Here is a 57671-nt window from a genome sequence, read left to right as displayed (position 1 = left end):
AAATATGTCTTTAAAGCAGAGGGTATTTCTGTATCTGCTACTTATAATTATGGGAACAATGATGGAGATATAGTTAAAACAGGTGCAGGATTGGTGATTGAAATGTTACTTGCCTCTGGAATCTCTCTTATCCTTGCCTCAACCTTAGGCTTAACTTCAGCTCCTGCTTTAATTGTTATTGGTGGAATTTCTGCACTTATCGCAGGTATTTTAATGAACACTCAAACAGGCAAAGACTTTATAAATTTCCTTGCTGATGATGTTCTTAAACCCCTCATAGACTCCCTTGAATCCAAACTCCAATCTTTCTTTTCTATGTTTGATTCTAATCCTTTAGAATATGAATTAGTGCCAAATCCTACTTTAGAATCTAAAGACTACCAATCCCTTATAGAACTTCTCTTAAACAAAAACTCTAATGCCCTTGATATAGATACACTTCTCCATACTTTTCCAAACTATCTTGCTTATCCTACCCACTCTTATTCCACTAAAGATTCCACAAACTCTTCTCTTGCTCTCTCTACTCCAAAAGATGCTCTCCCTATACACATCAAAGCCCAATGCTTTAATCATAAAAAAGAAGCTTTAAGTAATAGAGAGATTTATGTGTATTCTCCAAACTTTTATTCTTTTGTAGATAGGGCTAAAAGTGATGAAAATGGCTTTATAGAATTTCATAATGCTTATGTCAGCTCTAAGATGACTAATTCAGATTTGTATTTTGTATTAAATAGGTATGGTTTAGATGAAGAACAAAAAGACTTTCATATCAAAATCTCTCCTTCTAAAACTATCCAACCAAAGGATAAACAAGTAGGAGAACTTTTAGAGCAAAGATTAAGCTTTGAGAAAAACATTCCTAAAGCTATCACTCTCAATGACAATATAAAGCCCAATATTAAAGTTAATGCCATAGAGTATATACCACAAGAATACAATCACAATTCTTTTAATTCACCTTTAGAACATCATCTTATAGAATCTATCACACTTCAAGCCCATTATGTTCTTAAAGATTCTCAAAAGAAAAATATACAAGGTGATGAACAAAGTCTTCTTAAAGAATCTATACAAAGATATAAACATAAAACTAAATGGGGATACATTGTATTTGATAGAGATGAAGAGATAGAGCAAACATTAAAGCAAGTCAATAAGACACAACCTCTGATTTATTCTAAGAGATTTAAAGAATTAGAAAATATTAAAGGGGAAATAGTCAATATTCCTTTCAAAGAAGAATGGGAGAATAAGCAAATAAGATTCTTTGCTTATTTATGGAGAGCAAATAGAGATGTGGGGTGGGATTATGAATATACAATAGAAAAATTAAGAATGGAATTACATTTGATTGAAGCAGAGGCGGCAAATTTTGCAAGGCAATTTATAAAAGATGCTAATATTAGACAATCGTATAAGCAGGGCATAAAGGAAATGTCAAATAAATTCTTACAAGAAGTAGAAAAGGAAAACGATAAATCAAGACGCAATATTTTGGCTGAGAGATTAGCAAGAGAAGCCAATATATTCCGCAATCAGACTATGAATGATATGCGTAAAAAAAGCACACATCTTGGTAAAAGTATAGCAGAAGTTATGAAAAAAGATGGTAGGACTTTTGATGAAATGGTAGAGAAAAAAATCAAGGATTTAAAATACAATAAGCCTTTTGAACAACTTACGAGTAAAGAACAAATGGAGGTTTATAAGGAGATTATTAAATCTTCAGGCAAAGATAATAAAAAAGTAAGCTCCATAACCACAGGATTTAAATATTTTGGAAGATTTTTGGTTATAGTTTCTTTTGGAGCATTTGCTTACGATATTTATCTAGCTGAAAATAAAGCTAAGGCTACTATATCAGGTGGAGCAGTATTTGGGGGAAGTGCAGGAGGTGCAGTTGGCTATGCTGTTTGTCCTTTTACAGGCTGGTTTTTTGTTGGTTGTATAATGGGAATGTCTGGAGTTGGAGCTTATTTTGGGGCTGAAGTCGGAGATTTTATTGTTAATGATTATTTTAGCAAAGAAGTAGATAGTTTTTTAAAGGAACACAATCTTGATTAGTCTGACGCAACAAGAATTAGAAATTTGCTATATTTTAAGTGAAATATTCAATGTTAATATCTCCTATGAGGATATATTGTGGGATATACAACAAGACACAGAAAGGTATCAAAAAGATAAAGAGCTGTATCATAAATATGCTTATTTGAGTGGTAAGGAGGAATGTTTTGCTATTTTTAGGGTAAAAAGAAAATATAAAGAGGTAAAAAAGCAAATTTTATCCATAAAAAGCGACTTTACTCAAAAAGATTTAGAAAGATTATTTTATATCACAGGTTCATATTGTTTAAAAAATAGAATGGTGATTGATGATGATGATTGGGTAATTGAAGAAGGCTGGAATAAGATAGAGTTTATGGAAAATATCACAAAAATAAAGGAAGTATCATTTTTCCGAAAAAAATATATCAATTTTAGAGTAAAAAATCATTATAAAATTTTATGTTTTGTGTTTGGTTTTACGCATTATTGCTTTGAAGAGCAAAAGAGTATATTTAAAAAGCACAGCTCTATACATTTGCACAGCTCTACAATTATTCTTATTGTATATATTTTTGCTATTGTTGGTAACATTATCTTCATATCTATAGCTAAACATTTTATTGGTGATGATGTATTCCTTATATTTCTTATATTTATTGCTTTTATTGTTGTTATGGCTTTGATGAGATATTTTAGAGGTATATAGCTATGAATAAACAAACTAATACGATATACTAAAATCAAAAAAGAAGATGGAACATTTATAATCAAAATCTTAGAATGGTTTGAAAAATGATAAAATCCTATATGCAAAACTTTAGCATTAAGCATTATAAAATGATAGATTCTAAAACTCATCGTCTCTTTGGGGATTGGCGTAATCACAAGGCTTTAAGAAATACAAACACAAGCCTTATGGATATATATCGCATCGCTTATCCCAATGCAAATAGGGCAGATGTTTTGGAGTTGATAGAATTTAGTCTTTATAATCAGCTACTTTATGAATGGCACGAGATTGATGAAGTATTGATGAGTGAATGGCTAAATGACTATGAAAAGGAATATTTGCATATTATACAAGAGGCATTTTTAAAGCAACACATAGAGTTTGGCTCAAGTCTTGATGAGGCGATAGATTCTCTCTATAATCTCTCTAATTATAAGCAATCTTGCAAGGAAGCTTGGGAGTATTTTAAGGAAAACTTTATCAATAATGAACGATATTTTGCGTGGGAAGTGAAATGTGATGTAAAACTTACCAAAGAGAGTTTTTGGGATAATCCTAAGTGTTGGAGCAGATATAATGTGTGGGTGGATATTACGCCCAAAGGCACAAAATACTTTAATGAAATCCTAGCCCCTAGATTCTATAACAAATACAAAGACTTAAGTGTTGAAATAGATTCAAAAGGAAATATTATAAGGTGGATAGGAAAGATTAATAGATGAGTGCTTCAAACATATCTCACTCTTATGTCAATACTCTAACCCTTTTACCTCTCCCCTTTAGCTATACTCCCTCTTTAAAGAGTAAGCCTAAAGCTCCAAATAGCACTCTAGGAATTGTGATTGGGCAGAGTGAGGATATAGAAGGACAAAGAAATACTATTCATACAGATAACTTTGGCAGGGTGAAAGTAAGAATGAATTGCTTTGCTAATCAAGAAGTTATAGATAATGCAAGAGCGAAAGAACAAAGAAATGCTCAAGGAAATAATGCAGAGAATAACCATCATAATACTCAAGCAAATCACCCTCTCACACAAGAAAATCATACAACAAACAATGATGTGGATAGTAACAATTCACAAACGAAAGCCTATTCTTATCATTACTCTCCTTATCTTAGAGTAAGCTCTCCTATTGCAAGTGCAAGTTCAGGTTTTTATCATACTCCAAGAGTGGGAGATGAAGTATTAATAAGTTACTTAAATAATGACATAGATATGCCCATCATTATAGGCAGTCTCTACAATCCAAGTAATCCTGCCTTACCTCCCCTCCCTTTAAATGCTCATCAAACAAGTTTAAGTGCAAGAACTCTTAATAATAGCAGTGCATTGCAAGCAGAGAATACAAACTCTCATCACAATCTCATAGAATCTGGATTCAATGAAATCACGCTCTCCAATCTCAAAGAACAAGAACACATCTATCTTCAAGCACAAAGAGATTATGAAGAACTCATTAAGCATAACTTTCTCCAAACCATACATAACAATAAAGAATCTCAAGTAGAGGGAACTTATAATGAAAGGATTAAAAAGATTCATACTCAAACCATAGATTTAGCAAAGATTGTAAGTATTGGAGGAGAATATAATACCAATGTAGCTTTATCTAAAGATACCATTGTAGGATTAAGTCATACTTTAAATGTAGGAGTAGATAACAAAGTAAGGATTGCAAAGAAGAGTAGTGAATATGTAGGAGAGGATAAGGAGGTGGAGATAGGGGGGAATCTCAATACAAGTATCAAACAAGATGAGAGTAGGAATGTAGGGGGGAATAAGAGAGAGGTGGTGGAGGGGGACAGCGATATAAGCATTGAGAAAAAGTTTAATATTCAAACACAAGGTGAAATTGCTATTCATTCTAATGAGAATATTCATTTGTCATCTCCTCAATCTTTGAGTTTAGAATCTGATAGAGCTGCTGTAATGGTTGCAGACAATATAACAATGATTGCAGATTCTAATTATCTCCTTAATGCTAATAATGAAGCAACAATTCAAGTGAGCGATACTTCTATTGTAGCCAAAAGTGATTCTATCGTTATTAAAGCTGGTGGAGTAGAAGTAGTCATAGATTCTAAAGGATTAGTCGTTAAAGGTGGGGAGGTAAAGGCAGAGTGAGGGGTAAAATGGAGCAAAAAATAATCATATTGTTACTATGCAGCCTTATGGGTTATGCTTGGAGTATGCCAATAAAAGAAAATACAAAATCTACAACGCAAACTATTGTATCACTAGATTCTGTATTGGAAAATCTTATCAATAAAGCCACATTAGATTCTGTAAACAACTTGACACAAGAGGAATGCGAAAAGTTGCAATATACCTATAATGCAAATTCGCAAGATTCGCAAAATGATAAGGATTATAGTGAGGAGCAAAGCTGCTACTATGTCGCAATACAGAATCTTAAAACCACTACTGCGGAACTTATAGCTAAAAAACACATAGCCACTGATACAAATTCGCTAAATTCTATTCTGCATTACAAAATCATTGCTTTTTTAAGCACCACAAATTTACAAACCTTGCGTGATACACTAGGCTTTGAAGTAACTTATCATTTACAAAATGTGATAAATATTTGCCATCGTCTTGATGGTTTAGAGTTTGAAGCAAGCTGTAATTTGTATATGCAGATTTTTGATGATTTAGCACGATATGTAGCACAAAAACAAAATCTACCACAAAAAGCAATGCAAGACTATCAAAACAATTTTGAGCAAATCACACAAGACGCACTTGATAGCATAGAGCAAGAATTGCCTGATATGCCGTAGCATAAGGAATATAATGCTCCTAGCAGATAATTTTAGAAATGTTATTACAATGATGTTATTTGGTAATAAAAATAAGAATCAAGAAATATCCATACCAAAAGATTCGCAAGGTAAAGTATTAGGGAATGGCTATCTCTATACAGATATATTAGAATCTAAGAGAGATAATCCAACAATCAAACCATTTCAAAAAGACACTCAATATAGAATTACAAGCACTTTTGGCAGGAGAACTGATTTAAAAAATAGAGAGCCACATTCTGGCATAGATATATGCTTTTCACAAAGCTTTTCAATGGGAGAATTTACTTACAAAAAACCCCCATTATTTTCACCAATAGATGGGCAAATTATTTTTAATGAAAAATCTTCTTTAAACTCTGTGTATATCATTGATAAAGATAAAAATAAGCACGGATTGTTGCATATGGATGTTGTATTCGTGCAAAATGGACAAACAATCAAGCAAGGAGATTTGGTCGGTATTATTGGCGGAATTGGTAAATCTTTATTAAGCATAGATAATCAACAAGTTAATACTATTTATGATAATGTATTAAAACTTCAAGAAGTGAATTATTTTCAAGCATTTATTGATTTTTTAAAAAATGATTTTACGATATTAGAAAATATCACGGATAATATGCAAATGCAAAAAGCCCAAGAGTTTATTAATAAAAAGTGGCACGAAAGCATTGCAAAACAACATAAAGCATATATAGATATATTGGATAAAAATGGTATTCAAGCTATACATCTTAATACATTATTAAAGCTTATGGAACGCAAAGATTTAGAAAAAGAAAAAGAGCGAATAATAAAAAATGAAATTATTAGGCATCTAAGAAATAAATTTGCCATACATTTGCATTATCAAATACAGGATTCTAAAGATAAGTTACTCAATCCAGCAGTATTTTGGAATACTACTTATAAGATAAAAGAAACGCATTATGACGAGCAAGATACTATTATTCAAGTAAATGATTTGCATAAAATCTATGAATATAGTTATGATAAAAACTCTAATTTATTAGAGATAAAAACACCAAAAGGCAGACGCTTTTTTCCATATTACACCTCTGAAAAATATTATACACTCCACAATCCAAGCACAATAAAGGAAAATTTAGGCTTGTATTATAATATTAGAGCCGTTGATTCTAAGAAGTTTAGAATCTGTGAATATTTTTTGCAAGAAAAAGAAAGACTTAAACAACAAATTTTGCTATATAGGAGATATAAAAATGGGAAAATAGATTCTAAGAATAAAGACCAACAAGATTCATACAATAATTGGTTTCAAGTTATTTCAGGAACTGCGAATTTTAGAAAGATAGACATAGAATTAGAGCCATTGTATTATCAATGGTATAAAAGAGATGGTATATTAGGCACAGCACCAGAACAAAAAACAGAGAATCCAAATGGCACAGTAACCATTAATCTCACTCTTAGTAATCAACAAGGATTTTTGCAAAACACTCCTATTTATATTTATTCATATTTTCATCATAGGCTCTATGAGAGCAAAACTGATGAATATGGAATATTGCGTTTTTGCCTATCATTTGAAGAGAGTAATAAAAGTTTTACTCTTGCCTTATACTGCCACAAAGAACTCTTCAATATGGATACTTCTAGTATGGTAGGCAATATAACCAAAATAACTCTTGCTCCTAGCCATATACAAAATAAAGAATATATTGGAAATAAAACAATGCAATATATCTCCAAACAAGAATTGCAATCAAATATCAAAGTTGAAATGATACAAAATATGCCTTATGAATATTATTTTAAGAGGAGGAAGTAATTAGAGGTAGCTTTTCTAACAAAACAGAAACTGCAGATTCTAAATATAGTGAGATTCAAACCAATTTCTCCACTTAATAGTTTTAGCACTGAAGCATTGACTGAGATTTTTAAACATATTAAAAGTCCCATAAATGTGGATATTGCTCAATCTTGTGAGGAATTAAGCGATGAAATGCTCTTACAACACTATTATTATCTCAACCCATTCACAAAAGAATCTAAGGAGGAACAAATAAAATCCACTTTAGCATTTTTGCGTGAGGAGCGATGTTCTATTTATCCCTTTGAAAAAAGTGTAAATGGAACAAAGCAGAGATATTGGCTAGTAATGCAGCCGTGGGTGCAGTAAAATTTTGTTGGATTTGAAAAAAAGGATTTAAATATGGTAGAATGTCACAAACGCTCCAAAAAAGGAGAAAGAATGCAGATTGATTATATCATTGCAGAGCATTGGCAAAAAGAGCTTCAAAAGCATTTTAGCCCTGAAGCTTCTCAAGCAATAGTTAATCTTGAATGTAAGGCAATAGATGAGGAGCATTTTAAAAAGATATTCGAGGAAAAACAAGAATATCTCATTGCTACAATCATTAGCAAAATGCACTCTATCTTTGCCACAAAAGAGGATTTAGATAACGCTATCCAAATCTTGAGACTAGAGCTAAAGCAAGAAATAGCTGATGTTAGGCAAGACATAACAAAATTAGAAGGCAAGTTTGAAATACTCCGTAGAGAAGTTCGATACTATGCAATAGGTATCATCGTTTTGATGTTCTTGTTGCAACCAAAAGTGTTTGACTTTATTACAAATATTTTCAAATAGCTTCTACTCCTTGAGGATTAAGTCTTTTTGACTTTTTCCTCTGCTTCTTTCCCATATTTTTATTCCTTAACTTTTTTGAATATTCCAACAGGGATTCTATTTGCTTATCCCTTTTGGGATACTGCTATAAATCTCTTTTGGAGTATTTTACTCTTTAAATTACTTTCAAAGGATTTTGTATGAAAATCATCAAGCGAGACACTGCTATACAAGCAAATTTTAGAAGGGAAATTTCTTTACAAACAAGAATTGTCCGTGATAAAACAAAATATAGCAGAAAACAAAAGCACAAAGTTCGCTATGTGTAATAGTCTTAAGGCTTGCTATTAATTTTTAATAGCTCATTGTTTCCATAAGGGAATTTTTTATTTTCCCTTGTGGAAGTGAAATTTTCCTTGTGTGATTTATTTACATTAGGAGATTTCAAATGACCTACACACACATCAATACGCAAGATTTAATTTCTTGTGTAGCTACCAAAATTGCTAGAACCTTAGCAAAAAAAGAATCCAAGAAAACAAAAAAATCAGAAACATCACTTTTTGCTCTATTCTTTGGGCAAGTTCAAAGAGGAATCTCAACTTCATCTCACTTTATTCAAAGAGTTCAACAACGCTTTGAAGCAAATCAAAGTGAGGAGCTTTCAGGAGCAATCGCTCGTGCTATTAGAAACACTCAAGTAATTGAGCGTGGAGGTATGCACATTACACAATCACAAAAGTTTTTTGATACTGCTACAAACATTGTAGTAGTTTTAGAAAAACGCGGTGTGAGTGGAGCGGCTCTTGTTACTGCTTATAGAAGTGGAGAGGAAAATTTGATAAGTGATGATGAATACCAAGAGCTTGTTTCAAGAGGTATTCTATGATTTGTTTTATTGGCTATTGTGCTTTGATTTATCTGTGTTTGGCTCTCATACTAAGTGCTTTTAGCATAAAGTATGTCCTACACAATTTTAAAGGCAAGATAGGCTTTATTAGATTCTTAAGCTTTGTGATAAATCAACCATTAATTTGGCTTGAGGAAATCATAAGTGGCTTTAGCAAACCACCCAAAAAATAACTATCCTAGATAGTGTTTTTATTTGTTCCACAGAGGACTTTTTTATTTTTGTCCTCTAGGACAAATTCACAAAAAGTGCTTGATGGAGTAAATACTTTTTACTTCAGTGTCAGTTTTTTGTTCTGCGAGGAATATCATCTTTGTTCCTTGTGGGACAAATATCCAAGCAGCGTTGTTCCATAGCTTTTGCTATGAGTTCCCATAAAAATTAGGGAGAAAGGTTTTATTATGATTCAGTTATCACTTTTTGAGGAAGCTTATGCAGAGGAAATGATAAGAGCAACAGAGTATGGCTCACTCGTTAAAATCCACCAAGACAAAGTTTCAGGTTTATACCTTGTGACAGAAATCGAGGAAGGACAAGAGGACTATACGCTATCTTTTGAAACTTACGATGAAGCACTCGTTTATTTTAGACACTTTATTGTTGATATTAACAGCAATATAGAGCTAAAAGAGGACGGAAGTATTGGATATTATCCTGAAGCTACCCAAGCTGAGGATTATTCTAATCAGCCAACATTGTTTGATTTTACCTACTAAACAGAATCTACAAAAATTCCTAGAGGGAACATTCTTTTATTCCCTCTAGGGATAAATGTTCCTTCAATGGAGTTTTTTAACTTCATATTTAGCTTAAATTTTAAAATCCCAAGAGCTAAGTAGTATGGGTAAAAGGAGCATATTATGCTACAAAGAGTAAATGTAACAAACGAAAAAGCTTTAGAGGCACTACAACAAGTTGATGGAATTATGACGCAAGTTGAGGACGGCAGATGGTTTCTAGTCGAACACGATGTATGTGGGAGTGACCCATTAGAGGGACTTGGTGTAGGATTCTTAAGCACTTCGCGAAGGCATTTTACCGATGACATCTACAAAAGCATTGACAACAAAGAGGGTGAAACTTTTTGGGTGCCTGATGATTTTGCAGATTGCGATGAGATAGAGGATTTTCTTGCAAGAAATGACTATATCTATATCAAGGTATATTGTTATGACCACGGCGGACTTAGTCTATCACGAGGTTCTGTTTGTTCTTGGGACAGTTACCCCTTTGGGTATCTGTATCTTGACAAGAGACAAGTGCGTGAGATTTTTCAAGTAAAAAGACTAAGTAAAAAGACTCTTGAGAGAGCTGAGAAACTTTTAGATAGCGTATTGAAAGAATTTGACGACTATATCAATGGAGCGCAATACAATGTCCGAATATTCAGCTCACCTGATATGAAAGACTTTATCGATAGCCATTTTGTAAGTGGATATTCTGATTTGTGCGATTTTCTTGAAAAAGAATTGAGCCAAAATAGAGAAATCGCATAAAGGAGACCTTATGCAAGATTCAGTAACAAAAGCGGTGATTGAGGATTTGAATCGATATTATGGAAAAGATTTCATAACCTTTGATAAAAAGGGTATGACTCTCCATTATCGAGGAAGCCTTAAAGAGTTTTTTCAACAAGAACACCCAACAGACATCACAAAAAAACAACTCATTGAAAATGAAATCGATTTTGAGATGAGATTTGGAGATTTTAGAGATGATGTCTTAGGTGGTTCGGGAAGTATGGAGTATTGTGGAGATAATGATAAGTTATATCCCAATCATTTTGGTTTAACAAATGCCCCCTTATTTTCATTTGGTGGCTTTTTATATGAACAAGATGAACTTCCCATTAAGTATGTGTTTATGTATTTGGACCAATATCAATTAAAAGATTGGGTAGTTGAATTAAGGAAAGAAGGAAAAGTTACCTTTGAAACCTTTATTGACAATAGCAAAATACACGAATCACGGCTTAAAGAATACAATCAATAGTTTTTGTTCTCAATATTTCTTTGGAATCCTTTTTGAAGGAATATTGAGTTCTTTTTTCTTAAAAAATAATTCTTTTTATAAAAGGCTTTTATGAAGTTTTTTATAGAGAGAATACAGAATCTACTAGATTTGGGGAAAATAAGCATATTTGAGAGGATTTTAAAAAGCTAGAATCTAGTGGTTTTGTATGCTCAAACATACATTAAAGAACTCTTTGTATCTCTTAGTCATTGTTTCATTGTTTTTTGTTTTATCTGTAATATTGCGCCCTAAAAACAAAAATTCATCAATCCTTATTTTGCGATAATTTTGCCATAAATTCTCTGTCATTGTTTCCCTTATTGCAGGTATCATAAAGCGTAGTAACATTTTGTAGTTATCCAAAATTGCGCGGTAGATATGATTTTTGGCTTTTTTGATATTGCCACTTTTATCCTTAACTTCATCATTTGAATAAAATGTATTGCTTATATGGGCTAAGGCGTTATTAAACTCTAAAATAGATTGAACAAGAATATTGCCCTCTTTATTTATATGAAATTGCTTTAAGACCTCATTTGATAATCCTAAACGAGGGAGATATTGCAAAAAATCCTTATAAGCAACTTGATACTCTTTAATCAAGTCTATAAATTCCTTATCACCTAGAAGTATGCTAAAGTCTTTTGAATTAAGCGGTTTTAGAGTTTTTATTTGATTGTCGTAAGCTTCATTAATATACGCATTAGCAACATCTTGCGAGTTTTCTAATAATTCTTGTATCTCATTATCCTTTAGATTCTTGGTTAGCAAAAGGCAAAAGGTATCTTGAAAAACAACAAGCGCATCAATATTTCTCCCCACAATAGAATCTTCAAACATAGAGGAATATAATTCAACTTCAAGATATGAAAGATAAATATTTAAAAAATGCGTAAGGTATTCATTGATATTTCTCATAAAGATTATCCAATGCTTTATTTGCTTTTTTAAGTGCAACTTGCAAGGATTTTGAATTATTTTTGCCATAAACACTTTTAGACACGCTTCCTGTGTTTAAAGAGGGAACATTAATATATCCTATCTTTCCAAAACTAGCCCTTGTGAGTATCTTTTGTTTTGTTTTCATCACGCACTCCTTACAAGATTATTTACATCTTTTGCCATTTCCTTAACCACTTGCTCCATTATTTTGGAGTCATTGAGTGAATCTATGAAATCCGCATTTTTGCTTTTGATGCCATTATGAGAGGTAGATTCTTTTGTTTGCGTGAGACATACTTGCTGTTTTTGTTTGTTTTTCATTAAAACTTCATCTAGCAATTTTTTAGCTCTTTTTGTATCCATCATCTCCATCTCCTTCTTGTAAAAATATACATTACCCTTATACAAAAATTATATAAATAATTTTATTAAATTTCCTTTTAATTCCTTTCAATATTCTTTTAAGGGAAATTATTGCTTTGCAAAATGTATGCTTGGCAAAACATTAAGTATTTCCTATCAAAAGAGAAAATTTCACTTCCGCGCTGCCACTTAATGCCACATCGCAGCAAAATTGCGAGATATTGCAATCTCCACATTTGCGTGGCTAGGTATAAGCTACCAAAAGAGAAACTCCACCAAGGCTACCAAGGCAAAATCTCCCCGCACCACACTTTAGCATTTAGATTCTACACGCCAATTAATCACACCACGCTTTGATACTAGCACACGAGCTGTAAGCACACACTAGCGCACCAATCACACCATAATGCACCAATCACATTTAGATTCTACACCACACACCCCTCCATTCCTTTGATAGCAGAGTTAAACTCTAAAACATTGAAAGCTTTAAATATTCTTTTAGTTTTTGGAGTATAATCATAAGCGAAATTCGAAGGGCATACGAGTTGCCCACCTCTTCTTGAAACTTCGCTAAATACTATTTGTATCTTTAAATCTCGCAATATTTTGTTAATTTTGTATTGAAACTTTCTAATATATCTTTGAGAAATATCTCTGTTTGCGTTGGGGATATGCCTATGAGTGTGTCTTTTATTTTTGTAGTGAGCCTTGGAAAACGAGCATTATTTTCATAATGCCATTTTTTAATATTTTCCCAATGATAGCAACGATTTCTAAGGTTATGCAAAAGACTTAAAACAATATCAACCTTATCAATATTGCTAAAGCGCACTTTCTTACCCGCATTATAAAAGTATTCCCTATTGCTTGTATCATACTTTTTAAATTTTAACTTTTTGAGGTTCATTATACGATTTTGTAATTTTTCTTTTCTAAATGGTATGGATAATAATGCCAAAAGAAAGCCTAGATAAGAGAAAGTTTTTTAGCGCAATCACTCACATAAACATAATTATGCAAAATACCTAATCATCTTTATTTGTTTATCATCATTACTTGCAGGAAGCCTAACGAACTTATGGCGTTCATAAAACTCTATTACCTTTAGCACATTCACAGCATCTAAAAGAACAAATCTTGTGCCTAAGTAATTATGAATCTCTAGCAATATTGATAAAGCAATCTCCATTATTTCATCTCCCTTAATAACCGAATCATCACTTTTGCCAAGTTGCCCTATGATAAAGCAGGGGATATATTGCGTGTTAGCATTATGGTTGCTACTTAGTTTTTTAATAAGCGTTTTACTCAAGGTGCTTGTCTCTAGGAGATTGACTGCTAAAGCAAAGAATGCTTGGATAGTATTCCCTTTCAAAATAAGATATGTGCGTGTGTGGTGTTGTTTTTCAAGTTGGATAGCTTTTTCTCTAATAAAAGTTTCTAACTCTTTATTTTTTGAGCAAGAAAAAGCACAAAGAGCTTGAGAGAGTTGTGCTTCATTGTCATATTTAAGTATGTCTGTAAGCTGAATGATACTTAGTTCTGTTGAGCCCATAATGCAATAGAATCCTCTTTTGTGAGCCTTGTTACCTTATAGTTCTTTTTAAGTAATTCTTTGTCTTGAATGCTAATAGCAGATAATTGCTCTTTTGAAGTAGCTTTTTGAATGGCAGATTCTAAAGACTTGAGATGTTCCTTGCTTCCATCAGTAATCTTTATTGGATTAAGCATTGATTCTGTCATATCATACTCCTTATACTTTTAAAGATTATATCGCATTTTGTTTAGCGCAACTTTAATCTATTTGAAAAGTATATGCAATTTTATATATAATACTCCCATTGAAATTCACTTAAAAGGAGTAACCTATGGCAAATGCAGCAGAAGCAATGATGTGGGCAGCAGTATTTGCACCAAGTGCAGATGAGATTGCAGAATCTATTGTAAGAAAAGAGGAATTAAGACGAAGTGAGGAGGAATTAAGAAGGAGTGAGGAGAAGTTGGCGGAGGGAAATAGGGACTACAAGAGAAAAACTATTGGTTGGTTGAGAGATGGGACTACTGACGGGCTTTTAAGACGATTAAGAGCCATTGACCCTGAAAGACCACCTATTTACCCCCATATTTCAGCAGAAAAAGAAGCCGATATGTTAGAAAGCGGGGAGCTTAAACTAGGGCTTTTGTATGCACCGATGAAAAATGGTAAGTTTATAGATAACACAAAAGATTCCCAAAAATTATTATCTGAACTTATTTGGGCTGATGAAACAAGAGAGGAAGCACAACACCCTTGGTATATTGAACGCAGAAAGGATACAGAGGAATTGATTGCGGAAGGTTGGAGTTTTTATATCGTCTAAAGACGAACTGTCTCTTGTTGAATGCTAAATGAGTCCTGCTCTTGAAGCAGGAGCATAATGTTTAGCATTTAAAGTTACTTTCTCCTATTATGTCGTAGTATCGTTAGTGTGTTCCATTCCCCATAATTTCATTTCTTACATTATCCTTTACCCCATTCCCCATACTCGTAGCTTGATTCTCTCCAATACTTTTCTTTTCTCTCATTGCTTCTTTAAACTTACCAACACCCTGAGCATACATACTATTTGGATTAATAAGTCCTGTATTTGCACCAAGTTTAGCTATACCACCAGCAGGAGCAAACATACCTACATTGCTCACAGTATTACTTATAAAGCTCATACCTGTATTTGCCATACCTATTGCTCTCATACCTGATACACCACCTATTCCATATCCTGTTGCTGCACTTACACTACCCATATCTACATTATATCCACCTCGAACATTTAAGCTACTATCAAAGCTTCCGTGATAGCCCCCATCAATACCCGCAGCAAGATTGAAGCTTCTCCCATTAATTGTTCCACTAAGTGTAGAACTTCGTGTAAGGGCTGCAAATCTATTTGCTCTTTCAGCAGGACTAGAAGCACTTGCAATAGAGGCGATACCCACTTCACTCATACCTGCTTCTCTTAATGATTGAGTAAGCTGTGTGAGATTGCTATTACCAAATCTATCACCTAGAGCCAATGTATTATGATGTCTCATTGTAGAATCTGCAATCATTGATTGCATACCTGTATGTGTTACTATGCCATTACTCATCATTCCTGAAGCCTGTGCTCCTTGAACATTAGCAGACATAGAGGAGTAATTCATTACACCTGCTGAAGCCATTGTTGAAACTTGTTCTGCCATAATAGATTGTTTTAATCCATCATTGCCGAGTGCATTCATAGCATTATTTACATACGATTCTTGAGCTGCTGCTCTCTCATTAGCAAGATGTGTGTGAGATTTTTTTGCTGCTTCTCCAAGTGATATTACTTCATTACCTATATCACCTGTTGCCCCCATAGAGCTAGAATGTCCATCATAAACTTGTTTCAGTGCTTGGGAGTGGCTTTTATTTATGTCTTCTGCTTTTTTATCAAATGTTTGTCCTTCTGTTGCATTGAAAGTATTTCCAAATGAGTCTTTAATGCCTTGTCCTATTTGTTTTTCGGTTTGACTTTGCGTCATTCCTTGAGCATATGTTTGAATCTCTGCTGCTCTTTGAAATACTTTGCCATCACTTCCATTTGCCACATCAAACCCAACACCTCCATCATAACCTTTTGCAGTTCCTATGGTGCTATCGTGTCTCAAATCTGCATTAGATTTTGTTATACTTGAGAAACTATCCTCACCTTTGCCACCACTAATACCATTAAAATGCTCCCTTGCACTTGCAGCAGTTTCTCTTGCAGTAATATTTTGTATATCAGCACTTGTTTCAGCCATAGCATCAAAACTCCTTTGGAATCCTGCTCCGTGTCCATAAGTCCTTTGCAAACTTCTACCCTGTGCTATTTGATTAAGGACTTGAGCTTCAGCACCATATTGAACAGCATTCATTTGTTCTCTAGTAGTTTCTCCAAGCTTTCCTACACCTGCGGCTTGATTAGCAGCTATACGAGCATTAGTTTCTAAGCCTTGTGCGTAGAAACTACCTTCTCTACCGCCCGAGAGGTCTCCCTCTCGTGTATAGAAATCACCACTCATAAGTCCTCTAGCAGAAGCGATTGTTTTTACAGCAGAGTCATTACCTAGTCCTCTAGCAAGGGCATTACCCGAGATACCTGTTCTGTCTCTAAAGTCGTGTGTATCAGTATAGGCTTCACCAAGTCCCTTTGCCGTAGCTGCTGATTGAACGCCTTGGAATTTACCGCCATCTGAAACTTTTGCGAATCCATCTGCGCCTCTAAACATCGTTTCTTTGCCATATCCTGCCGTAGAGCCAATTTGATTCATTTGTTGTGCTACTTGTCCTGCGTTGAACTCATTATAATTATCCATTTTGTGAAGTGCAGCGATAGCAGCATTGTTTTCCTCAATGCCCTTCATAACAGAAGCAGACACTATGCCTCGTGATACCGTTTCTAAATCTCTATTGTTTGCGTCATTGGCTTTTGCCATTGCTGCCCCTGATGATTCAATACCACCCATTTGAGGAGCGGCAGAGGCTTGTTGTGCGAGTGCAGCAAGGAGTTTGGCTTGTCCTGTGGCAACAACAATGGGGATAATAAATATTGCCCCTGCTGCTATTGTAGAAGCAATTTCTGATTGTGTAGCCATATATTCATAATATGCAGTGCCGTGAATCACATCATTCATATTAATTGCTCCCGCAGTCATTCCGTGCAATGTCTCAGCCGCATTCCTTGAAGTATATTCAGTAATAAGTCCGTGTGTAAGAGCACAAGACATTTTAACAAGTTCAAATGAGAATAAGCTACCCACGAAATAGTAGAGCACTTTTAATCCACTAGGATAGCCTTGAATGGCAATCCACGCAAGCATAAATGGAAATGCTGCATATAATAGTGCTAAAAGAAAGTGCAAGGCTTGCGGAACGCTTTTGAGAGAGAATATAAACTTAGATTGACTGCTTATATCTGTAAGCTTAGCTCTAGCGTCTTTGACTGATTGATTAACATACTGCCCATAAGCACCTTGAATCCCTAAGCTATCTGCATACACTGCCTCGCCTACAATCTTATCAAGCGAAGCTCTTAGTTTAAACTGCACAAAAGGATTCATATTATCGCCCTGTGCAGATACATTATTAGGAGCAGCTACCATAGCATTTGCCATAGCATTGAGCGCAGGGGCTGCAGTAGCAGGATTAAGCCCCATAGCTTTGATAGTTCTATTTTCCCATTGTTTTTCAATCTTATTAAATTCAGCCATCATTTTATCGTAATATTCCTCACAGGAATATCCATTAACATAGAGTGTTGCCTCTAATTGAGGTTGCCAAATCCTTGGATTAAGATTCTGCAAAGAAGTTTTCCCTACCTCAACGGCTTCAATGGCAGCACCTGATATACCTTGATAACGCAAGGCACATTTTTGAACAAAAGTGCGGAAATATTCTACAAAATCTTTTTCTGTCTTTGCAAATTTTGGTGCTGCCCTGTCCTCACGCAACTGAGCAAAGTTTTCAAGGAATCCTATATCTGAGAATCTTGCTCCTTGTATGCTACCAAATGCAGAATCTACCGTTTGAACAAGCCCTTTCCCAAAAGTTGATGTAAGTGAAGCACCAAAGGCGAGAATTACGGGGACATTATCTACACGAACTTTACTCGCAGTGCCGCCTGTTTGTGCTGCATAATAAAATCGCTCGTCCTCTATAGTAACTGTTGCTTTAAATGCAGGATTAAGAAAAACAAACATTATAATGCAAAGAAATATGAATTGCTTAAGGAACATCTCCCAAGAGGGTGTTGCTGCTTCTCCGCCCTTAAAGGTTACATTGTCTGTGGAATGATGTGTGCTTGTTTGATTTATTGACTTACATCTTAATATAATTCCGCAAAACATACAGAAAGGATAAGTTATGAATGGACAATTAAATCATTCCCTTAATGTTAAATCAATTTGTGGGGATTTTGATTTCCTTGGTAGTAGAGGTAGCGGAGAGAATCTTCACGCTAGAATTGTCGATGAAATTTTGGAGAAGAAGCAATCCGCTATTGCAGTAGATTTTAATGGCATTGAGGGCGTTGCTCATGCATTTGCTGATGAAGTTTTTGGATTGATGGTTACTCGTTTTGGTATCAGCTTTCTTAAAGAGCATATTGTGCTTATTAACGCAAATGACACTATCAAAAGTATGTTTAACTATGCCATAAGGGAACGAGCAAAAAAACTTGAGGGTAGAGTTTGAATCTCCTAGAACGCATTGAGCAAACACTACTTTGTATTCAGAACAAAGACTTTTTGCAATTTAATTCGTGGATGGAAACTGCTGATATTTTGCTTATTGAAAACCTAATGGGAAGAGGGATTCTTAATGGATAATGGTGAGAAAGATAGTGTTATAACAATAGATAAAATTGATAATATAAACGATGTTCTAAGATACTATCATCAAATTATATCAGCAACAAGCAATGAAGTAATTATTGATTTATCTGATACAGATTTTATTCGAAGTAGCTTTGTTTGTATTTTAGGACTTGCAAAAGTAACTCAAGAATCTCGCGGAAAAAAAGTGCAAATAATCGAACCAAGAAATCAAAGAGTCAAAAAAGTTCTTGTAGGTATAGGTTTTTTAAAGGAAGGTAAACATAGTCAGGGAATGATTGTGTATAGGAATATTAAATTAAACGAAGAAGAAGGATTTTATTCACAGTTTGATGACTATTTTTCAAAAAAGTTAAAACCATACCTCACGCATATCCCAAATGAGATTTTTGTAAAGCTTATGCAGAAAGTTTTAGAGATATTTTCAAACGCCTTTAGACATAGTCGTAGTGAGAGTGGCATATTTTGTTCAGGACAATTTTTTCCAAAAGGAAATAAGTTTTCCTTTGTTATAGCCGATGGTGGCGTTGGAATAAAAAGCAATGTGGATACATATTTTAATAAAGTAAACCCAAGACTTTTTTTGTTTTTTCCTACAAAATACAACATTCCAGCAAATGAGGCTATTAAGTGGGCTATCAACAAGGGAAATTCTACTACGGGAATTGGTGGATTAGGTTTAGGTTTGTCAGGGAATTTATCGAAAACAGTGGGGGAAGATTAGAAATTATCTCCGACAATGGCATGTGTTGTATTGATACATGGTAAAATAGAATACTCTATTTTAGAAAAGGGATTTGGTGGAACAATGATTGCAGTAACATTAAGGGTTAAAGATAATACCTCTTATAAGCTAAGGAGCGAAGAATGTTAAATGTTGCAGAGATAATTGGCAAAAATATAGGTGTTACAACCGAAGATGGGGAAAAGTTGCATAACAAAATTAAGGAAACTTACAAAGAAGGACAAAAGATTGAAGTATCTTTTGATAAAGTAATGGTTATTTCACATTTTTTGAATGTCGCAATAGGAAAGCTTTATTTTGAGTTTCCCGAAACTAGTTGGGATAGCCTTGATAAAGACATTGTTTATCGTGGCTTAAGTGAGGATGATGATAGTTTATTAAAAAAAGAAGTAATAGAAACAGCTAAGTTTCAATCTAAAAATCCAAACAAAGCAGAAGAGATACAACGAAAGGTATTGCGAAGGAAATAGAATAGGAATGTGCAATGATTAAAAAAGGTGATAAGATATTTATAGACACAAATATCTTAATTTTTCTATTTTCTCCATCGTCAATGCCAAATGATAAACAAAAACAAAAGATTAGCAAGTATAGTGATATTTTGAATAATGTGTGTAATAACGAAAATGAAGTCTTTGTAAGTTCTCTTGTGATTTCTGAATTTATAAATAGATATTTGCGATTAGATTTCAATAAAAAGAAAGAGCAATCAAAAATGAGGCACTATAAAAAAGATTATCGAAATAACGCTGAGGGACAAAAAGCATTTGATATAGCAATGAGACAATTAGAAAAATTCTATACTCTTACATCAGCAAAACATATTAGCGATGGCTTTGAATCAGTAGAATTTTCCGCTTTTTCTAAAAAATCTAATTTGGATTTTAATGATGTGGTTATTGCAGAGATAGTTAAAACTAATGGCTTAAGAATCCTTACTGATGATAATGACTTTAAAGCAATGGGTGTAGATATAGTAAAAGTTCCATAAAGATTAGTTGGTGAGAGCTGTCAAACGGAATCTTACAACCCACATTAGAATCCAAAGCACCCACTCATAATGAGCAAACTATCGCCGATAGTAAAGTCTTTGGATTAAGAGAATTATAACACAATAAACACATCGCTGCATCTCTAAGTAGACTGCCCAATTCTCACAATTCTCATCAGCTACTTGTATGCTTCTTGTCGTGAAGTTATTTTGATGATTTCAATAATTAATTCGTTATGCTTGATATATCCAATCACTCGATAATCTCCAATTCTCCATCGATAGCAATTTTGTGTTTGTGTCCTTTAAGTTTTTTTTGCATTTGGAAGCAAATGTGGTTCGTCATTTTCTTTAAGAATTTCAATAAGAGTTAGAATCCTATCGGCATCATGAGGGGATGATTTTTGGATTTTTTCTAAACTTTTGAGTGCCTTATTGATGATTGATACCGAATATTTCATCTTTTACTTCTTGTGTTAATTGAGCGTATTGCTTGGGATTTGTTGCTTTTCTTGCCTGAAAATCGTTGTAAATATCGGTTTCCTCAATCAAACAAGATTCTTTTTCTTTGCTTTTGTCTGTTTGGATACAAACCGCAGCATTAGCGATTTTTGCTAAATTTTTTATAGCTTCTGCAAATTCGTTACTAGCGTTTTCAATGATAAGTGTCATCACAATATCCTTTCCTTGTTGTTTTATTATAGCATACCTATTTGAACTGCACGAATCTTCATATTTCTCATTTGACATACATTTTAGTGGTATGTGGCTGTCAAAGGAGAAAATACTTGCAACTTAGCTAAAGAAGCATCTATTCTCTAGCTGATTTTATGATAGCAAAAAGTTCTTTAATAATTTTTGGGATGATTCTATGGCTACCCTTTTGTCTTGCAACAACAAAGCCTTCCTGAAGCAAAAGTTTTTCAGCCTCTTTTGCTGTAAGTTTTGGTAATTCAGGTATTGGCTAGTTCTATGGGGACAATCGCTGTATCTTTAGCTTGTATATGCCTAATCTCATCTAGTTGCAAACTTTCCATATACAATGCTGCTGCTTCTTTACTTTTTTGATAGCAGTGTAAGAGACACTAAGGATACAAGCAAAGTCTTTTATTCAGTAGAAAAAAACGGCTCAAAGATAAGCGGAGAATTTGAAGTAGAGATTCTAAATCAAGATAGTGGAGATAAATATCTGTGTCAAGGCAATGATACAGTAATGGGAGATTTAGGACAAAATGCCTTTAGCAATAACCAAGAATGTAATGCTAAATGTCTTGTCAAAAATGTATGCGTAACTATTTCTCCAACTAATAGCACAACTGACCCAAATTGTCAGATTCTAAGCTCCGAGTTTTTGAGTCCCATTACTGATAGTCAAGGCAAAACTCTTTATTTGGGCAAAAAGGTTACAAAAAAATGTGGTATTGTAGTGGATAAAACAATAGGTTGTAGGCAATATGAAACACAAACAACAAACACAGCTGATTTAGATAGCCTATTTGGTGCGATTCCAACCATTCAGACTAATAAGAAAAATCACGACTTCTCTAAGGCTATAAATGTCTTTGGCACAATGGCTTTAGCAGAGAATGCTACCCATATATTTGGTGCAGAAGCAGGATATTGCGATGTGGGACAATTCTTTCCAAGTGCTATGGATATGGTAATGCTTGCGATTAAATATGCAATGATGGTTGGGAGCGGTGTATTGAATGGTGCAACAGAGGGAGTAGGTGCAGCAATGTCTGAAGCAGGGGACGCTGCAGCTTCAACTGCAACTAATGTCGTAACCAAAGCTACAAGTTATGCTACTGCTGCCGCAAAAGCAGGGTGGCAACAATTTACAAGCAATCTTGCTAAAAAAGCAACAGAAAGAGCAGTAGAGGAAGTAGTGAAAGAAGTTGCAAAAAATGCAGCAATGAGAGCGGTAGTTTATGCAGCAGGCAAAGTATTGCAAGAGCAATGCGATAAGAGCGGCATAGGAAGCTTATGCTCTAAGAAAGAGGCAAAGAGAACATCTGCGTGGGTATCAGGCTCAACCGATTCGCTTTTAAGCAATGAGGAATTAGATGGCGCAACTGATGAGAATGATAAAATAGCTATGGATTATGCAAATTGTATGACAGGGCGTTTTGGATTAACATACGAATCTGTTTTAGCGTGGCAAATGGGAACCAGAGAGGTTAATGAGCTTCACTACTCATTCAAAGTGCCAATGATTATAGATGGAAATGAGTTAACTATCTTAAGGCTAGTTATGGAAAATGAAAATCCTTCCTCAGCTGATGACATTGATAAATACTTCTATGCGCGTTACAATTTAGAATCTGCAGGAGAGATGAACGGAAAAAAAGCCTACGCACTCTATGCACTTAAAGGAGATGATGTTCTTATTGCCGCTGAAACAATTTGCGGGGGAGTTGATAGTGTTAATATAATAAGAAAGAAATACGGACAGAGATTCTTAAATCCCGATTTTGCTAATCCAACATTGGAGAGTGAATATCCTCCACAAAATGATTTAGAGGAAACCCTCGTAGGATTAACTGAGGATAGTAATGCCCCAACCTCTGATGGCACAACAAGTGCAGATACTGCATTTATGGTAGCTGATTTTGTAGCAGGTGCATTGCCATTCCCATTTAATATAGCTGCAAGTGTAGTTGTAGATGTTCTAAAGCAAACACAAGAAAATGGAAATACTTGCACCGATATGAGATTTGCTGAACACAGGGCGCAAAAAGACCCAACAGATGGCTCGGAATATATTCGCACTAATAAAAGAATCTCCCTTGACCTTTGTAATCAAGTTTCAGATGAATCAAGAGTAAAAATAGCAGGAAAAACAATCCTCAATAGAAAGCATTATTGCTGCTATGACCAAATAACTACACGCATTTTTGCTGAGGGTATGATGTCGCAATTAGGTAAAAAGATTACTCGAGATAATTGTGCTCCACTAAGCATAGATGATTTAAACAAGGTATCTTTTAAGGCGTGTGAAGCTAATCAAAAGCCCGATAAGGATAATTGCTTCCCTAGTGATAAATTTCAAGAGCTCACTAAGGCATATATGTCAGGAACTAGCATAGGCGTTGAGGAAGCAGTAGGTGGCATAGTAGAGAGCGTATTTCAACTTAAAGAACACTAATAGAAATGTAGAATGGAGAGATAAATGACAGATAGAGCCATTAAAAATGCTAGTCCAAGAGAAAAGGAATACTTCTTAACAGATTCTGATGGATTAAGATTAAGAGTATCTCCCACAGGTGTAAAGACTTTTCAAATGAGATATACTTTTTATGGTAAGCGCAAGATTGTTACCATAGGAGACTATCCGTTCATATCTCTAGCTAGTGCAAGAAATAAAGTGATTGAATATAAGACAAAACTAGCTAATGGGATAGACCCTCAAGCAGCTCTAATGCAAGAGAAATTGGAAGCAAGTAAAACAGATGAGGGGCAAATACATCTTGTTATAGAGGAATGGCTCTTAATTAGAACACATAAAGTATCAAGAAAAACGCTCATAAGAGACAGAGGACTTATTGAACACCATTTTTTGCCTCATTTTGCCCGTTATGATACAAAAAAAAGAGATTGTGTCATCTCTACACATTAGAGATATTCATCACAGCCAAATCTCAAAAATCATTATGCAATTACAGCTTAGAATCCCCGAAGGAGCAAAGAGACTTTTAGCACATTGTTATAATATTTGGCAATTTGCACTTTCACGAGGACTTGCAGAGTTTAATATCATTGCCAATATTGATAAAAAAACAATACTACTACCAAAAAGTGACAGGCATTATGCCAAAATCACTGATAGGGTAGTCCTTGGCGAACTTATGCGTGCCATAGATTCTTACCCAAACTCTATCATTATTAAATGTGCTTTGCAATTTGTGGCAATCATTCCTCTAAGAGCAAGCAATCTTGCCTTGCTCAAATGGGAGTATATAGACTTTGAATCTAAAACGCTTACAATTCCTAGAGGCAATATGAAAGTTAAGAGCAACCATTTAACAGATTTTACCCTCCCACTTCCTAGACAGGCGATTGAGATTCTGCAAGAAATCAAACAATTTACAGGTTGGGGGAAATTAGTATTTCACGCAAGCACTAAGATACATAGCCCACTCGTAATGGAGAGCTTGAATAAAGCCTTGCGCTCTATGGGCTTTGCTGATGAAAAACGAGGCAGAAAACAAACTATTCATTCTTTTAGAGGAACATTTAGGAGTTTGTGTAACACCTACCAAAGCGAACATAATGCAAGTTTTGAAATCAAAGAGGCAGTATTGGACCATAAAGTAGGCAATAGAGTTACTGAAGCCTATTTGTATAAGGTAGAGTATGTAGAACAAATCCGCCCTTTATTGCAATGGTGGGCTGACTTTTTAGATAGGGTAAGAGAGGAATAAAATCGATAAGATTACACCCCTTACAAGATTCTAAAAAGACAACAAAAGTTGCCTAAAAGATTGGTTACAAGTTTGAATCCTCTCTAAAAGTTAAATTATTTTAACTAAGCAACAAAAATCTTAGCGAGTAGCAATATTGCTCAAACTCCATACTACACAATACTACAAAGAAAAAGTGGTAACATATTTGCAGATTTGACTTTAATTATTTCTCCGTGTTACCACTCCTGTTACCATTTTTGTGTCGATAGGAGAAAAACTTGCCGTGTGGAAATTTCTTTAAGGAATAGTTAAGAATGTGCCAAAAATCTCGTATTTTAGGTATTTTAAATGCCTTTTAATTCTTTCTAATTCCCTTAGAATATTCTTAAAGATATTGAGTAATGGTCGGAGTAGCGGGAGTCGAAAAAAGTTAGATATGTAAAATACACAAGCATTTTATAAATAAGTATTTATTTTCGTGTTACCACTCTTGTTACCACTTTAGAATGATAGGGATAAATGTAATATCAGTTTTTTATAGAATGGAGCAAGAAAGTGTTTCTAAGTATATCTATTTTTAAAACCCAAATGGGAAACCTGATAGACAATAGAGATTCTATCAAGTTTTAAAAAGAAATCTTAGGCAGAAACTTCATAGACATCTTGAAGTTCGTGCCAAGAAATTGAATTAGTAGCAATATTGAAAACAACCTTGTAAAATGTATCTACAAAATTTCTTTCATATTGCCCACCTACATATTCAGTTTTCCAACGAGATATACTAAAAGTCCAATCTTTTGGATAGAATCTAAAGCCACTATTGCCACAACCATAGACACCATTACGCTTCCACATCATTTTGGGATTATAGCCATATCTTAGTAAGATAGCTGCAAATACCCGATTTGGTTGTAGTGGTATCTCATTTTTGACAGCAGATAAAGCACTCATAGCAAATCCTAACGAATCGAACATTTGCCGATAGAGTTTTGAAAGCCTACTACAAAATGTTGTTTTGCACTTACACTATTGCTAGAGTAATTACAAGTTTCTTTAGGGACAAAGTTTGCTGTTGCGCCAAATCCTACCAATATAAAATTTAAAGCCAAAATAATTTTCATTGTGTCTCCTTCAATTAAAAGCACCAAAGGACAGACTATTTGCCAATAGGGCAAAAATATCTACCCTATCGGTAACAAAATAGTGCCAAGCACAACTTAAAAATTAGCTCAATGTTTCCTCGTGAAAGTCAAATCTTTTCACTAGAGCCCCATTTGAACCTATAACGCGTGCAGCTCGCAAATTGTCATTAAGCCAATAAGCAATCTGTGTTTTTTTATCATTATAGGCTTCATCGCTCCAATCATCATCGTTAAGATTTAATGCCAAATGTTTGTTTAAAACTTTTTGCATTTGAGACAAAAGATAGTTTTCTGCCGATAGAGAACTTTCAAAATTTTCAGTGTAAATTTTGATGTGGTTTTCGTCATCTTCATCAAAAATTGATAATTCAGCGCAGAAACTATTTTGTTGGACCAACGGACAATAAGAGCAATCTTTTGTGACACACAAGCTACAAGGAATTATTATTTTAGAGCAAGCAGGACAAGACTGAAACCTCAAAAAAGGTTGCAGTTCGACCTCATTCTCGCAAAAAGGACAAAGTTCGGTTATGGTTGTAACCAAAATATTCTCCACCCTTTTATAAACAATAATGCCATCATCGCAATGCTCGTTTAAGAAAGCCTCTGCACTACTAGCAGTATTAATCACACCTTGCCAATTACTGCATTTTTTGCTTTCATCTTGAGCAATTCTAATAAAATCAACATCGCGTAACTCCTCACTACTATAAGCGTAAAACTCACGATTATCATTGCCAACAATAGCATAAATCCTTGTTATTTCTTTGCGCTGAGTATTCATTCAATCTCCTTTTTAAACTACTATGGGTATAACCATAAACACTAAAACAACTCGTGCCATTTTTTAAGAAAACGACATTTGATTGTTTCGTGAAAATCCTTCACTTCCAAGATAGATTCTTGATGAATAACCTCAAGTATATCTTTTGAATAAGGCTTTGCGATTTGCTCCCAATCGTAATTTTGTGTATCCATAAGCACAAGTGCTTCACTAACGAGTAATCGCCTGTCTGCAATTACCACCTCATCGGGCATAGTAGGAGTAAGTCCAAACAGCCTAGCTGCTTGTTTTAACGCCCTTTGCTCTGCCAACCTATATTCTTGCATATAAGGAGAGTTTTTAATCGGAGCAGGAACATCCATACCCGTTAAACCCTCAAATGCTTCGTGCAACAAAGCCCATTTTTGTAGCTCTTGGTTTCTATTTCTGACATCTTACAATCCCCTCAATCTAAACAATATTATCTCTACAACCAAGATTATCAAGACTATCAAATTTACTCCCTATGGATTAGACTTTAGACTATATAGCAAGGATATAATTAAAGCTTTAGATTTTAAAGACTTTCCTTTTAAAACTTTATGTAGCACAATAGGATAGAGTAATAATTGAAAGCATTTTATTTAGTTTATTAGGCATTGTTCTAATTGTCTCTCCCGTAATACCAGCTTTTTTTATTGGCTTCTACACATCATTGACATTTAATGTATTGTTTCTTTATTTTCTTAATCGTTTTTTGTTCCCAAAAATGATTTACTCAAATTATTTTTTAAAAGAGTATTTTTTAGGTATATTGCTTGTAGTGATTGTGTTTGAAATTATTAGTTTTTTTGATAGTGCCTCTTGATGCAAACATATTGCTATCATTATATTTAAATATTATAAGGTATTTTATTGTAAAATAGCAATACTTAGGAGGATACTGTGATGAGAGGGATTGATTCATTTGCAGACAGATTAATAATGCTAACCGCACAAGATATAGATAACCTCAATAAGGATTCTCATATCGCATACCTCAAAGCTCTTTATGATTGTCAAAATTTTGTTCTTGTAGATTTGTCCCATACCCCAACCCTCAACAAAAAACATTCATTCAAAACTTTGGCTACAAAGATGACTTTTACCTCTCCTTCCTCTCCAACAAATCCTCTATAAGCAATGAATACTTAGAAGCTAGAAAATCCTTATATAAAACCTATCAACAAATCAAACAAGAACAGGCACAAGAGCTAGAATATCAAATCAGCGAAATAGATTCTCACAGCATAAATACTCACAAAGGAAATAGGATAAGTTCCAATAATCTCATTTTAGAATCCAAAGATAAAAACAACATTATCATATTCTTAGATACTTCCAATTCCCTTTCTCACCTCCTCCATATCCATAACAATAAAATAGATATTTTCACTCAAGATAAAACTTGCATAGATATACAATCTTTATTAGAAGACTATCAAGACTATGGTATTACACAAGATATTCTTAACTCTCCCTCTACTCAAATCTTTTTCTACTCTCATCTCCTATTAGGCTCATCTGAAATAGAAACGAATCCCTTTCTCTTTGGTGAATTAGATAAAGACAATACCATTAAACAAGATACACCAAGTTATCACTTCTCCCCCAAAGATGAAGAAAATAATCTAGGCACACTTCTTATCTTTTTAAATGCTTCTACTCTTACTCTTTTAAATTATTCTCTCATTGATTCTAGTTTAAATATTAAACTAGAACTCACAAACAAAGAATCTAAAGAAAAACAAGATAAAGCTATCATACAAAGAGAACAAAAACAACACAAAGAACAATTAAAACCTTTAAGCATTGCAATGCTTCACCCTATACTAGAAGATAATGAGATGAAATGCTCTCACGGAGGAGTAGTGCAATTAAAATCTAATCTAGGTAAAGAAGCTTTAAAGAATTTTAAGTATAATCAATCTATTACTCATTATCATTGGAGCATAGAGAATGCAGCATAAAAGGCATAAAATGATATATATTGTTTCGGGCATATTTGGAATCTTAATAGTATTTTTTATGATAAAAGGTTGTTCTTATCCTACAAGTTATCGTGCCTTTATCCCTAAGGCTTTAGATTCTGAATATAAGGAATATCAAAGACTTTGTAAAGAAGAGATAGGCAAGGTATTGTATGCAAGACCTGCAGGAGAGGGGGCTAGATTGGAGGATATACGTCTTTCTTTTCCTAATTCTCTTGTGAGTGATTCTATTAGATTAAACATAGTGAGCGTTTCAGATGGAAAAAAAATTATATATATATACACACAAGCTTTTGAATATTATACAAGCTGGACAAAAAAAAGCTTTTCAATGCACAGCGACCATAAACAACGTATCCGATGCAGACCTTTTAAAGATTTGAAAGAAGAATATGATATAATAGAGAAAATAGCTCTTGAAAATAAAGAATATATAGGAGATGAAATGATTATCAAAGAAAGGCATAGAATATATCATATGGATTATGCTTCTTCTCAAAAATATATCTCACAAGTCTTTAAAGAAGCTATTAATGCAAAAAGCTCCCACTACATTGATTTGAAGGAATTCCAATGACCCACTCCTATAAATACTCTCTTGGTATTTATGTTAATAGGAATTTTGCTTCTAGTGGTGGCAGTGGTAATCCTCACGTATTCTTAGGATTAAAAAAAGAAAAAGTAAAATGCAATGAATTGCAAATACAAATGAAAAAAGAACAATTAGAAAAATTGAAATCAAGTTATAGTAACAATGGATTATCTTTTGGTAATATACAAGAAAGCATTAAACAATATGAGCAAGATATAAAACAAATGCAATGTTTTATAAATGAAGAGACTTTAGAAGATTTAAAAAAAGAATTAAGTCAAGAAAAGTATCAATACAATTTTACAAGCCATAAAAATTTTAAAGCGTGGAGCGATACTGACTTGAATGACAACAAAGATTTCGATAAAAACTTGCGAGAGACTTTTAATAATGACTTTACATTCCTTAGACAATGCTATGCTGATATTACAGAGCCATTCTTTGAATGGTTAGAGCATATTAAAAAACAAAGCATTGCAGACAATATTGATTTTACTCAATTTGAAAAACTCTTTAATGAATTTGTAGAATCCCCTTATAGCAATATTTTCTCTATTGAGGGCTTTTTTGGTTTTGGACCTTATCAAACAGGATTGTTTAAAAACTACAAAGATGGTAATTTTCAAACAGGAGGGAAAGTATTTCAAAATAATCATTGGAATGATGATTTTGAAGAAAAGACAGAAGTTCAATACGATAAACTTAAAGAGGAACTCAAAGATAAGCCACTACCTAGAATTCCTCTAAATTCGGACGACAAACAATACTTCATTTACAGCAAAGACTTTATTCTTACTGATTTACGCCCCTTAAAAACCTTTCAAGAATACCAAAGTGAAGTGATGAGCATTAGTGAAAGTCAATATAAAAAAATCTGTAAAAGCATTCTTTTTCAAACTCTCTTAACAAGTGATAAATTAAGAGAAAACCCTAAAATCTTTGGCGATAAAAGAAATGTATTTAAAAATTACAAAGTGGTTGGCAATTCCTGTGTAGATTTCGTAATGGATAAACTCCGATTAATAGGGGCTAGTAAATTTCACAAAGCAACCGCTATTATCCCCTATGATATTATTAATCATATTCAAAATATGATACCCAATAATTATAACAACCAAAAAGGCACTTACAAAAAACCTCTCTCCAAAGGTGATAAAATTTCTTTTTTACTTTATGATTTCGAGCTATTCTACCAAAACTATTCTACCCTATGCAATATAGATTCTACTTGGGCTTGTGAAGAAGGATTAAAGTCTTTCAATCAATATTGTGAATTTCTTTTACATAGTAATCTTTTACATCATACAAGGCTTAATCGCCTTACAGATAACATTACCAATAATCAACTCAAATCTTTAGCAAGAAATACAGAAATAGAACAAATAGAAGATGATGTTAATATGCGATTAAACACACATTTTTGTCTAGCTTCTTATTTTCAAGATAGATTAAAATATGAACCTCACTTGCAGACAGAAGTTGCTTTGATTATTTATGATGATGAAAAAGAGCATTATCTCAAAGCAGATTCTCAAAGTAAATTTGCTTTTAGCGAATTTAGCTATGATAGAAATATGCCTAGCCATAATATAGCATTATGGTATGAACAACCTATCCTTTTTGCAGAAAATCCTTATCCTTTAGCAATACACATTCAAGAAAATATTTTTAATAATTATCCAAAGTATTTTGCTCAATGCATTGTAGGTAATAAAAAAGACTATGGAGATTATAGAAACTTTTTAAAACAAGAGGAAGTGAGTAATGCCTAATATATTTATTGAAAGAAAAGATAAAGTATTTTTAGATGTCTTAGACTTACAAAATCAAGGTTATACAGATATACACTTTAAAGGTTTTCACCTCACAGGAGGCACAGAATCTTCTAATCCTCTCTCTACATACTTCTTTGGTGAATTAGATTCTAACTCCAACACAGGATTAGATGAATCTCTTCCTATCTATCACTTCTCCCCTAAAGATGAAGAAAATAATCTAGGCACACTTACTATCTTTTTAAATGCTTCTACTCTTACTCTTTTAAATTATTCTCTCTTAGATTCTAGTTTAAATATTAAACTAGAACTCACAAACAAAGAATCTAAAGAAAAACAAGATAAAGCTATCATACAAAGAGAACAAAAACAACACAAAGAACAATTACAACCTTTAAGCATTGCAATGCTTCACCCTATACTAGAAGATAATGAGATGAAATGCTCTCACGGAGGAGTAGTGCAATTAAAATCTAATCTAGGTAAAAGTATTCAAGATAAGAATATTCCTTTTATATTAGAAACCGATTTACTCTATAGCTCTATTGTAGGTTGTCCTAATCCTCCTATAAGTGGAGGACCTTGCACACAAGTAGCACTCATACTTCCTAGTTCTCGTGGATTAAAAAAGCATAATGAAGATTATCCTATAATGCAGGATTTAGTTTCGTGAGGAGAATGAATTGCAAGAAAAATTCAAATGGGGTAAATTTATTTTAGATTGTTTGATATGTTGGGCATTAACAATAGCTTCTTATTTTATATTTTTTATCCCAGCAAGCTTAATCGCACAATTTGTTAGGAAGTTTTTAATTTATGTTTTTAATTCAACATCTTATTATTTGGGAAATCTAAATATTTTAAATGATTTTTTCTTTATTGCTCTTTGGCTTATGTTATGTCCTTTGTTTTTCTTTGGAATTTGGTTTTTCTTAGAAAAAAAAAGTATAATTAAATACAAAATTTACAATTCAAGCTTTTGGTTTGTATTTATATTATCAACAAGTTTTTGGTGGTGGTTGGCTTATGGATTTGCGACCACTGGCAAATAAGGAATTTCAATGCCATACTTTATAACAATCTATATCCACCCAATGAAAGGCAATATCCCTCACGCCTTTCTAGGACTTACACGCAAACATCCTAATGAATTAGATACTATAAAATATGAAAAAGAAATAACATATTGGGATTACAATGAAGGAAAAATGAAACTTTGGAGAAAAGAAGAAATCAAATGGTATGAGAACTTTGAAAATGTAGAATTTAACGATGGCTTTTATGGCTTTGCACCTGTGGAATCTAGTGTGAGCCATTGGGGTAAAGTGTTTGAAAATAATCATTTTGTCCCTCAATGGAATGAGAACATTAAAAATTATGATTATGCCTTAAGGGATAAAAGCACCTTTGATAAATCTAATCGTTGTGTATTTGAAGTTTCACAAGAACAATATGAATTTTTACTTGATGAGATTAAAAAAGAAGTAGCACAAACAAGCAATAGAAATCCTAATTTACAACAAGATAATAGCAAAATGATAAGCCTTGAAACATTGAAAGAGAATTTGTATTATAATTCTATGCCATTTGACACTTCTTTATCTTTGCCTCCTATCAAAGCTCTTCCCCTCCACAACTGCACCACTTGGGTTTTACACAAACTAGATAGCATAGGTATAGAAGTTTTTAATATCAAAGAATGGATACCCGATATTCCTGTATTTAAAGATTTAAAAGAATTGTTCCCCTATCTTAAATTTTGCAATTCTACTTTCCTCAAATTCCAAGCCATAGATTCTAACTTAGAATCCATTAAAGGAGCAAAAGCTTTTAGAGAGTGGGCTAGGACTTTTATCCAACACCCTTGTTTCCATCAGCTTTATATAGAAAATAATCCATCGTTAAAGAATATGGATTTAGACCAAGAACAAAAGGATTTAATCCTAAAGGTTTTATTTAATGTGAAAGAAATTTACAATATTCTTGATATAATCTTACAAACAAGACTTGATAAAATTGTCCATACAGATACAAAAGGAGATTTTGAATTAATTTATTACGACCGACAAGAAAATAAAATCAAATCTCTAAAGGCAGAAAATGATTATAATCCTATTGCGGTAGAGAATTTTGACTTAAATATTCCTGCTAATAATTGTTCCATTAGCAAATTTTATCCTTTTATCTTTATTCCTAGAGATAAAATCCTATCAAGAATGCTGTATCATAAATATGACTATGGTAAAGTTTCAGAGAGTTATCAGGAAGCTGCAAATGAATTTTACTTGAATGTTCTAGCAGGAATACAAAGCGATAAATATTGGAGCAAAAGTTATCATAAGCTTTCAAAGATAAATAAGCAATTTCAAGTTCAAACAAAAGAGATAGAAAATGTCTGAAACAAATAACACAACCAAAACAAAAGAAACAATCTTTGCTTATGATAATCAAATAATTGATATGGAGGAATTAGATTCTAAAAACATAGACACTCTAAACTCTAAATTATATTTTATGGGCATAGAACTCACAGGAGGCACAGAATCTTCTAATCCTCTCTCTACATACTTCTTTGGTGAATTAGATTCTAACTCCAACACAGGATTAGATGAATCTCTTCCTATCTATCACTTCTCCCCTAAAGATGAAGAAAATAATCTAGGCACACTTACTATCTTTTTAAATGCTTCTACTCTTACTCTTTTAAATTATTCTCTCTTAGATTCTAGTTTAAATATTAAACTAGAACTCACAAACAAAGAATCTAAAGAAAAACAAGATAAAGCTATCATACAAAGAGAACAAAAACAACACAAAGAACAATTACAACCTTTAAGCATTGCAATGCTTCACCCTATACTAGAAGATAATGAGATGAAATGCTCTCACGGAGGAGTAGTGCAATTAAAATCTAATCTAGGTAAAAGTATTCAAGATAAGAATATTCCTTTTATATTAGAAACCGATTTACTCTATAGCTCTATTGTAGGTTGTCCTAATCCTCCTATAAGTGGAGGACCTTGCACACAAGTAGCACTCATACTTCCTAGCTCTCGTGGATTAAAAAAGCATAATGAAGATTATCCTATAATGCAAGATTTAGTAAGCTCTGGAGTATTCTCTGATAAGGGAGTTCCACTTATTTGTATTCCTAAACCTAATAGTTATAAAATCAATGCCCCTAGTCCTACTCATACTAAGAATATCACTAAAGAAGCTTTAAAGGCACAAATAGAATTTCATAAACCCATACTAAGGCTACACTATAAAATCTGTCCTTCTCAAAAAGATAATCTTCCTATATATAGAATAAAGCTTAATGATAGTATTATAGAATCCAACAATGATACACCACTAGATGCTCTTCATATTGATATAGCTAAGGATACTCAAGCATTAGAGGCGGAAATATTAAATGATAATAGTTTAGATTCTACTCTGCAAGATATACTCTCTAAACTCTACTCTAGTTTAAAACAAACTTATGCCAAAGACTATCTTTATCAATATCTATCCTTACAATTAGATTCTAATGCCCTTATTCTCATACTCCTTATCCCCCAATCTCTCCCTAAACTCTTTAAAGAATATTATAGAAACTATGAACATAAAGACTATGGCATAGGAAAGTATCACTATCTCTATAATCACTGCACTTTTACAGCATTTAAGATAGAAGACTCTATGCAGGTAGGATTAGATTTTAATCCTAATAATGCTACTATTCTTACACTACACACACCTTACAAAGCACAAAGACTAGAGATCGAGTTAGCTAATGGATTGGATTCTACCATAGAATCCAAGGATAGAGAAAGACAAGCACAACAGGCTAAAGAATCTAAAAATTCTCAAAACAACACAAAACAACAAATCATAGACTCTCTATTGACTATTACCCTTATCAATGGAGGCTACAAAGAGAAGTATTGGGAATTTGGGGAATAGGAAATACAAATATCTAAAAGAGACAATACCTAAGAATACATAAGCAAAAATACGCTTAAGAGAATTTTATGATAGAATAAGGATTGTGTAAAAGAGGTGGCTCAAATGATAATTTCAAGCAAAGAAGAATTATTACAAGAAATTGATAATATGTTAGGCTTAAAGACACATAAAACAATACATCAGATTATATTTCTTTGTCCAAATATGAATGCAAATCTCATTACGCATAATAACCAATCACCACAGAATCTAGGGCAAGAAATCCTAAATAAATTACAGCAAACGCACGTTGATGCAACTATACACAGCTTTGAGACATTAAGTCAAGAACAAATCTTGGGAACAAAACAACCCTACAACCTACCCAAACATATTACCCTAAAGACATATTGCAATGATGACACTATCATCAAAACCCTATTAGATTCTATTAAAGAATCTGCAAAGATTAATACAGCTAAGCAATATGAAAACCTAGAGACTATGCTTGATGACATCAAGTCTGAAAATATAAATAAGATTTCTCTAATAAAACCTAAAAATGAAGTAATAAAACAGATTAAGGAATTCATAGAATCTAACTTGTTTGCAGATATGATAAAAGCAGATGCTAAGGCAAATATTGAGCAACTTTTTAATAAGCTAGAGCAGTATATCAAACAAGCCCTAGAGGATAAAAATAACGATGATTATAAAAATATCATAAAAACAATCTTTGGCGTGATTCTTACTATTGCCACAGGTGGAGGTGCAGCAATCATATTGCTAGGTATATCTGCAGTATTGCTTTCATCACTTATGGACTATCAAGATGCTAAAAATAACAAATATAGCTATATCAAAAATCCAATCATAGAGTTTCTTGCCACCGAGTTAGCAATGTATATACAGCTTGCAAACACACAACTACTCTCTTGTATGCTGATTGTGGAAAGCACACAAGAGACAGACAAGAAAAAAATAGAATTTCTTGACTTATCAGGCTTTAATCTTTATTTGGAAAATACGTTATTATCGTGTGCTCAATCTATCGCTTTTAAGGGTGAGTTTGGCTCTATGATAGATATTCCAAACCTATTAGCTCAAAAAGCAATTACCCTACCCAAAACACAACACAATAGTATAAAAGCTCAAATGCTCCACATACACCAAAATGAAACTAAACAACAAAATATCAAAGACGTATCTCTTCTTACACATATGCTCCAAGCAGTGCGATACTTCAATCATCTTGCCTATATAGAATCTCCACATTTTAATTCCGCTCTATTAGCTGAAATTTTGAATAACAAAAACACTCAATACCCCAATAATCACACTACAAATATGGCAAAAAATTATCTTATTATCACCAATGCCCCAAGCAAATATAATGCAAAGCTTACAGAGACGATTACCCAACACATCATTGGTAATACAATTAAAGACGATATAAACAATCGCACCAAACAAGAGCTTACTCTCTCAAGAGAGGGCAAAAAGAAAAGCTACAACACCACAAGAGATTACAGCACATATAGGATAGAAATCAATAAAAAAGATGATGAGCCTTATATGGTGCAGCTTTCGCCATTTGTGAGAGTAGATATGAATAAGATTAAAGCGAGTTTTGAAAATAACGAATCCTATAAAAAAGCACAAAAAGAACTACAACAATTACATACACAGTACGATACAAGCTTTTATTCAAATTATTCACCCGGCAATATGACCTTGTATGATTTAATGAATAAAAAAACATCTCAATTAAATCACATAAAAAAATCCTATGGTATAGATTATATAAACCAATTCTTTAAAACTCCAAAAGAGATTGAGGATATTATTAAAAAAGAAGAGCAAACAGCTAAAGATTTTCTTACCCAATTACAATATTTCCATAATAGCAATACAAACTTGGATAATTCTTTATTAGCGATTTTTACGCTTTTTTATGGACTCTATGTGTTTAAGACACATTTTCCAAGCTTTGAGTTGAAAAGTAAAATTATTGTAGATAAACCAATAAGTATCGACCCCTTTTTCATAGCCCAAGATTGTCTTCAAGTCTCTTGTTTAAATAAAACTTGGGAGTGGGAGTTTGAGCTAACGAAACCACCAATCTATCATATATCATACAAAAAACCACCTCAAAATGCCCGAATTGCAAAAGTTTTACAAGAACAATTATTGCAACCCCCAAACCCACAAAAGACAGAGCTAAGTAAAGACTTCTTGGACTATCTTAGAGGGTTTATAAATACTGATATTGCCAATAATGATGCAAAAGCATTTGATGATGAGATTCAACAAATTGTAGGGATTGATTTAGATAAGGAGCTAGAGCAAGAGCTAGCACAAATCGAAAAATATGGAGAAGAATATAAAAAGATTGTGCAGCAAGAACGCACACAAGAAGTATTTTATAACTCACTCTCTAAGATATTAGGCATAATATGCCCCTTTATGAATTTCGCTCACGAAGATATGATTGATACGACAAAGCATTGCCTTGCGATTTTTATCAATACCCTTGAATATCTAAATAAAACTCAAAGCTCAAAACTTGCTTTGTATCGGGTATTGCTTACAGAAATAGGAGGAGTGCTATTCTTATCATATCCTACAACGATACGCGTGCATATTGAGATTAATGGAGGAGTTCAAGACACATCAAGAAAATTGAATGATAAAGTAGATATTGTAAATAAGATAAAAGCAAAAATCGAAGAATTGGCAAATCCAAAAAACAAAGAGATTAGAGAAAATTTCCTCAAAGGCTTTGCCCAAGTAGAGCTAAGACGCACTCAAGCACAAATAGCACATTTTGAGGCAAAAACTGCTTTTATCCTTGAACACATTGATAAAAATGTCAAAAGATTAAACCTCCAAGCTATCAAAGAAAAGCTAAAGCAAACTATGAGCTCACCCAAAGACAAAGCATTGATTGATAAAATTTGCTTTACATATAGCAGTGGTAAGGCACAATCACACCTTATAGGCACACTTCAAGCACGAGAAATTTTCTCTCAAATCAAGCAATTTCGTTATAATAAGATTATTTATCAACTCAACGCTAATGCTGCTGCAACCGCAGTAGGTATAGCACTAGATATTATGCTGAATCATTTTTTCAGCACCAATTATGAGGCATACCAAAAAGAGTTTGAGAGCATTATGCACAAACGTTATAGCTTTTATTATGATTTACCCTATGCGTTAAAAAGAGTAGAGAGCTTCCTAGAGCTTAATGACCAAAATCAAGCCATCAAAAAAGACAGGGAGCTCACCTACTATCCTATGTTAGTGCATTCCAAATTTATGTCTTTTGATTTACAATCAATGATATATGGCACAGAGCTTTGCACAGGTGGGCTGACACATCATATCGGACTAGCCTATTTATTACGACAAAACAACAGCAATGTCTTACAAGAATTCTTGCTTACAAAGCTTCTAGCTTATCTCATCATCGATGAGAAGCGAAGGGCAAAAGATAAGCAAGATTATGAGATACATTATAATAAACAAGTGCCAGATTATACATTCTTTCATCATAAGAGTGTAGATAGCAAAGGCAATATCACAAACACAACAAGCCATATATCCCTAGATAATATACGCAAATACCAAGTGCCAGAGGAGAGTAGTTTGTATAAGGAATTTAAGGCAAGAGAAAGAAAAGGGGAGGCATCAGCCATTGATGCTTATAATGAAGTCCTAGAAATCTTAGCAGAGTATAAAGACTATTATTTTACTCATACAAAAAGTGAAAAAGAAGATAGAAACAAAGCAAGGCGATTATTAGAATGCCTTAATGTTATAGGGCAGAATAATATGAGGGCGTTGTATGTGGGGGTGAATGATGATAGTAAAGCTGATGAGCCGCCAACACCTACTATTATGGGAGCAAACAATGACGAAGAAGATAACAAACAATCACAAGAAGACAAGAAACGTCCTAAATTCATAGGACGATTAGCCACGACTATCATTATAGAAGATGGCTTATGGTTAGGATAGATTTTTAAATAAGATTAAGGAGAAATAATGAGTGAGACATATCAGATTACTACACCTAATGGACTTATTTTGCAAGTTGATAAAGGCACAAATAAGATTCATTTTGTAAAAAACAAGGTAGAAACAGGCAAATACACAGAGGAATATTCTAAAGCCTTACTAGAAGCTTGGCAGATAATGGAAGAAGCAAAGAAACAATATAAACCCCTCTACCTAGACCCAACCCTTAAAACAAATCCAAACCATTTTAAAGAATTTCAAAGCTTTCGTAATCTCTATCTTAAAGACCCTATAAAAAAAGCTATAGCCCCTTGGACTAAAAAAGAAAAAGCCTATTATGAATCTTTACAAACTAAAAGAGAGAGATACCAATACTTAGTAATAAGAAGTGGATTAAGAAGTGCAGTCATAGATATACCCTTTGATGCTATTGGTGGAGTAGATGAAAAGGGTAGGGTAATAAATAAAGAATATGAAGACATCTTTTATCAAGTAGATAGGAATAAAGATACATTAAAATCTGAATTCTTTGCTACAGAATGGGGTATAGCTGCAGGGATACTAGGGAATCCAGAATATTTTGCTTCAGATTTGACAGGTTTTACCGCACGATATGTGCAATCTACAATACTCTATATACAACTTAATCCAAAAATAGATTATAGAGGTATATTAAAAATCATAGAAATATATGGAAAGGATTATGTGGGGAGTTTTAGGACTTTTAAATCAGGATTACGTAAAAACCCTTTGCGCCAACAACAGCTTATAGCTCTAGCTAAGAGCATAAAGCCAGATAGATTTGGTATGCTCCCATACATAGATGAGATAATGGGAGTAGATTGGGTAATGGATTTGAATATGTTATATGGGTATTCCGTAGATGGAGATGGATGGACGATAGAAAAACGCATTAAAGAAATAGATGAAGGCAAACTCCTAGACCCTAGAGACCCTCAATCCACAAAGCAAACACGACTAGCATTTAAAGAAAGACTAAAAACAATACGCTTTAGACGATATGATACTGACTTACCAAATGATTGGACACAAAAAAAGGTAGATTTATATATAGATTCTATGCTTTTAGAAGCTAAGATTATGGCTGTCTCTCCCCCTCAAGGTTATCCTAATGCTCCCACTTACTATATCCCAGAGTATTTAGATGAACTCTATGAAGCAGGTAAGCTTGATAAATTGCTCAATCCCACTATCCCAGCCATATATAGAGAAACTTTCCCACAAGAATTACGTGATAAAATAGAATGGTATGCTAAAAAGCATCATATTAAATAAAAAGATAAGTATTGATAAATGCCATACAAAGATGCAAAATACATAAAGCCTCAAACTTTCAATTTGCAAAGAAGAGGAAGTATTAAGAATCTAAAGAGGATTCTTTAAGTATGTGCTAAGTGCCTTTAAAAGCATACATTGTAAGGATTCTTTACTATTTTGATGAGATTGAATAATGGCTTGAGTTAATGAGTTTGCAAATATATCGTGTTCTAATATCTCAAAATATGGGCTATGGAGTTCTTTGCTAATAAGGGCTAGTATGAGAGTGTTAAGAAGCGGGATAGAATCTATAAGCAAGGTATTATGCAGGATAGAATCTAGCTCTTGTGTGTCAAGTATGTGCTCATAAGTTGTCATATTGATGTGTGATAGGGGGTTATTAGGCATAGAGAAAGATTGTAGCATTCCTTGTAGGAATGTTTGTATATTCTTGGTATGAAGGATAATATCACTTTCCTTTGTTTGTGGTGATATTTCTTTTTTAGAAATGCTATCTGTTATCATTGATTGCGATGAAGTGATAATGTTTTGTATAGTATCGTGAGTGTTTGCTATATCGGAGGGTATGGTATTTATAACTTGTGCTGGAGAGAGTTTTTCTAATATCTTATGTTTATCTAAGTTGTCAGCCATATTTTCTTCATCTAATATTTTTGTATCTAGTTGCACTCTAGGCTTAACATCTATGGCAAAATCACTTTCATCAGCAATTTTATCAAGCACTTTTTTATAGTCTAGGAAGTCATCTTTTATATCTTTTGTGTCTATAAAGCTACATTTATATTTTCCAATTCTAAAACTATCCCCAACTTCTATAATTGTTTCATAGCCTTGCTCAAGTTTAGAGAAAGATTCATTGTAAAATACTTCAGAATCCCCAATACAAGAGATAGTAAAGCAACCATCTTCATAGTTGATATTAACATGTCTTTCTTGAATAGATTCATCTGGCAAACACAAATGATTGATGGAAGTATTGCCTATGGTTCCTCCATTATCGTCAAAAACACAATAAATCGGTTTTGCTTGGTTGTCAATGTCTTCTACAAGAATTGCTATTTGCTCCATTTGCGTTCCTTATTGTTGAGTGATAAGTTGAGGCATATTAAAATGCGTTAGAATACGGCTTAAATGTAAAAGTTCTAGCCTATTTGGAGTAATGCTAAAATCAAAATACCATTGTTTATTATTTTCAAAGTAAAGAGTGTTGCCTGTATTTTGAGCAGGTGTAATGTCTTTTATGAATCTAAGCCACGCCCATTCGCCACTATAAATTTTATTGTATTGAGGCATTTGGTAATAGTCATTCACGCTCAAACGTAACTCCGTGCTACTATTGAATTGTTCAATAATAATCTGGATTTTAGGATTAAGCGTGTGATCATAGTGTAAAGTCTGGTTGTTATAGCTTATATCAAGAGAGCTAAAATCTGATGATAAACCAAGGCATTGTATAAAAAAGTTAAGTGTAAGGTTATTGTTATTATCAAATATGCTATTGAGATTGCTTATTTGGTTAAAAAAACTTATAAATTGAGCAGAAAGCTTTATCGTCTCGCTATAGGCAGGATTTGGCACATAGGTATTGCCTTTTTTTTGCAAAATTTTACTTAGATATTGCGTATAAAAAGATTGTAATGTGCCTGTATTGCCAAAAAAATCTTTAAAAGTGTTGAGTGGCAAGGATTTATCCGAGTAAGCATTGAAAGGATAAAAAGGGGAGATATCATTTATAAAAGTATCATACACCTCTTTTTTCCATGCATTATTTAGAAGTGCATAGGTGCTTTTTTCTATAACGTTCCAAGAGAGTGTAGAAATCTCATTGTAGTATTGTTTTAACGCATGAGGCAACATTGCTGTGTTTCGCTTTAGCTCTACAAATGCGTCAGTTTCATCATTACTTCCTTCAAGGATATATATAAGCTTATCTTTTATGTTTTTTGTATCATCTTTTGTAAATTCTGTAATTTTACCACTCATATTTTGTATATCTTTAGCGAGTATCTCTTTTATTTCTTCCGTGCTACTTTGCTTTTTTATGTCATTAAAGGAATCTATTTGAGAGAGAAGTAAGGATTTTTCTCCTATGAAGTCATAATAATCTTTAAAGGAGTTACTAATATATGTAAATTGTGCTTTAATATCTGAGCTTGGCAATCCTAAGCCGTATGCGTAATTAAGCAAAAGAGTGTCGTTTAGGTGGGTATTATCATTTACGATTTTAATGAGACTATTGAGTGGATTGGTAGATTCTGATAAGATTTGTAATTGTGTGAGTATATTGTTTTTGTCGGTATATTGCTTAGGAGATATAGCCTGAAGTAATTCTTCCCATCTTTGTTTATAATCATTAAGGTAAATACTAATAATATGTGTGTATAAATCTCTTTGTGCTTGTTCTGTGAGGGCTTGGTATTGCATTTTTTCATTATACGCCCAAGATTCTATTTTGATAGCAGTTTGTATATTGGTATCTAAATTACTTAAAAACTCCATTAGACCATCTTTTGTATAGGTTTTGTCAATTTGACTTAATTTATCAGTATGCTCAAATATCATATAAAATGCTGTGCCTACCTTATCTTTAAGGTTAAAAAAGCTTTGTTTTTTTAGGCTATTTCTAAAAGCCATAATGGTATAGATTCTCTGTTGTTGCTCTAATTGCATAATTTGAGTTTTTGCTATGTGTAGCGCTTGTGTATCTTTTGGTTGTGTATGTGAGAGATTGCCTATAGCTAAATCTTCAATAGCGGTAATAAAATCATCTTTTGGAATTTTATATTTAGCAAAAGGTTGCCAATTCTTTATAACCCAATTTGCCAAAAGAGGTTTATTTATATATGCTTCATCATAGAGTGATTGATACATATAGATGGTTTCAATAAGTGTGGTTTGATCGGTATTGTGTAAGAGAATCTGCTCCATTTCTCTAAGCAATGTTTTGCCAATCACTTCTTCATTGATAGCATAATAAAAGTCTCTTGCAGGCAAAAATCCTTGATAGGAGAAATTCAGTGAAAAATACTGTATAATGGAGGGCTTTTCAAATAGAGATGGATAGTTTTTGAGTATGGCTTTAAGATGAAGCATAAGTTCGGTTTTTTCTTGCAGGGTAAGATGTTCATAAGAGCTTGTATTGGCAAGTAATGAAGTAATGCTATTAAATGTGATATGGCTTTTATCTACTTCTTTATAGGTTTTATGGATTAAATAAGTGCAAAAAACATATCCAAATATACATATACTTATAGTTCCAAAGGCGAGTTTGAAAGTTTGCCAAGAGGTTTTAATCATACTGCTTAGATGTGCATCTTTAAGAAAAATATGTTCTAACAAACCCTGCACAAAGTAGCTTCGCTTATTTTGCTTGGTTGCGGATTTTGCCGGAGGTTTTTTGATTTCGTATTTTTCACACACAGCATCAAGCAAGTAATTTCTGGGGACATTTTCTTGGTATGCGGAGGTAAAATATACGCCGCGGATATAGGATTTGTTTTTAAAGGCATTTTGTTCCTTTGCTTGGAGGATAAAGTCTATTGCAAGGGCAAAAAGCACATCAAGTTGCTTTAAAAATAAAAGGGCTAAATTTTTGTCTTCAAGTGAATGTAAGGATTGATTTCTACGCATAAAAGTATAGAGCAATGAATTGCTTAATTCTGTAAAAGTATTTTGTAGTTCTAATTTGCTACTATTTTTATCTAAAGTAAGTCCTAGCATTTTATTTGCAATGCTTTCATCAAAGATGTCCCAATATGTCCGCATACCCTCTAACAAGTCAATTTTATTAAAAACAATATAAATGGGGAGTTGCAAGCCTAGATTTTCTTCGCAATCACTCACTCTTTTGCTTAGATATTGTAAGACATTTTGTTCATATTGCTTTGGATTCTGTAAAAAAGCATGCACATCAATAATAAGCACAATGCCATTAAGTTTGCTATGAAAGGTATTAGTATTAAGGAAGTGTAAGAATTGATTCCATACGCCCTTTTTGATTAAAAAATCTTTATTCTTTTCTAAATTATCTTCAGCAATTTCATCGGTATTACTTGTTTGCCGAAAGTTCTCTTGTGCAAAATAATTACCTTCTGTATCAAGCAATGCACCCTTTTGAGAAATGTAAAGATTGAAGTTGTTGGTAGATTTGTGAAATTTCTTATAAGATGTCAAGCTTTCACTCAATGGATATTGTATATTCGCATAATTGATAAACGAGCTTTTGCCTGCTCCCTCATTACCAATAATAATCACTAAAGGGATATTTTTAAGATAGAGTTTTCTTTTCCACATACTCTTTGCGTCATTTAGAGCAATGAAATAATTTCTTTTAGCCCTGCGGAATGCCTTTGTAACTTCTTGTTTGATTTCCTTGTACTGTATGTGTTTCTCATTTTTGAGCGATTGAATAAGATGAATAAGTGGTCTATAAAGAAAGATAAAAAAGATTAAAAGCCATACGACAATAAGCACTTGGATTCTTGTTAATGCGCTACTAAAAATATAAATATCATTAAATGCAAATAAGGGCGAGTATATGTAAAAAAGTACACTTAAAAGCAACGCAAAACATATAAGTAAAATATAGAGAAAAGTTTTTGATTTGAGATAATTAAATATCTTGCCAAACATTTCCTTAATCCTCATGTGGAGATACCTTGAAGTGTTGCAAATTTTGTTTAAGGGTATCTTGTGTAATGGCTTTTTGAGATTCTAGCTTTAAAAATGAGAAAAGAAAGAATAATGCAACGATGGAGCAAATGATAGCCATAAGCCAAAATGGTCGCAAGTATTTTTTATGCAAAAGTTTTAGAATACGCGTTTGCTCTTGATGATTGAGGGCTAATTCAAAAGCTTTTCCTTCGCTACTTCCCATAGCAGGAGCAAGAGAATTTGCTATATTGCAGCATAGATGATTAATTTTTTGTTTGCCTTGAGTGTCGGAGGCATATTTGCCTTGATAGCCCAAAATAAGGCATGTATAGATAAATTCTAGCATATCTTTGTGTTTGCTTGGGGTAAGAAGCCATTGATTGGCAATACCATAAAACTTATCTCCACCTAGCATTTCATCAAAAAGACGTATAGTAAGTGTATGTTTTGCAAAGTGGCTATTGATAAAGCTTTCATTATGTAAGAGCATTTCATCAATAAACACACACAAGCAGTAACGGAGTTTGATTAAATCCTTATCTTCATAACAACGCAAAGCATTGAGATTGCTTCCGATAGAGAGGATTTCATTAGCAAAAGTTTCTTCTGTATTTGTGATATAGCTATCATCAAGTATGCCTGTTTTGGAAAGTCGTGTAGCAAACAAAAGTAATGGCAAGGTCAAGTGTAAAATCTTATTGTTTTGCATATTGTTGCAATGGTTTGCAAAATTTGTTTCAAGTAGCAGGGAAAGTTCTTGCTCTGTGTTCATAGCATTTCTCTTTAGTTAAATAATGCCCAAAGCTTAATGTCGGGCTTTGTGATATTATTTGTCATATAAAGGCTGATAACATTTTGCTTAGCAAAATGCGTAAAGATAAAATCTTGCTTATCAAGCTTAAAATATACATAGCCACTTAAATGCGGTAGAGCTGATGGAATGCTGGGGATTGCCTCTATATGCAGTCCTTTAAGCTGTGAGGCAACAATGCTTTTAATAGTGGCTTGGGTATGTATTTTACTCTGTGTGCTAAAGGTTTCAAGTAACGTTTGCATAGGTAGAGAGGAGCTTACTGCTAAGAATAATTCCCCATCTTGCAGCATAGAAGCATTATCAAATATGCAATCGTAGAATCCATTGCCATTGTCTATGACTTGTGCCATTGCATATTTGGGTGAGGTAACATTAGCAAAGAGGAGGCGGATATTATTACTAAGCGGAATGAAAACCGCACTTAAATCATTGTGCTCGTAGGGTATAAATTCATCTTGTGCATCATTATGACTTATGGTAAGTAAGTCAGCTTGAAATTCTACAAGTTTTTCATATAATGTCTCTGGGTGTAGTTTTTCTTTATTGACAAGATAAGAAAAGATAAGCGTGTATTTTTTGAGGAGATTGAGCGATAAATAGGTGCTAAAATCAAGCGTATTTTTGGTTTGGTCTATGCCTCTAAAAATTTGCGTGAAGCTTTCTTTGTGTTGCTTGATGGAAAAGAGCATTTCTTCTAGAAAACTTTTTATAAAGGCATTACTGCAAATATCAATAGAGGTGGGGATAAATTTTTCATCAAGCTCTATTTTTTTGCTATGAGAATAGATGTTTTTCACTTTTGCTATGGGTATTTCTAGTTCATTTGGTGATTTGTCTCCAAGGATACCAAGCTTTAGCCGCAAACTCCCCAATGCAAGAGAAACTTTTTCTTGCTGATAAGAGATTTCTTCTGTGTTAGTATGTATGTAATCTTGCACATCATCGTGAATCTTGGAAGTTGTAGGTACATTGCTTACAATATACTTGGAGTTTGGAAAAGTATTTTTTAAAGACATATCAGCAGTAGCGTCTGAATATGTAGGGATTTTTAGCGTAATAATTGGTGAAGACATATTGGGCGGCAACTCCAAAACTTCAGGTAATAAATCATCATCTGGCGCATTAAACACGCTACCATCTTGTGTAATTCCACTAATTTGTGTAAGGGCTATTTTGCCCAAATTGAGCATATCGGTAGAAAAACTTACATCAAATACACCATAAAGATTAGATACAAGTCGAGAGGTTTTTGTATGGATAATATGTTCTAAAAATCGTTCTTGTTGCTCAAAATGGATTTTATCAATGTGCATACCATTATACCAAGCGACCTTAAGCTTACTATTCATTGAACAAATCCTTTATATTGTTTTCTCCAGCAGTGCCATCAGCCTTTGTATCTTTACCTTGACTTTGCTTACTTTTTTTGTGTTGCATAATGCCTTCAGTGGCAATATTAAGCTCGATTTTGTTTGAAAAGACACGATTCAGCTTTTTATAGAATTTTTGTTTTTTATCCTGCGGATTGGCAAAAAGAGCTAACACGCCGATATATTTACCCTCTTTTTTTGCAAATTCTGCAACAGGCACGTCAATTTCATTTGGCGGCACTTGCACCTTGATAAAATCTACAATGTCCCTTCCAAGGACAACATTTCCACGTGTGCTTAAATCTTGTATGGAAGATTGCTTGAATTTACTAATATCCTTGAGCTGATAAATAATGAGCGTAACAGGCACATTATCGCCACGATTATTAAGGTTAGAATCTGCCTGATTGAAAGCCTGTATCTTAACAGGTGAGCTGCACCCACTAATAGCTAGCCCCATAAAGCAAGCGAGAATGCAAAAGGAAATATAAAGCTGGATATATCGCATTAAAGACCTCTAAATCTGAACTTCTTTCTTGTATTGATTTTAAAGTTTACACGATTATACTTAGATTAATATTTAAATTTGTTTAATTTTGCTACAATGAGATTTACCTTTTAGCTATCTATCAAATACTAAAGGTTATTGTTATGCTTGTTGGGTAGCTAAAACAACGGCAGTCTAAGGATATACTATGGCAGAAAATTCTACTCCGCCAAAAGAGCGGATAAATATCACATATCGTTCAAAGACAAATGGGCAGAATCCTGATGTAGAGCTTCCTTTGAAGCTAATGGTTATGGGTAATTTTACAGGAGGCAATGATGTGCCGTTTGATGAACGAGAGGTTGTGTCTATTAATAAACACAATTTTAATCAAGTAATGCAAAAAATGAATATAGGCACACATGTAAGTGTAAAAAATGTTCTCAAGCAAGATGCAGATGAATTATCTGTAAATCTTAAGTTTGAAGGGTTGGGTGATTTTTCACCAGACAGTATTGCTACTCAAGTGCCAGAGCTAAACAAATTGCTTCAACTACGTGAAGCCCTTGTAGCATTGAAGGGACCAATGGGCAATATTCCAGATTTTAGAAAAGCACTCTTGGAAGCCCTCAAGGATAAAGATACAAAAGAGAAGCTTTTGCTAGAGATTAAAGAGAATCAATCTACAGATGAAAATAAAAAGTGATTATCATTGAAGGAAAAGTTCATGATAATCGATTAAGGAGATTACTTATGAGTGGTGCATCAGCAAATACACAAACTTCAATAAAAGAGCTATCTATCATTGATAGTATAATGCAGACAAGTAGATATTCAAAGGAAGATGAAAGTTATAATATTGCCAAAATGGGTGTGGTGGAATTTATCACAGAAATAGTCAAAACTGATAGTGCAGAAAATAAAATCAACAAATACACGCTTGATGAAATGATAGCGCATATTGATGATATTATCTCACGTCAAATGGACGAGATATTACACAACGAACAGATTCAGCAATTAGAATCTACATGGAGAGGTTTATATTTTTTAGTAGAACGCACTAATTTTCAAGAAAATATAAAAATTAATTTGTTTGATGTAACTAAACAAGAGGCTTTAGAGGATTTTGAGGCAAATCCAGATATTACAACAGCTACATTATATAAACGTATTTATTCTTCTGAATATGGACAATTTGGTGGCGAGCCTGTAGGTGCAATTCTGGGTGATTATGCCTTGAATGCTTCTACGCCTGATATGAATTTTCTTTCTAAGATGTCTTCTATTGCGGCTATGAGCCATGCTCCATTTTTAACTTCTATGAGTGCTGGTTTTTTTGGGCTTGATAATTATGCGGAACTTCCCAAGATACAGGATTTAAAAGCACTTTTAGAGGGTCCGCAATATGTAAAATGGCGCACCTTTAGGGAAAATGAAGATTCTAAGTATGCTGGTTTATTGGTTACACGTTTTCTTACTCGATCTCCTTATGAGCCACAAGAAAATCCTATAAAGAAATTTAATTACAAGGAAAATGTGCATAACTCGCATAATCACTTGCTATGGGGAAATACTATTTATGCTTTTGCTACGCGATTGACTGATAGTTTTGCAAATTATCGCTGGTGTGGAAATATTATAGGACCTAAGGCTGGCGGTGCTGTAAAAGATTTGCCTACTTATATTTATGAAAGCTTTGGCACTACGCAATCTAAGATACCAACGGAGGTGCTTATCACAGATAGATGTGAGTATGAGCTTGCAGAATCTGGCTTCATAGCCTTTACGTTGCGACGTGATAGCAATAATGCAGTATTTTTCTCCGCAAATGCCGCATTAAAGCCAAAAATTTTTCCAAATACGCCTGAAGGAAAAGAGGCAGAGACAAATTATAGGCTTGGTACGCAGTTACCCTATATATTTTTAGTTTCTCGCCTTGCTCATTATCTTAAGGTATTGCAAAGAGAAGAAATTGGGAGCTGGAAAGAAAGAGCAGATATAGAGAATGGCTTAAATGAGTGGATGAGGCAATATGTTTCAGATCAAGAGAATCCTCCCGCAGAGGTTCGAAGTAGGCGACCATTTAGAGGCGCCAAAGTTCTTGTAAGCGAGATAGAAGGGGAAGCAGGTTGGTATAGAATAAATTTAAATGTACGACCCCACTTTAAATTTATGGGAGCAAACTTTGAACTTTCTTTGGTGGGGAAACTTGACAGAGAATAAATTATGTCTTTTGTAAATAAAATTATTTCTCAACTGCATCCTTATGTAGATTCTGCTTATTTTGAAGATAGAACCAAAACGATAAAAGATCATATTTCAATCCTCATGAATACTAAAAATGAGGGTATAAGTCTTATGAATTTTGCAGACTTATCGTTGGAAGATTTGGATATAAATACAAAAAATCTCGCCCTGCTTATGTCAGAAAAAATCTACCATCTTATAAATACTTATGAAATAAGGGCAAAGATTCTAAACATAGAATATGATGAAAGCTTTGCTCCTTGGCAAATAAGTTTTTTTATGCGAATGCGTCATGTTGGGGGTGACTTGTTAGATGATTTTAATATACAAATTGTCTTTAAAAATAATCGCTATTGTGATGTAATGTAAGCGGTTTGCTTGAGATAGTTTTAGGAAACCCCAAAAAAGTATTTGATTAAAGTAGAAAAGGGCAGATAAGTGAAAAATATTCATTATTTCCGTAAAGAGCTTGATTATTTGCATAAAATGAGGGAAATTTTTGTTAATAAATATCCCAAACTTGCCCCATTTTTATCCCACAATAGTAATGATCCAGATGTGGAACGTATTATAGAATCTTTAGCGTTATTAACATCTAAGATTCACGAAGAGCTTGATGGCAATATTCCCCTGATTGCAGAATCTTTGATTAACATTCTTGCACCCAATTACACAAACTCGTTGCCATCAATGTGCATACAGGACTTTGCACTTAAGCCAGAAAGCAAAGAATGCAAGGTTTTTATTCCTAGACATACAAGTCTTAAATCTACTCCAATAAATCAAGTGCAATGTGAATTTAAAACTATCTATGATGTTTGTCTGCATCCTCTTAAAATAAGCGATATGTCGCTTACTAACGAAGGGAAGCAGAGTGTATTTTGCCTTGATATTGTAAGCACAAACAAATTTTTTAAAATAGCAGATATGGATATTCATTTTTTACAGATTTATCTTGGCAGTGAGGTTTATAGTGCCAATACATTACTTTTATGGCTTTTATGTTATTTGCAAGAAATTGTTATTGTCTGTGCTGATACTCTCACATCTTTTAAGATTCCTTGTGATTCTTTAGAGACTACGGGTTTTGACAAAAATGAGAGTATGTTTAGTAATGGCGATGTAGGCTTTAGTGCTTTTACACTTTTACAAGAATTGCTTTTTTTGCCAGAAAAATTTGCATTTGTGAGAATAAAAAATCTAGAAATACTAAAAGAATGTCAAAGTGAAAAGATGACTTTTAAATTTATTTTCAAAAAAGAATTGCCTAAAGATACCCTTCCAAAAGCCAATCAGTTTTCGCTATTTAGCACGCCCATTGTTAATCTTTTTTCTACCCAGACAGAGCCGATTCTTACTGACCATACACGAAATGGGTATAGAATATTTATCGATAGGGCGCATCTTAACGCATATTCTGTGATACAGGTATTGAAAGTTAAGGCTCATAATAGCGACTCAGGAAGACGGATATTAAAAAATTACAATAGTTTTGAGCGATTTGAATTTGTAGATAAGGGAAATGATTTTTATGCTATTTCAAATAAGCAAGATGCAAATGGAGAGCATTATAAAGAAATTAGTATTTATAGTAATCAATCTCGCAGAGAAACACTTTCCATTGATGTTTTATGTAGCAACAACAATCTTCCAAATGGTTTGCAGATAGGCTCAATCAATGAGATTGTAGGATATCAAGATGTCCTTACACGTAATCTTATGTTACCTACAAAATCGCAACATAGAAGTATTGATAATGCTACATTGTGGGATTTTATCGCTACCCTTTCTTTTAATTATCAAAGTATAACGCATAAAGAGAGCTTCTTAGCATTGTTGCATACATACAGCTTTAATATTGATAAACCAAAAAATCTTTACGAAATAATAAGTGAATCCTTACAAAAGATAGAATCCAAGCCTGCTTATAATGTCAATGGATTTATTACATTAAGAGGTATGCAAATTACCCTATATATTGATGATTCAAAGTTTTATTGTTTAGGTGAGGCATATAAGATAGGCTTAGTGCTTGCACACTTTTTTTCTTCTTTTGTTAGTATCAATTCTTTTTGCGAGGTATCCTTGTGCTGTACAACAAGTAATACATCTTTTAGCTATTCTATCATCTATGGCAATAAGGCATTATTATGAATTTTACTTTTTATCGGCTAATAAAAATGCTCTTGGTTTCTTTGAATAGGGAGCAAATCTTTTTACGTAGTGCTAGGAGTTTGGGACATGCGTATAAAGAAGTTGATATATTACAATATCATGGTATGGCAGATTTAGAGTCGAAAGATATGCTTCCACTTGAGGCTTCATCTGTAAAAGCTATGGAAAAATTACCTCAAAATATATCTTCCAAAATGCATACTGAATCTTTCGTGGAAGTCTTTAGCTATTTTTTTGGATTGCTAGGGCAATCTTCACCTCTGCCTTATTATATGCTTGATAATTTTGCAAAAAATGAAGATGATGGCGAAGGCTTTAGTCTTTTTTTTGATTTTTTTAATAATTATCTCTTATGGCTATTTTATGATAGCATATCACTTAGAGGTTATCATCGCTCATTTGAGACAGATTTTAGCGATAGAATTTCTTTTGTATTGTTGAAACTTTTAGGTTTTAGTGATACAACAAGTGCAAAGGCATATCTTCCATTTGCACCTCTTATTTTAAGCCTAAGGAGACCAAAAGCTTATATTGAGAAAATTTTGGCACATAATTTTCATTTGCACGATAGAATTTCTATTGTCGAGAATATTCCACAAGCCATTCGTATCAATAAGAATCAACAGAATAGTTTAGGATTTAAAAATGTTACTCTTGGCAAAAGTTTTCTACTAGGTAGCACAATATATTCCTATCAAAATAAAATATTACTCCGCATCAAGGATTTGCATTATCAGGAAGCCCTAGATTATTTTCCACATCATAAGCAACACAATAAACTTAGAGAGAGTGTAATTTTTCTCACCAACAATGAATTTGCCATTGATGTTCGTTTAGATATGCAATATAACCCCAAAATGGATTTTAGGCTCGGCGATATTGCGAGGGCTACTCTTGGTTTTGGGTTATTATTAAATAAAAAAAAGGCGAATTTTGCACAATGTAGTATGTTAATGACACTATGTGAGTAAAAATATTTATATTTTTATAAAACTTAATTATTGATTTTATTTTTTTGTGTAGAATACTTCGCTTTTATATGGATAAAACTCACAGAAAGGATTACTATGGCGCAGCCAGCATATATTAAAATTGAAGGTGTTACACAAGGACTTATTTCTAGTGGGGCTTCTACGCAAGAGAGCATAGGTAATCGTTACCAAGCAGGACACGAAGATGAAATTATGGCTCAAGAGATTTCTCATATTGTAACTGTTCCCACAGATACACAAAGCGGACAACCATCAGGTCAAAGGGTGCATAGACCCTTTATTTTTACCTGTTCTCTCAATAAAGCTGTTCCTTTACTTTACAATGCCCTCACAAAGGGTGAAAGATTAAACAATGTAGAAGTACATTGGTTTAGGACATCAATAGGTGGTGGAGCAGAACATTACTTCACTACAAAATTAGAAGATGCTATTATTACAGACATAGACCTTATTATGCCAAATGCACAAGATACAAGCAATAATAACAAAACTGAGCTCTTTAGGGTTTCTCTTAATTATCGAAAAATTATTTGGGAACATGTTGTTGCAGGAACGAGCGGAAGTGATGACTGGAGAAATGCTTAATTTCTTCATATCTGCCTTAAAAAAACTTTTTTACATACCCTTAAAGTTGTAGTAAAAAACGGGATGCTTTGTGAGATAGTGAGATGAGCCTCTTTTTTTACAAAAATACCCCTAAAGGATAGTTTTATGAGTGCTTTTCTTTCTTTGGATATTAACTCTATCACCTTTACCATCACCAAAGCCCATATTAGAGAAAGTTTGCAGTCTCCTTTTCATATTACTTGTAATGGTTTTATAGAATCCTTTTATGCAGATATATTTTCTGCTACTTTTGCTTCTTTGGGTAAAACAAACTCTCCCTCACACACAATCCAATCTCATACCCAAGATACCGATTTTGCATCATCTGCTCCCCCTTATTCTTTTGCATTAGACCAACCTTTCAATCTCCAGCTATTGCAAGATAATTTTGCTCTATTATATATTTCTAATCCCTATGGCAACACAAACTATCATAGTGCTCTTTCTATCTCTTTAGGTAATACTTCTACCCCTATTAAATCATATAAGGGTATCATTACACATATAGAGTATTTAGGTTCTAAATCTAATGTTTCCTTAGATACAAATAACACAATCAACACTATTACTGACATAACCAATACTTCTCAACAAAAGACACTCTCTTCCTTAGATATACCTACACCTAAATCTATAAACCATAGACATTTCTTTACCTTTACACTCACTTCTCCTCTCATAAGACTTTCACTCAATAAAGCAAATAGAATCTATACAGATAAAACACCTTTAGACATACTCAAAGATATACTCACTGCTTATACTCCACAATTATGCAAACAAATAGATTTTTCTTCTCTTAGCCAAATTGATAATCCTTTAGAGATTATCACCCAATATGAAGAATCTGATTTAGATTTCATCACACGATTAGCTCATAATAATGGTATATACTTTTATGAAGACAATGATACCTTATATGTATGTCATCACACACCCTATACTCCTATTCCTCTCACTAAAGTCCCTTTTAATCCTAATGTAAAAACACATAATAATCTTAATGAACCCTGTATTTTTGCTCTCACACATTCTCATCATATACACACAAAACAATTTAACTTCTTCAGCAATGATGCAAACAATCCTCAAATCAATACTTATATGTATTCAAAATATATTGACAAACAATCCCCAGATATTGCCACTCATTCTACATCAAATGATACTTCTCTAGCACAAGAAGATATGAATAATCCTTATAACTATACTGCCTCTATGCAAAGTGTATTTATACCCAATGTGAGTTTTACCTATCAAGCGAATATAAAGTCTCTTTGCTCTAATCAAGCCCAACATACTGCCAATACTCAAGCTCTTATGAACGCTCAAAGCAATATCTATACACTCTGTTTAGCTCAAAGATTATATATAGAATCTAAAAATAAATCTCTTTTAGGAAATAATATTCAAGATAATAAAACGCAAGAGTTTATAAATGAATATACTATCATAGCATTAGAGCAAACCCTTATAAACGAATCTATTCTTGCAGATACTTTACCCTCTCATCAACAAGCCAATGATAGCAACATCTCTCGGTTCAAAGATACTTATAGTAATCTTATTACTCTCTTGCCTTCAAACCTATCTTATATGCCTACACCCAAGCCCAAACCAAACCCTCCATCTCTTATGCAAGGTATAGTTGTAGGAGAAGAGTATATAAAAGCCAAGAATATTAAAGAGGCTAATGCAAGTATCATCAAACAGAGCAACACGCTTTATACAGATAACTTTGGCAGGGTAAAAGTAAGGCTGCATGCCTTTATGGCACAAGCTTTACTCACGGATAATGATATACACACAACACCCAATACAAACAATACCAAACATTCAAACAATACTCATTTAGAAGATGATTTATATACTCTTAATACACACACAGCTTTTCTTAGAGTAGCCTCTCCTATTGCAAGTGCAAGTTCAGGTTTTTATCATACTCCAAGAGTGGGAGATGAAGTATTAATAAGTTACTTAAATAATGACATAGATATGCCCATCATTATAGGCAGTCTCTACAATCCAAGTAATCCTGCCTTACCTCCCCTCCCTTTAAATGCTCATCAAACAAGTTTAAGTGCAAGAACTCTTAATAATAGCAGTGCATTGCAAGCAGAGAATACAAACTCTCATCACAATCTCATAGAATCTGGATTCAATGAAATCACGCTCTCCAATCTCAAAGAACAAGAACACATCTATCTTCAAGCACAAAGAGATTATGAAGAACTCATTAAGCATAACTTTCTCCAAACCATACATAACAATAAAGAATCTCAAGTAGAGGGAACTTATAATGAAAGGATTAAAAAGATTCATACTCAAACCATAGATTTAGCAAAGATTGTAAGTATTGGAGGAGAATATAATACCAATGTAGCTTTATCTAAAGATACCATTGTAGGATTAAGTCATACTTTAAATGTAGGAGTAGATAACAAAGTAAGGATTGCAAAGAAGAGTAGTGAATATGTAGGAGAGGATAAGGAGGTGGAGATAGGGGGGAATCTCAATACAAGTATCAAACAAGATGAGAGTAGGAATGTAGGGGGGAATAAGAGAGAGGTGGTGGAGGGGGACAGCGATATAAGCATTGAGAAAAAGTTTAATATTCAAACACAAGGTGAAATTGCTATTCATTCTAATGAGAATATTCATTTGTCATCTCCTCAATCTTTGAGTTTAGAATCTGATAGAGCTGCTGTAATGGTTGCAGACAATATAACAATGATTGCAGATTCTAATTATCTCCTTAATGCTAATAATGAAGCAACAATTCAAGTGAGCGATACTTCTATTGTAGCCAAAAGTGATTCTATCGTTATTAAAGCTGGTGGAGTAGAAGTAGTCATAGATTCTAAAGGATTAGTCGTTAAAGGTGGGGAGGTAAAGGCAGAGTGAGGGGTAAAGAAAAAGGAATAGATAGGATATTGTAATGTCAAAGCTAAATTCTGAACCTATTAAAATACAAATAAGAGATGTTAATTATAATCCTATTCAGAATGCTACGATAAAAGTTATTGAAAGAAAAACCAACAAAATTCTCTACAATGAAGAAAGCCTCAATGGAGAAGTTATTCTAGATGACATAGAAAATCTTAAAAGTTGCCACGCTTTTAGAGTGGAGATACAACATCCTCATTATAAACCTGCTCCTAAAACTAATTCCTCTTGCGTTAGAGAAGCACACAGAGGAAAATATCATACCCTAGAATATCATTATCAAGATAAACTTTTAGTGAGCAATGTATATGCAGAAATAAGAGAACAAATACAATATACTTGTGAGGATAATGATGCAAATACAATATATCTGCCAAAGAGAATCTATGATATAGACAATCATACATTTATAGAACAAGAAGCATTACAGGCAATAAATAATCTACAAATCCACCTCAAAGCCTACTATAACCAAGATAATATCCCAAACAAAGAAAAACAAAGCAATGAACAAAAACGCATTTATCAAGAGCAAAAGAAAGAGACGAGGTGGGGAATTATCATAGGAAGCCTAGATGAATCTCAACCCGTAAAAGATAATGCAGCATTTCAAATACTCAAAAATAACGATGATTATGAGCTTAAGGGCGAGGAAATAGTATTAAACTTAAAGCAAGAATGGCTCAATCAAACAATAAGGATTTATGCTTTTATAGAGAATCCTAATCATAAGGTAGGTAATACATTGTATATCTATGCGCCTATTGAATACAAAGAAGAGGGGCTTATTGATGTAAGTGGATATTTTTTGAGTATTGCTGGAGTTATGGGAAAAAATTTAGTAATTAAAGGTGTAAGATTCGCTTCAGAATTGCAAGGTAATAGATATG

Annotated in this window: 57 protein-coding genes and 1 pseudogene (2 of these 58 only partly in view); 40 read left to right on the top strand and 18 right to left on the bottom strand. The window is 33.4% G+C overall.

What is annotated here, in order from left to right; genetic code table 11:
• The 14 genes from HH_RS09705 to HH_RS01410 form a co-directional block, all read left to right on the top strand.
• A protein-coding gene (locus HH_RS09705; RefSeq protein ID WP_011115137.1) for a hypothetical protein crosses the window boundary here: on the top strand, nucleotides 1-2067 show its 3' portion. 492 nt of this gene lie to the left of the window's left edge; only the last 2067 of its 2559 coding nucleotides appear in the window; the start codon falls outside the window, past its left edge; its stop codon occupies nucleotides 2065-2067.
• On the top strand, nucleotides 2060-2755 hold the full coding sequence (locus HH_RS01465; RefSeq protein WP_050720590.1) for a hypothetical protein: 696 nt from the start codon (nucleotides 2060-2062) through the stop codon (nucleotides 2753-2755). The genes HH_RS09705 and HH_RS01465 overlap by 8 nt, the downstream gene beginning before the upstream one ends.
• A gap of 86 nt (nucleotides 2756-2841) precedes the next feature.
• Complete coding sequence (locus HH_RS01460) at nucleotides 2842-3501, top strand: hypothetical protein (protein ID WP_011115135.1); 660 nt, start codon at nucleotides 2842-2844, stop codon at nucleotides 3499-3501.
• Entirely contained in the window at nucleotides 3498-4907 is a 1410-nt protein-coding gene (locus HH_RS01455; protein ID WP_011115134.1) for a bacteriophage T4 gp5 trimerisation domain-containing protein, read from the top strand. The genes HH_RS01460 and HH_RS01455 overlap by 4 nt, the downstream gene beginning before the upstream one ends.
• An 8-nt stretch (nucleotides 4908-4915) precedes the next feature.
• Entirely contained in the window at nucleotides 4916-5566 is a 651-nt protein-coding gene (locus HH_RS01450) for a hypothetical protein (RefSeq protein ID WP_004087673.1), read from the top strand.
• A 13-nt stretch (nucleotides 5567-5579) separates the two neighbouring features.
• Nucleotides 5580-7382 (top strand): M23 family metallopeptidase, encoded by a 1803-nt coding sequence (locus HH_RS01445; protein ID WP_011115133.1) that lies wholly within the window; start codon nucleotides 5580-5582, stop codon nucleotides 7380-7382.
• 48 nt (nucleotides 7383-7430) lie between these two features.
• A complete protein-coding gene (locus HH_RS01440; protein ID WP_011115132.1) occupies nucleotides 7431-7733 on the top strand; it encodes a hypothetical protein in 303 nt (100 codons plus the stop codon).
• Between the two features lie 72 nt (nucleotides 7734-7805).
• Nucleotides 7806-8204: a hypothetical protein gene (locus HH_RS09140; RefSeq protein ID WP_011115131.1), complete on the top strand. Its 399-nt coding sequence runs from the start codon at nucleotides 7806-7808 to the stop codon at nucleotides 8202-8204.
• A gap of 179 nt (nucleotides 8205-8383) precedes the next feature.
• Nucleotides 8384-8512 carry a hypothetical protein gene (locus HH_RS09780; RefSeq protein ID WP_011115130.1) on the top strand — a complete coding sequence of 43 codons (129 nt, stop codon included), beginning with the start codon at nucleotides 8384-8386 and terminating at the stop codon, nucleotides 8510-8512.
• Nucleotides 8513-8631: 119 nt separating this feature from the next.
• Entirely contained in the window at nucleotides 8632-9072 is a 441-nt protein-coding gene (locus tag HH_RS01430) for a hypothetical protein (RefSeq protein WP_011115129.1), read from the top strand.
• The gene (locus tag HH_RS01425) at nucleotides 9069-9266 is read left to right on the top strand and encodes a hypothetical protein (protein ID WP_011115128.1); all 198 of its coding nucleotides are present in this window, start codon (nucleotides 9069-9071) and stop codon (nucleotides 9264-9266) included. Before HH_RS01430 ends, HH_RS01425 begins: the two co-directional genes overlap by 4 nt.
• A gap of 228 nt (nucleotides 9267-9494) precedes the next feature.
• A complete protein-coding gene (locus HH_RS01420; RefSeq protein WP_011115127.1) occupies nucleotides 9495-9809 on the top strand; it encodes a hypothetical protein in 315 nt (104 codons plus the stop codon).
• Nucleotides 9810-9953: 144 nt separating this feature from the next.
• Nucleotides 9954-10589 carry a hypothetical protein gene (locus HH_RS09135; protein ID WP_011115126.1) on the top strand — a complete coding sequence of 212 codons (636 nt, stop codon included), beginning with the start codon at nucleotides 9954-9956 and terminating at the stop codon, nucleotides 10587-10589.
• Between the two features lie 10 nt (nucleotides 10590-10599).
• Nucleotides 10600-11085 carry a hypothetical protein gene (locus tag HH_RS01410; protein ID WP_011115125.1) on the top strand — a complete coding sequence of 162 codons (486 nt, stop codon included), beginning with the start codon at nucleotides 10600-10602 and terminating at the stop codon, nucleotides 11083-11085.
• Between the two features lie 174 nt (nucleotides 11086-11259).
• Here the strand turns inward: HH_RS01410 and HH_RS01405 are convergent, their stop codons facing one another.
• From HH_RS01405 to HH_RS01375, 6 genes are all read right to left on the bottom strand, one after another.
• Entirely contained in the window at nucleotides 11260-12024 is a 765-nt protein-coding gene (locus HH_RS01405) for a hypothetical protein (protein WP_011115124.1), read from the bottom strand.
• The gene (locus HH_RS01400; protein ID WP_041308944.1) at nucleotides 12008-12193 is read right to left on the bottom strand and encodes a CJH_07325 family protein; all 186 of its coding nucleotides are present in this window, start codon (nucleotides 12191-12193) and stop codon (nucleotides 12008-12010) included. Before HH_RS01400 ends, HH_RS01405 begins: the two co-directional genes overlap by 17 nt.
• Nucleotides 12193-12414, bottom strand: a complete 222-nt coding sequence (locus HH_RS01395) for a hypothetical protein (protein WP_011115123.1) — start codon at nucleotides 12412-12414, stop codon at nucleotides 12193-12195. Before HH_RS01395 ends, HH_RS01400 begins: the two co-directional genes overlap by 1 nt.
• Nucleotides 12415-13003: 589 nt before the next feature.
• Entirely contained in the window at nucleotides 13004-13372 is a 369-nt protein-coding gene (locus HH_RS01385; RefSeq protein ID WP_011115122.1) for a hypothetical protein, read from the bottom strand.
• A gap of 54 nt (nucleotides 13373-13426) precedes the next feature.
• Nucleotides 13427-13969, bottom strand: a complete 543-nt coding sequence (locus tag HH_RS01380; RefSeq protein WP_011115121.1) for a hypothetical protein — start codon at nucleotides 13967-13969, stop codon at nucleotides 13427-13429.
• The gene (locus tag HH_RS01375) at nucleotides 13951-14157 is read right to left on the bottom strand and encodes a hypothetical protein (RefSeq protein ID WP_041308938.1); all 207 of its coding nucleotides are present in this window, start codon (nucleotides 14155-14157) and stop codon (nucleotides 13951-13953) included. Before HH_RS01375 ends, HH_RS01380 begins: the two co-directional genes overlap by 19 nt.
• A 125-nt stretch (nucleotides 14158-14282) precedes the next feature.
• Between HH_RS01375 and HH_RS01370 the strand changes: the two genes are divergently transcribed.
• Entirely contained in the window at nucleotides 14283-14774 is a 492-nt protein-coding gene (locus HH_RS01370; protein ID WP_011115120.1) for a hypothetical protein, read from the top strand.
• A gap of 103 nt (nucleotides 14775-14877) precedes the next feature.
• Here HH_RS01370 and HH_RS09130 read toward each other — a convergent pair whose 3' ends face one another.
• Nucleotides 14878-18195: a conjugal transfer protein TraG N-terminal domain-containing protein gene (locus HH_RS09130; protein WP_158295422.1), complete on the bottom strand. Its 3318-nt coding sequence runs from the start codon at nucleotides 18193-18195 to the stop codon at nucleotides 14878-14880.
• 127 nt (nucleotides 18196-18322) lie between these two features.
• On the opposite strand from HH_RS09130, the gene HH_RS01360 reads away from it, so the two are divergent.
• The 5 genes from HH_RS01360 to HH_RS01345 all read left to right on the top strand — a co-directional run bounded on the left by HH_RS01360 (nucleotide 18323) and on the right by HH_RS01345 (nucleotide 20528).
• Nucleotides 18323-18652, top strand: coding sequence for an STAS-like domain-containing protein (locus HH_RS01360; protein ID WP_041308936.1), 330 nt, complete (start codon nucleotides 18323-18325; stop codon nucleotides 18650-18652).
• Nucleotides 18649-18786 (top strand): hypothetical protein, encoded by a 138-nt coding sequence (locus HH_RS09480; RefSeq protein WP_158295421.1) that lies wholly within the window; start codon nucleotides 18649-18651, stop codon nucleotides 18784-18786. Before HH_RS01360 ends, HH_RS09480 begins: the two co-directional genes overlap by 4 nt.
• A complete protein-coding gene (locus HH_RS01355; RefSeq protein ID WP_011115118.1) occupies nucleotides 18779-19516 on the top strand; it encodes a hypothetical protein in 738 nt (245 codons plus the stop codon). Before HH_RS09480 ends, HH_RS01355 begins: the two co-directional genes overlap by 8 nt.
• A 143-nt stretch (nucleotides 19517-19659) precedes the next feature.
• Complete coding sequence (locus HH_RS01350; protein ID WP_011115117.1) at nucleotides 19660-20007, top strand: STAS-like domain-containing protein; 348 nt, start codon at nucleotides 19660-19662, stop codon at nucleotides 20005-20007.
• A 14-nt stretch (nucleotides 20008-20021) separates the two neighbouring features.
• Nucleotides 20022-20528, top strand: coding sequence for a type II toxin-antitoxin system VapC family toxin (locus HH_RS01345; RefSeq protein ID WP_011115116.1), 507 nt, complete (start codon nucleotides 20022-20024; stop codon nucleotides 20526-20528).
• A gap of 432 nt (nucleotides 20529-20960) precedes the next feature.
• Here the strand turns inward: HH_RS01345 and HH_RS01340 are convergent, their stop codons facing one another.
• Both HH_RS01340 and HH_RS09840 read right to left on the bottom strand, forming a co-directional pair.
• Nucleotides 20961-21200, bottom strand: a complete 240-nt coding sequence (locus HH_RS01340) for a hypothetical protein (RefSeq protein ID WP_041308935.1) — start codon at nucleotides 21198-21200, stop codon at nucleotides 20961-20963.
• Between the two features lie 184 nt (nucleotides 21201-21384).
• A pseudogene (locus HH_RS09840) lies at nucleotides 21385-21489 on the bottom strand (type II toxin-antitoxin system HicA family toxin); the annotation flags it as partial.
• An 81-nt stretch (nucleotides 21490-21570) separates the two neighbouring features.
• On the opposite strand from HH_RS09840, the gene HH_RS09700 reads away from it, so the two are divergent.
• Genes HH_RS09700 through HH_RS01325 form a run of 3 tightly spaced genes read left to right on the top strand, consistent with a single transcriptional unit; the run spans nucleotide 21571 to nucleotide 24952 of the window.
• Nucleotides 21571-23676 (top strand): hypothetical protein, encoded by a 2106-nt coding sequence (locus HH_RS09700; protein ID WP_011115114.1) that lies wholly within the window; start codon nucleotides 21571-21573, stop codon nucleotides 23674-23676.
• 24 nt (nucleotides 23677-23700) lie between these two features.
• The gene (locus HH_RS09695) at nucleotides 23701-24147 is read left to right on the top strand and encodes an Arm DNA-binding domain-containing protein (RefSeq protein WP_226989500.1); all 447 of its coding nucleotides are present in this window, start codon (nucleotides 23701-23703) and stop codon (nucleotides 24145-24147) included.
• Entirely contained in the window at nucleotides 24128-24952 is an 825-nt protein-coding gene (locus HH_RS01325; protein ID WP_226989499.1) for a tyrosine-type recombinase/integrase, read from the top strand. The genes HH_RS09695 and HH_RS01325 overlap by 20 nt, the downstream gene beginning before the upstream one ends.
• 621 nt (nucleotides 24953-25573) lie before the next feature.
• Here the strand turns inward: HH_RS01325 and HH_RS01320 are convergent.
• The 4 genes from HH_RS01320 to HH_RS01310 form a co-directional block, all read right to left on the bottom strand.
• Nucleotides 25574-25885: a hypothetical protein gene (locus HH_RS01320; RefSeq protein WP_011115112.1), complete on the bottom strand. Its 312-nt coding sequence runs from the start codon at nucleotides 25883-25885 to the stop codon at nucleotides 25574-25576.
• Between the two features lie 8 nt (nucleotides 25886-25893).
• Nucleotides 25894-26055: a hypothetical protein gene (locus HH_RS09475; protein WP_158295420.1), complete on the bottom strand. Its 162-nt coding sequence runs from the start codon at nucleotides 26053-26055 to the stop codon at nucleotides 25894-25896.
• A 103-nt stretch (nucleotides 26056-26158) separates the two neighbouring features.
• The gene (locus tag HH_RS01315; protein WP_011115110.1) at nucleotides 26159-26860 is read right to left on the bottom strand and encodes a hypothetical protein; all 702 of its coding nucleotides are present in this window, start codon (nucleotides 26858-26860) and stop codon (nucleotides 26159-26161) included.
• 41 nt (nucleotides 26861-26901) lie between these two features.
• Nucleotides 26902-27252: a hypothetical protein gene (locus HH_RS01310; RefSeq protein WP_011115109.1), complete on the bottom strand. Its 351-nt coding sequence runs from the start codon at nucleotides 27250-27252 to the stop codon at nucleotides 26902-26904.
• A 642-nt stretch (nucleotides 27253-27894) separates the two neighbouring features.
• Between HH_RS01310 and HH_RS01305 the strand changes: the two genes are divergently transcribed.
• From HH_RS01305 to HH_RS01260, 9 genes are all read left to right on the top strand, one after another.
• Nucleotides 27895-28848 carry a hypothetical protein gene (locus HH_RS01305; protein WP_050720586.1) on the top strand — a complete coding sequence of 318 codons (954 nt, stop codon included), beginning with the start codon at nucleotides 27895-27897 and terminating at the stop codon, nucleotides 28846-28848.
• A 10-nt stretch (nucleotides 28849-28858) separates the two neighbouring features.
• Nucleotides 28859-29446, top strand: a complete 588-nt coding sequence (locus HH_RS01300) for a hypothetical protein (protein WP_226989498.1) — start codon at nucleotides 28859-28861, stop codon at nucleotides 29444-29446.
• The gene (locus HH_RS01295; protein ID WP_011115104.1) at nucleotides 29443-31233 is read left to right on the top strand and encodes a hypothetical protein; all 1791 of its coding nucleotides are present in this window, start codon (nucleotides 29443-29445) and stop codon (nucleotides 31231-31233) included. The genes HH_RS01300 and HH_RS01295 overlap by 4 nt, the downstream gene beginning before the upstream one ends.
• A complete protein-coding gene (locus tag HH_RS09690) occupies nucleotides 31226-31909 on the top strand; it encodes a hypothetical protein (RefSeq protein WP_011115103.1) in 684 nt (227 codons plus the stop codon). The genes HH_RS01295 and HH_RS09690 overlap by 8 nt, the downstream gene beginning before the upstream one ends.
• A gap of 10 nt (nucleotides 31910-31919) precedes the next feature.
• A complete protein-coding gene (locus tag HH_RS01285; RefSeq protein WP_011115102.1) occupies nucleotides 31920-32288 on the top strand; it encodes a hypothetical protein in 369 nt (122 codons plus the stop codon).
• Between the two features lie 9 nt (nucleotides 32289-32297).
• Nucleotides 32298-33635, top strand: a complete 1338-nt coding sequence (locus HH_RS09685) for a hypothetical protein (protein WP_011115101.1) — start codon at nucleotides 32298-32300, stop codon at nucleotides 33633-33635.
• Complete coding sequence (locus HH_RS09680; protein ID WP_011115100.1) at nucleotides 33628-35184, top strand: hypothetical protein; 1557 nt, start codon at nucleotides 33628-33630, stop codon at nucleotides 35182-35184. Before HH_RS09685 ends, HH_RS09680 begins: the two co-directional genes overlap by 8 nt.
• 105 nt (nucleotides 35185-35289) lie before the next feature.
• Nucleotides 35290-39189 (top strand): hypothetical protein, encoded by a 3900-nt coding sequence (locus HH_RS01265; RefSeq protein WP_011115099.1) that lies wholly within the window; start codon nucleotides 35290-35292, stop codon nucleotides 39187-39189.
• Between the two features lie 27 nt (nucleotides 39190-39216).
• Complete coding sequence (locus HH_RS01260) at nucleotides 39217-40485, top strand: hypothetical protein (RefSeq protein ID WP_011115098.1); 1269 nt, start codon at nucleotides 39217-39219, stop codon at nucleotides 40483-40485.
• A gap of 90 nt (nucleotides 40486-40575) precedes the next feature.
• On the opposite strand, the gene HH_RS01255 is transcribed toward HH_RS01260, so the two are convergent.
• The 5 genes from HH_RS01255 to tssJ are packed head-to-tail and all read right to left on the bottom strand — an operon-like array spanning nucleotide 40576 to nucleotide 47833.
• Complete coding sequence (locus HH_RS01255; protein WP_011115097.1) at nucleotides 40576-41556, bottom strand: FHA domain-containing protein; 981 nt, start codon at nucleotides 41554-41556, stop codon at nucleotides 40576-40578.
• Nucleotides 41557-41565: 9 nt separating this feature from the next.
• Entirely contained in the window at nucleotides 41566-45120 is a 3555-nt protein-coding gene (gene tssM, locus HH_RS01250) for a type VI secretion system membrane subunit TssM (RefSeq protein ID WP_011115096.1), read from the bottom strand.
• A 4-nt stretch (nucleotides 45121-45124) separates the two neighbouring features.
• Complete coding sequence (gene icmH / locus HH_RS01245; RefSeq protein WP_011115095.1) at nucleotides 45125-45913, bottom strand: type IVB secretion system protein IcmH/DotU; 789 nt, start codon at nucleotides 45911-45913, stop codon at nucleotides 45125-45127.
• Nucleotides 45914-45924: 11 nt separating this feature from the next.
• A complete protein-coding gene (gene tssK, locus HH_RS01240) occupies nucleotides 45925-47304 on the bottom strand; it encodes a type VI secretion system baseplate subunit TssK (RefSeq protein ID WP_011115094.1) in 1380 nt (459 codons plus the stop codon).
• Nucleotides 47297-47833, bottom strand: a complete 537-nt coding sequence (tssJ, locus tag HH_RS01235) for a type VI secretion system lipoprotein TssJ (RefSeq protein WP_011115093.1) — start codon at nucleotides 47831-47833, stop codon at nucleotides 47297-47299. Before tssJ ends, tssK begins: the two co-directional genes overlap by 8 nt.
• 187 nt (nucleotides 47834-48020) lie before the next feature.
• On the opposite strand from tssJ, the gene tssB reads away from it, so the two are divergent.
• From tssB to HH_RS09675, 8 genes are all read left to right on the top strand, one after another.
• Nucleotides 48021-48518: a type VI secretion system contractile sheath small subunit gene (tssB, locus tag HH_RS01230; RefSeq protein WP_011115092.1), complete on the top strand. Its 498-nt coding sequence runs from the start codon at nucleotides 48021-48023 to the stop codon at nucleotides 48516-48518.
• A gap of 47 nt (nucleotides 48519-48565) precedes the next feature.
• Nucleotides 48566-50038 carry a type VI secretion system contractile sheath large subunit gene (gene tssC, locus HH_RS01225; protein WP_011115091.1) on the top strand — a complete coding sequence of 491 codons (1473 nt, stop codon included), beginning with the start codon at nucleotides 48566-48568 and terminating at the stop codon, nucleotides 50036-50038.
• A gap of 3 nt (nucleotides 50039-50041) precedes the next feature.
• The gene (locus HH_RS01220) at nucleotides 50042-50431 is read left to right on the top strand and encodes a hypothetical protein (RefSeq protein ID WP_011115090.1); all 390 of its coding nucleotides are present in this window, start codon (nucleotides 50042-50044) and stop codon (nucleotides 50429-50431) included.
• Between the two features lie 69 nt (nucleotides 50432-50500).
• Nucleotides 50501-52216, top strand: a complete 1716-nt coding sequence (gene tssF / locus HH_RS01215; protein WP_011115089.1) for a type VI secretion system baseplate subunit TssF — start codon at nucleotides 50501-50503, stop codon at nucleotides 52214-52216.
• The gene (gene tssG / locus HH_RS01210; RefSeq protein WP_011115088.1) at nucleotides 52213-53208 is read left to right on the top strand and encodes a type VI secretion system baseplate subunit TssG; all 996 of its coding nucleotides are present in this window, start codon (nucleotides 52213-52215) and stop codon (nucleotides 53206-53208) included. The genes tssF and tssG overlap by 4 nt, the downstream gene beginning before the upstream one ends.
• Nucleotides 53209-53304: 96 nt before the next feature.
• Nucleotides 53305-53814, top strand: coding sequence for an Hcp family type VI secretion system effector (locus HH_RS01205; protein ID WP_011115087.1), 510 nt, complete (start codon nucleotides 53305-53307; stop codon nucleotides 53812-53814).
• Between the two features lie 126 nt (nucleotides 53815-53940).
• Nucleotides 53941-56739 carry a type VI secretion system Vgr family protein gene (locus HH_RS09280; protein WP_011115086.1) on the top strand — a complete coding sequence of 933 codons (2799 nt, stop codon included), beginning with the start codon at nucleotides 53941-53943 and terminating at the stop codon, nucleotides 56737-56739.
• 34 nt (nucleotides 56740-56773) lie between these two features.
• Nucleotides 56774-57671 carry the 5' portion of a hypothetical protein gene (locus HH_RS09675; RefSeq protein ID WP_011115085.1) on the top strand. 380 nt of this gene lie beyond the right edge of the window, so only the first 898 of its 1278 coding nucleotides appear in the window; its start codon is at nucleotides 56774-56776; the stop codon falls past the right edge of the window.

The sequence above is a fragment of the Helicobacter hepaticus ATCC 51449 genome, assembly GCF_000007905.1.
Taxonomy (GTDB): Bacteria; Campylobacterota; Campylobacteria; order Campylobacterales; family Helicobacteraceae; genus Helicobacter_C; species Helicobacter_C hepaticus.
The sequence above is the reverse complement of the archived record's forward strand: the minus strand, read 5'-3'. Positions and strand labels throughout refer to the sequence as shown.

What these genes read in the sequence shown, in the direction of transcription:
- HH_RS09700 (WP_011115114.1), top strand. Translation starts at nt 21,571, where the DNA reads ATGCTGCTGCTTCTTTACTTTTTTGATAGCAGTGTAAGAGACACTAAG.
- HH_RS09140 (WP_011115131.1), top strand. Translation starts at nt 7,806, where the DNA reads ATGCAGATTGATTATATCATTGCAGAGCATTGGCAAAAAGAGCTTCAA.
- tssG (WP_011115088.1), top strand. Translation starts at nt 52,213, where the DNA reads ATGAATTTTACTTTTTATCGGCTAATAAAAATGCTCTTGGTTTCTTTG.
- HH_RS09690 (WP_011115103.1), top strand. Translation starts at nt 31,226, where the DNA reads ATGCCTAATATATTTATTGAAAGAAAAGATAAAGTATTTTTAGATGTC.
- HH_RS01445 (WP_011115133.1), top strand. Translation starts at nt 5,580, where the DNA reads ATGCTCCTAGCAGATAATTTTAGAAATGTTATTACAATGATGTTATTT.
- HH_RS01205 (WP_011115087.1), top strand. Translation starts at nt 53,305, where the DNA reads ATGGCGCAGCCAGCATATATTAAAATTGAAGGTGTTACACAAGGACTT.
- HH_RS01350 (WP_011115117.1), top strand. Translation starts at nt 19,660, where the DNA reads ATGTTAAATGTTGCAGAGATAATTGGCAAAAATATAGGTGTTACAACC.
- tssC (WP_011115091.1), top strand. Translation starts at nt 48,566, where the DNA reads ATGAGTGGTGCATCAGCAAATACACAAACTTCAATAAAAGAGCTATCT.
- HH_RS01460 (WP_011115135.1), top strand. Translation starts at nt 2,842, where the DNA reads ATGATAAAATCCTATATGCAAAACTTTAGCATTAAGCATTATAAAATG.
- HH_RS01420 (WP_011115127.1), top strand. Translation starts at nt 9,495, where the DNA reads ATGATTCAGTTATCACTTTTTGAGGAAGCTTATGCAGAGGAAATGATA.
- HH_RS09475 (WP_158295420.1), bottom strand. Translation starts at nt 26,055, where the DNA reads ATGAAAATTATTTTGGCTTTAAATTTTATATTGGTAGGATTTGGCGCA.
- HH_RS01265 (WP_011115099.1), top strand. Translation starts at nt 35,290, where the DNA reads ATGATAATTTCAAGCAAAGAAGAATTATTACAAGAAATTGATAATATG.
- HH_RS01360 (WP_041308936.1), top strand. Translation starts at nt 18,323, where the DNA reads ATGAATGGACAATTAAATCATTCCCTTAATGTTAAATCAATTTGTGGG.
- HH_RS01375 (WP_041308938.1), bottom strand. Translation starts at nt 14,157, where the DNA reads ATGACAGAATCAATGCTTAATCCAATAAAGATTACTGATGGAAGCAAG.
- HH_RS01320 (WP_011115112.1), bottom strand. Translation starts at nt 25,885, where the DNA reads ATGAGTGCTTTATCTGCTGTCAAAAATGAGATACCACTACAACCAAAT.
- HH_RS01395 (WP_011115123.1), bottom strand. Translation starts at nt 12,414, where the DNA reads ATGATGGATACAAAAAGAGCTAAAAAATTGCTAGATGAAGTTTTAATG.
- HH_RS09685 (WP_011115101.1), top strand. Translation starts at nt 32,298, where the DNA reads ATGCCATACTTTATAACAATCTATATCCACCCAATGAAAGGCAATATC.
- tssJ (WP_011115093.1), bottom strand. Translation starts at nt 47,833, where the DNA reads ATGCGATATATCCAGCTTTATATTTCCTTTTGCATTCTCGCTTGCTTT.
- HH_RS01380 (WP_011115121.1), bottom strand. Translation starts at nt 13,969, where the DNA reads ATGGGCTCAACAGAACTAAGTATCATTCAGCTTACAGACATACTTAAA.
- HH_RS01355 (WP_011115118.1), top strand. Translation starts at nt 18,779, where the DNA reads ATGGATAATGGTGAGAAAGATAGTGTTATAACAATAGATAAAATTGAT.
- HH_RS01425 (WP_011115128.1), top strand. Translation starts at nt 9,069, where the DNA reads ATGATTTGTTTTATTGGCTATTGTGCTTTGATTTATCTGTGTTTGGCT.
- HH_RS09695 (WP_226989500.1), top strand. Translation starts at nt 23,701, where the DNA reads ATGACAGATAGAGCCATTAAAAATGCTAGTCCAAGAGAAAAGGAATAC.
- HH_RS01300 (WP_226989498.1), top strand. Translation starts at nt 28,859, where the DNA reads ATGATATATATTGTTTCGGGCATATTTGGAATCTTAATAGTATTTTTT.
- HH_RS01340 (WP_041308935.1), bottom strand. Translation starts at nt 21,200, where the DNA reads ATGACACTTATCATTGAAAACGCTAGTAACGAATTTGCAGAAGCTATA.
- HH_RS09680 (WP_011115100.1), top strand. Translation starts at nt 33,628, where the DNA reads ATGTCTGAAACAAATAACACAACCAAAACAAAAGAAACAATCTTTGCT.
- HH_RS01410 (WP_011115125.1), top strand. Translation starts at nt 10,600, where the DNA reads ATGCAAGATTCAGTAACAAAAGCGGTGATTGAGGATTTGAATCGATAT.
- icmH (WP_011115095.1), bottom strand. Translation starts at nt 45,913, where the DNA reads ATGAACACAGAGCAAGAACTTTCCCTGCTACTTGAAACAAATTTTGCA.
- HH_RS09130 (WP_158295422.1), bottom strand. Translation starts at nt 18,195, where the DNA reads ATGTTCCTTAAGCAATTCATATTTCTTTGCATTATAATGTTTGTTTTT.
- HH_RS01455 (WP_011115134.1), top strand. Translation starts at nt 3,498, where the DNA reads ATGAGTGCTTCAAACATATCTCACTCTTATGTCAATACTCTAACCCTT.
- HH_RS01400 (WP_041308944.1), bottom strand. Translation starts at nt 12,193, where the DNA reads ATGAAAACAAAACAAAAGATACTCACAAGGGCTAGTTTTGGAAAGATA.
- HH_RS09280 (WP_011115086.1), top strand. Translation starts at nt 53,941, where the DNA reads ATGAGTGCTTTTCTTTCTTTGGATATTAACTCTATCACCTTTACCATC.
- HH_RS01450 (WP_004087673.1), top strand. Translation starts at nt 4,916, where the DNA reads ATGGAGCAAAAAATAATCATATTGTTACTATGCAGCCTTATGGGTTAT.
- tssM (WP_011115096.1), bottom strand. Translation starts at nt 45,120, where the DNA reads ATGTTTGGCAAGATATTTAATTATCTCAAATCAAAAACTTTTCTCTAT.
- tssK (WP_011115094.1), bottom strand. Translation starts at nt 47,304, where the DNA reads ATGAATAGTAAGCTTAAGGTCGCTTGGTATAATGGTATGCACATTGAT.
- HH_RS01370 (WP_011115120.1), top strand. Translation starts at nt 14,283, where the DNA reads ATGGCAAATGCAGCAGAAGCAATGATGTGGGCAGCAGTATTTGCACCA.
- HH_RS01405 (WP_011115124.1), bottom strand. Translation starts at nt 12,024, where the DNA reads ATGAGAAATATCAATGAATACCTTACGCATTTTTTAAATATTTATCTT.
- HH_RS09780 (WP_011115130.1), top strand. Translation starts at nt 8,384, where the DNA reads ATGAAAATCATCAAGCGAGACACTGCTATACAAGCAAATTTTAGAAGG.
- HH_RS01295 (WP_011115104.1), top strand. Translation starts at nt 29,443, where the DNA reads ATGACCCACTCCTATAAATACTCTCTTGGTATTTATGTTAATAGGAAT.
- tssB (WP_011115092.1), top strand. Translation starts at nt 48,021, where the DNA reads ATGGCAGAAAATTCTACTCCGCCAAAAGAGCGGATAAATATCACATAT.
- HH_RS09135 (WP_011115126.1), top strand. Translation starts at nt 9,954, where the DNA reads ATGCTACAAAGAGTAAATGTAACAAACGAAAAAGCTTTAGAGGCACTA.
- HH_RS01430 (WP_011115129.1), top strand. Translation starts at nt 8,632, where the DNA reads ATGACCTACACACACATCAATACGCAAGATTTAATTTCTTGTGTAGCT.
- HH_RS01345 (WP_011115116.1), top strand. Translation starts at nt 20,022, where the DNA reads ATGATTAAAAAAGGTGATAAGATATTTATAGACACAAATATCTTAATT.
- HH_RS01315 (WP_011115110.1), bottom strand. Translation starts at nt 26,860, where the DNA reads ATGAATACTCAGCGCAAAGAAATAACAAGGATTTATGCTATTGTTGGC.
- HH_RS01255 (WP_011115097.1), bottom strand. Translation starts at nt 41,556, where the DNA reads ATGGAGCAAATAGCAATTCTTGTAGAAGACATTGACAACCAAGCAAAA.
- HH_RS01220 (WP_011115090.1), top strand. Translation starts at nt 50,042, where the DNA reads ATGTCTTTTGTAAATAAAATTATTTCTCAACTGCATCCTTATGTAGAT.
- HH_RS01260 (WP_011115098.1), top strand. Translation starts at nt 39,217, where the DNA reads ATGAGTGAGACATATCAGATTACTACACCTAATGGACTTATTTTGCAA.